The sequence below is a fragment of the Streptomyces sp. NPDC007872 genome (assembly GCF_042868165.1).
Classification (GTDB): Bacteria; Actinomycetota; Actinomycetes; order Streptomycetales; family Streptomycetaceae; genus Streptomyces.
The window spans coordinates 1-56,123 of record NZ_JBIAEA010000011.1 but is presented as its reverse complement, the minus strand read 5'-3'; the positions used below and the strand labels follow the sequence as shown (position 1 = coordinate 56,123).

Sequence of the window (56,123 nt, the reverse complement as noted above, 5' to 3'; positions counted from 1 at the left end):
GCGTTGATGAATCCGTCAGGTACGTGCACGTCGGAATGATGGGCGCTCCTGCGAAGGAGTTGCAAGAGCGCACGGGTCACATCATGGCCGCGGCTTTCCCGGCATGAGCCGTGCGATCACGGGGAAGAAGTGCCACATTGGCTTATAAGAGGACAAAAAGTCAGGAGCCACCGATGGCCACCGCACCCGTCCCCGCCGTCGACGACCGTGCCAAGGGTCGGATCATCAGCGACGCCCCCCTCTCCCGACCCGTCCCGGTGGCCCTGCGCTACGACCCCGGCTACTCCCCCGCGACCGTCCGCTTCGTCTTCCCCGGCGCCGTCGAGTGGTCCTTCCCGCGCGCCCTCCTGGAGAAGGGCCTGCGGAACCCGACCCGGCGCGGCGACATCGGCGTCTGGCCCTGCGGCCGGGTGCAGACAGTGGTCGAGTTCCACACGGAGGAGGGGGTGGAGGTCGTCCAGTTCGACACCGCCGCCCTGGTGCGCTTCCTGCGCCACACGTACTCCTCGGGTCACGCGGGAAGCCCCGCCGCCTCCGCCGCCCCGGACGCGCGGACGCCGTCGGCGCGCCGCTGAGACGGCGCGCCGACGGCGTCGGGCGTACAGGCCGAAGGCACCGGGCGTACGCCCGGAAACGTCAGGCCTTCACGAGGTCCGGCTTCCCCTCCGCGGAGGTCTCCTCGACGTGACGGGCGAGCCCCTCGCCCTCCACGTCCACGTTGGGCAGGGCCCGGTCCAGCCACTTCGGCAGCCACCAGGCCTTGTGGCCGAGCAGCGCGAGGACGGCCGGGACGATCGCCATGCGGACCACGAAGGCGTCGAAGAGGACCGCGACGGCCAGGCCGAAGCCGATCATCTTGATCATCTGGTCGGTCATCCCGATGAAGCCGGAGAAGACCGCGATCATGATCACTGCGGCGGCGGTGACCACCCGGGCGCTGTGCCGGAAGCCGGTCACGATCGCCTCGCCGGGGCGCTCGCCGTGCACGTACGCCTCGCGCATCCGGGTGACGAGGAACACCTCGTAGTCCATCGCGAGGCCGAAGACGACGCCCACCATGAAGATCGGCATCATCGACATGATCGGGCCGGTCTGCTCGACCCCGAAGAGGCCGTCGAGCCAGCCCCACTGGAAGACCGCGACGACCGCGCCGAGGGCCGCGACCACCGAGAGCAGGAAGCCGAGGGCCGCCTTCAGGGGGACGAGGACCGAGCGGAAGACCAGGGTCAGGAGCAGGAAGGCGAGGCCGACGACGAGGGCCAGGTACGGCACCAGGGCGTCGTTCATCTTCTGCGAGAAGTCGATGTTCATCGCGGTGGCGCCGGTGACGAGGACGTCGTCGCCGGTGGCGTTCCGGATGTCGTGGACGAGGTCCTCGGTGGCGACGGAGGACGGGCGGTCCTTCGGTACCACCGTGATCATCGCGGCGTCACCGGCCTTGTTCGGGGTCGCCGGGGTGACGGCGGCCCAGCCTTCGAGCTTCTTGATCGTGGAGACCGTCTTGTCGGCGGTGGCCTTGTCGCCGTCGACGACGACGAGCAGCGGGCCGTTGAAGCCGGGGCCGAAGCCGTCGGACAGCATGTCGTACGCCCGGCGCTCGGTGGTGGAGACCGGCTTGACGCCGTCGTCCGGCAGGCCCATCTCCAGGGAGGCGGCGGGGACCGCGATCGCGCCGAGGCCGAGGACGCCGACGAGGAGCACGAGCACGGGACGGCGGATGACGAACCGGGCCCAGCGGGTGCCGCCGTTGGGCTTCTTCTCCTTGGCGTCCCCGGACGCCTCGCCCTTGCGCTGCTTGCGGCCCACGACCTTGTCGCCGGCGAAGCCGAGCAGGGCCGGGATCAGGGTGAGCGCGATGAGGACGGCGATGACGACCGTGCCGGCGGCGGCGAAGCCCATCTTCGTCAGCATCGGGATGTTGACGACGGCCAGGCCGACGAGGGCGATGACGACGGTGAGTCCGGCGAAGACGACGGCGGAGCCGGCCGTGCCGGTCGCGCGGCCCGCGGCCTCCTCCTTGCTCCGGCCCTCGGCCAGCTCCGCGCGGTAGCGGGAGACGATGAAGAGGGCGTAGTCGATGCCGACCGCGAGGCCGATCATCATCGCGAGGGTGGAGGTGGTGGAGCCGAGGTCGAGGACGTTCGCGAGCGCCGTGATCGAGGAGACGCCGATGCCGACGCCGATGATCGCGGTGAGCAGCGGGAGTCCGGCGGCGACGAGCGAGCCGAAGGTGACGACGAGGACGAAGCCGGCGATGACCACGCCGACGATCTCGCCCGCGCCGGTCTCGGGCATGGTCTGGAGGGCGTCGCCGCCGACCTCGACCGTCAGGCCCTTGCCCTGCGCCTCGTGTCCGGCCTGCTTCAGGGCCTCGCGCGTCCCGTCGGTCAGCTCCATGGCGTTGACCTTGTACGCGACGGAGACGTAGGCGGTGGAGCCGTCCTGGGAGACGGCCCGCGCGGTGTACGGGTCGGCGACCGAGACGATCTGGTCCGAGCCGGACTTCAGCGCGGCGACGGTCTCCTCGACGACGGCCTTGTGCGCCGCGTCGGTCACCTTCTGGCCCTCGGGGGCCTTAAAGACGACGCGGGCGGTGGCCCCGTCGGCTCCGGCGCCCGGGAAGCGCTCTTCGAGCAGGTCGAAGGCGCGCTGGGCCTCGGTGCCGGGGATCGAGAAGGAGCTGGAGGTGGCGGTGGGCGCGGTCGCGGCGCCGACGCCGGCGAGCGCGAGGAGCGCCACCCAGAGGAGGGCGACGAGCCGTCGGCGCCGGAAGGCGGAACGACCCAGCTTGTACAGGAACGTGGCCACGGGGGCGTACTCCCGGTGTTGAGGGACAAGGGCATGGGGAGCCGGCCCGACGGCGTGAGCGGCGCGACGTCAGGTGGAGAGGGGTGGTGCGGGTCCTGCGGCGGGACCCGTGGGTCCCGTGGGGCTCAGACGCCGAGTGAGGGGAGCACGACGGCGTCGACGTAGGCGCTGAGGAACGCGTGGTCGACCGGCTGATCCTCGATCAGCGGGCGGGCGACGAACGCGCCGATCAGCATGTGCGGGACGAGCTTCAGCGCCGGGTTGTCGGCGTCGACCTCGCCCCTGCGGACCGCTCGGCGCAGCACCTCCTGGAAGCCGTTCATCTCGGGTTCGATGAGCAGCTCGCGCAGCGCCCGGTGCAGGTCGGGGTTGTCGTGGACGGCATGGGCCAGACCCCGCATCAGCGCGGAGTCCTTCTCCATCTGGCAGTCGTCGGTCCGTTCGAGCATGATCCGGAAGTCGCCGCGCAGGGAGCCGGTGTCGATCTCGGAGAGGTCGGCCGGCTTGTTGGCGCGCAGCGCCCGGGCGACCAGCTCGGGCTTGCTCCCCCACTGGCGGTAGAGGGTGGCCTTGCTGGAGTGGGTGCGGGCGGCGACGGCGTCCATGGTGAGGGCGTCGTAGCCGACCTCGCGCAGGAGGTCGAGCACGGCCGCGTACAGCTCGGACTCCCGCTCGGGAGTGAGTCTGCTGCGTGCCATGCCGTGTCTCCTGCCCGGTGCGTCGACGGAGTGCGAACGAAACGGTTTCGTACTGTACGAAGGTACCCCCGCCCCCAGCGAAACGAAACCGTTTCGTACGTGTTCTGAACCACATCCGGCCCCCGCCTTGGCCCGCATACCCGAAGACGCCCGCATACACGTACGAGTTGCCACGCCCCCGCCACCCCGAAAGCATGGGGTGGTGAGTGACGACGTCGCGTATCTCCGTTTTCCGCACCTCCACGACGACCTGCTGTGCTTCGTCGCCGAGGACGACCTCTGGGTCGCCCCGCTCCCGGCCGAGGGGCAGCGCCCCGGCCGGGCCTGGCGGCTCACCGTCGACCGGACCCGGGTCGGGCACCCGCGCTTCTCGCCGGACGGACGCCACATCGCGTACACGAACTGGCGCAGCCTGGACCCCGAGATCCACCTCGTCCCGGTCGACGGCGGGGCCGCCCGGCGGCTCACCCACTGGGGGTCCACCGACACCCGGGTCTGCGGCTGGACGCCCCCCGACAAGGACGGCCGCTCCGACATCCTCGCCGTCTCCTCGCACGGGCAGCCCTTCTCGTACTACTCCTGGGCCTACACCGTCCCCACCGACGGCACCCCGGGCCGCCGGCTGCCCTGGGGCCCGGTCTCCGACATCGCGGTCACCGAGGAGCTCGTCGCCCCCGGCAACGAGGCCGAGCGGTGCACGCTGCTCCTGACCGGGAAGCCCCCGCACGAGCCCGCCGCCTGGAAGCGGTACCTGGGCGGCGCCACCGGCCGCCTCTGGCTGCACGGCAGGCGGCTGCTGGCCGACCTCGGCGGGCACCTGGACTGCCCGATGGCCGTGGGGGGCCGGATCGCGTTCCTCTCCGACCACGAGGGCATCGGCAACCTGTACTCCTGCCGGCCCGACGGCACCGACCTGCGCCGGCACACCGACCACGACGACTTCTACGCCCGGCACGCCTCCAGCGACGGGCGGCGGGTCGTCTACCAGTGCGCGGGCGAGCTGTGGGTGGTCGACGACCTCACGCCCGACTCCCGCCCCCGCCGCCTGGAGGTGCGGCTCGGCGGCCAGCGCGTCGGCCGGCGGAGCTACCAGGTGCCCGCCGCCCACCACATCGACTCCCTCTCCGTCGACGAGACCGGCCGGGCCAGCGCCGTCTCCGTCCGGGGCAGCCTGTACTGGCTGACGCACCGCGACGGCCCGGCCCGCACGATCATCGACTCCCCCGGCGTCCGGGTCCGGCTGCCCGAGATGCTCGGCAGCGGCGGCCAGGTCGCGTACGTGACCGACGCCGACGGCGAGGACGCCGTCGAGGTCGCCCACCTGCCGCGCGCCAGCGGCGACCGGCCGCCGCGCCGGCTCGCCTCCGGGGGCCTCGGGCGGGTCGAGGAGCTGGTCTCCGACCCGGACGGCGAGCGGCTCGCCCTCGCCTCCCACGACGGCCGGCTGCTCCTGCTCGACGCGACCGAGGAGTCCAACGGCGAGGTCACCGAGCTGATCAGGTCCGTCAACGGGCCCGTCCGCGACCTCGCCTTCTCCCCCGACGGCGACTGGCTGACCTGGTCCCACCCCGGCATCGGCCGCTCCCTGCGCTCGATCAGGATGGCCCGGATCTCGGGCCCCGGCGCCCGCACGGTCGTGGACGTCACCAACGGGCGCTTCGAGGACGAGAACCCGGTCTTCACCCGGGACGGGCGCTACCTCGCCTTCCTCTCCTGGCGCGGCTTCGACCCGGTGTACGACGTGCACACCGGCGACCTGTCGTTCCCGCTGGGCTGCCGCCCCTACCTCGTACCGCTCTCCTCCGCGACCCCGTCCCCCTTCGCGCTGCTCCCGGACGGGCGTCCGGCGGCCGGCGGCCTGGACCCGGCCGACGAGGACACCGCGCCGACGGAGGGCACGGTGACGGTGGAGACCGAGGGCCTCGCCGAGCGGGTCACGCCCTTCCCGGTGGCCGCCTCCAAGTACTCCGGGCTGCATCCGGTCAGCGGCGGCGGCCTGGTCTGGCTGCGCTGGCCCATCTCGGGCGCGCTCGGCGAGACCTTCGCCAACCCGGCCGACACCTCGGGCCGCCCCACCCTGGAGCACTTCTCCATCACCAAGGCCCGCAAGAGCGAACTCGCCTCCGACCTGGACTGGTTCGCGGTCAGCGGCGACGGCACCCGGCTCGTCGTCGCGGACGAGGGCGAGCTGCGGGCGGTGCCCGCGACCGAGGCCGGGGACGGCGACTCGACCGTCTACCTGGACCTGCGGCGCATCCTGCACGAGGTCGACCCGGGCGCCGAGTGGCGGCAGGCCTTCGACGAGGCCGGGCGGATCGTCCGCGCCTACTTCTGGGAGCCCGGCATGGGCGGGGTCGACTGGACGGCGGTCCTGGACCAGTACCGGCCGCTGGTCGAACGGGTCTCCTCCCCCGACGAGTTCGCCGACCTGCTGCGCGAGGTGATGGGCGAGCTGGGCACCTCGCACGCGTACGTCACCCCGGCCCGCCGCAACGAGGGACCCCCGCACTACCAGCGGCCCATGGGCCTGCTCGGCGCCAACCTCGTGCTCCGCGAGGCCGGTTGGACGGTGAAGCGGATCCTGCCCGGTGAGTCCTCCGACTCCAAGGCCCGCTCCCCGCTGGCCGGTACGGGCATCCGCGAGGGCGCCGTCCTCACCCACGTCGACGGGCGGCCCGTGGACCCGGTCGCCGGGCCGTACCCGCTGCTCTCCGGCACCGGCGGCACCACCGTCGAGCTGACCTTCACCCCCGCCGAGGGCGAGGGGCGCGCCCGGCGCGTCGCCGTCGTCCCGCTCGTCGACGAGCGCCCGCTGCGCTACCAGGACTGGGTGGCCAAGCGCCGGACCGTGGTCCGCGAACTGAGCGGCGGGCGCTGCGGCTACCTCCACATCCCGGACATGGGCGGCTCCGGCTGGGCGCAGTTCAACCGGGACCTGCGGATGGAGGTCTCCCGGCCGGCGCTCATCGTGGACGTGCGCGGCAACGCGGGCGGCAACATCAGCGAGCTCGTCATCGAGAAGCTGACCCGGCGGATCCTCGGCTGGGACCTCACGCGCAACGCCCAGCCGGTCAGTTACGCCTCGAACGCGCCGCGCGGCCCCGTGGTCGCCCTCGCCGACGAGGCCACCTCCTCCGACGGCGACATGATCACCGCGGCCTTCAAGCTCCTCGGCCTCGGCCCGGTCGTGGGCCAGCGCACCTGGGGCGGGGTGGTCGGCATGACCGGCCGCCACCGGCTCGGGGACGGCACGCAGATCACGGTGCCGATGAACGCGGCCTGGTTCCCCGAGTACGGCTGGTCCCTGGAGAACCACGGCGTCGAACCCGACCTCGCGGTCCTGCGCACCCCGCTGGACTGGGCGGAGGGCCGCCACGCCCAGCTCGACGACGCCGTCCACGTCGCCCTCGCCCTCCTGGAGGAGACCCCGGCGGCGAGCCCCCCGGCGTACGAGTCCCTCCCGGACCGCTCCCGCCCGAAGCTGCCGCCGCGGCCGGAGGGCTGACCTCCCTCACACCGCCCCGTACCTCAGGTCCAGTTCGTACGAGGCGCCCGGCCGGCCGTTCAGTGCCACGCTGCCGACCGCGCCGAACCCGATCCGGCCGAGCACGGTCCTCGACGCCGCGTTGTCGAGGGTCGTGGCGGCGGTCAGCCGGCTCAGCCCGTACTCCTCGCGGGCCAGCCGGCACAGCTCCCGCACCCCGGCCGTCGCCGTCCCGCGCCCGGCGGCCCGTTCGGCGACCCGGTAGCCGAGTTCGGCGCCGCCGTCGGCGACGTCGACCAGGTTGAACCGCCCGAGGACCTCCCCGCCCTCCCCCACGAGCACGTGGAGGTGGACCGTCCCCGTCTCCTGCTCGTCGAGGAGCGCCCGGTGCCGCGCGTCGAAGTCGGTGAAGTACGCGTCGCCCCGGTCGGGCACGGACGCGGCGAAGTAGGCCCGGTTCTCCCGCTCGAACGCGAGCAGGGCGGGGGCGTGGTCGGGTCGGAGTCGTTCGAGTGCGGCCATGGGCGCCACCGTACGGAGAACCGGGGCGCGGGACGAGCGGTTTCGCGCCGGACCACGCGCGCGCGTGGCGGGAGCGGCCCGCACGGGAGAACGCGCGGGAGGGCGCACCCGGCGTGCCGGGTGCGCCCTCCGCGTGGAACAGCCGGGTCAGGCCTGGCGGTTGCGGGCCTGCTCGGCGCGGTCCTGCACCTGACGGCGGGTGTCGCGCGCCTCGTCGGCGGAGCGCTCGCGACCCTGGGAGGCGCGCTCGGACGCCTCGTCCTTGGCCTTGCCCATGGCCTCGTTGGCCTGGTTCTTGAGCTGCTCGGCCTTGCCCTTGAACTGGTCCTTCATACCCATCGAAGTTCACTCCTAGCGAGGTGGGGGGACGTCGTGTCCCCGGCCTCGATCAGCCTCGCACGAGCGAACATTCCACGCATTTCGATCAGTAACGGACAGTGAGGCCCGGGGCCGGCCCTTCTCCGAAGCCGCCCCCGGACCTCCGCTCAGACCCGCTCCGTCCGCTCCTGCTCGTCGGCCGCGCCCCCCGCGCCCACGAGCCCCTTGGAGACCGACCCGAGGCGCGGCTCGAAGCGCTTCATCTCGCGCTGCCCCACGGTCGCGATCACCCCGGGCAGGTAGCCGCGGATCGACTGCATCCCGCGCAGCCACCACTGGGCGTAGACGTGCGGCGCGCGCCGCTCGATGCCCGCGACGATCCGGTCGACGGCGGGGCCGAGGGGATACGTGCGGTTCGACGGCCACGGCAGCCGCTGGCGCAGCTCCCGCATGACGTCGTCCTGGTCGGCGCCCCGCACCATGTCCGTGTCGGTCCAGGAGAGGTAGCCGACGCCGACCTTCACGCCCTTGTACGCGACCTCGGCGCGCAGGCTGTGCGCGAAGGCCTCCACGCCCGACTTGGAGGCGCAGTAGGCCGTCATCATCGGGGCCGGGGTGATCGCGGCGAGCGAGGCGATCTGGAGGAAGTACCCGCGGGACTCCATGAGGACGGGCAGGAACGCCCGGCCGGTCACGGCGCCGCCGATCAGGTTGACCTCGATGACCCGGCGCCAGGCGACCGGGTCGGAGTCGGCGAACGGACCGCCCGAGGCGACGCCGGCGTTGGCGACGACGATGTCGACCTTCCCGAACCGCTCCTTCACCTCGGCCGCGACCCGGGCCATCGCCTCGTGGTCGGTGACGTCGGCGTGCCACCAGTCGGCCTCGGTGTGCAGGCGCCCGGCGACCTCCTTGAGCTGCTCCGGCTCCAGGCCGACGAGCGCGATCTTCGCACCGCGCGCGGAGAGCTTGCGGGCGAGGAGTTCGCCGACGCCGCGGGCCCCTCCGGTGACGACCGCGACCTGCCCTTCGAGACTCACCCTGCTCATGCGTCCTCCTTCACGTTCGGCACGTTCGCGGTGTCCTTCACGCCCAGGTACGTGAGGGTCAGTTCGCGGATCTGCGCGGTGACGGCCTCGGGGGCCTCCACCGGGGTCATGTGGCCCATGCCGGGCAGCTCGACGAAGCCCGTGCAGTGCGGCAGCGCCTCCGCGAGGGCGCGGGAGTGGACGGCCGGGGTGAGCCGGTCGGCGGTGCCGACGAGGACGGCGACCGGCAGCCGCAGCGCCCGCACGTCCCGTTCGAGGTCGAGTCCGGCCAGGACCTGCGACCAGCCGTGGCGCGGGACGCGCGGGCAGGCGTGCACGATCCGGGCGCAGGCGTCGACCTTCTCGGGGGCCGAACCGGGGCCCATGGTGGCGTACTTGAGGATCCGCTTCGAGACGGCGTTGACCGGCCCGAGGGGCGCCTTGGAGCCGAGGACGGCGGCGGTGAGCCGGGTGCGCAGCCTGCTCGGGCCCAGCGGTACGACGGTGGACTCGGCGGTCAGCCGCGAGGGGCCGGTGGAGCAGAGCAGGACGGCGGCGGCGTGGTCGCGCAGGCCGTGGCGCTCGGCGGCGGCCATGATCGTCATGCCGCCCATGGAGTGACCGGCGAGGACGGCCCGCTCGCCGGTGGCGAGGGTGGCGGAGAGCACCGCCTCCAGGTCGTCGGCGAGCGCGGCCGTCGAGTAGCCGCCGGGGCCGGGGGCCGGGGAGCGGCCGTGGCCGCGCTGGTCGTAGGCGATGATCCGGTGGTCGGCGGCGAGGGCCCGGATCTGCTCGGCCCAGAAGGCGATGGAGCAGGTCCAGCCGTGGGCCAGGACGACGGCGGGGGCGCCCTCGGGGCCGTACACCTCGACGTGGAGGCGGGAGCCGTCGGCGGAGGTGACGGTGAGTTCACGGGCTCCGGGGATCGGGGTCAGGTGCCGGCTCACTGGGCGGCCTCCTTCGTGCGCGGGGGACGGGACGTGGCGGTGGACGCCGTGCGGGGCGCGCGGATCACCTCGTACTCGGAGAGGTCGACCTGCCGGGTCTCGCGCCGGAACTCGCCGGTGGTGCCCGGCCAGAGGGTGGTGTTGCGGCCGTTGGCGTCGAGGTACCAGCTCTCGCAGCCGCCCGCCTTCCAGACGGTCCGCTCCATGCGGGCCTGGACCTTGCGGTTCCAGGCGTGGACGGCGGAGGGGCGGACGGCGAGGGCGGCGCGCCCGCCGAGGACGTTCAACTGGCGCAGGTAGTCGGCCAGGTAGGTGAGCTGGGACTCGATCATCAGGATCATCGAGGAGTTCCCGAGGCCGGTGTTGGGGCCGATGATCGTCATCCAGTTGGGGAAGCCGGCGGCGGTGGCGCCGCGCAGCGACTCCATGCCGTCCTTCCAGACGTCGGCGAGCGAGATCCCGTCGGCCCCGAAGACGCGCTCGGCGATCGGCATGTCGGTGACGTGGAAGCCGGTGCCGAAGACGATCGCGTCGACCTCGGTCTCGCTCCCGTCGGCGCCGACCAGGGTCGAGCCGCGGACCTCGCGCAGACCGGAGGCGACGACGTCGACGTTGGGCCGCGCGACCGCCGGGTAGTACGTGTTCGACAGCAGGATGCGCTTGCAGCCGATGCGGTACGAGGGGGTCAGCTTGGCCCGCAGCGCCGGGTCCTTGACCGCCCGGGCGATGTTGGCCTTGGCGAGCTTCTCGACGAGGCCCAGCTCGCCGGGGTGCTTGGTGAAGGCGCCGACCTGGAGCTCGCGGATGCCCCAGAGCAGGCCGCGGCGCAGGGTCGCGGTGAAGGGCAGGGCGCGGTGCAGGCGGCGCTCGGCCCCGGTGATGTTCCGGTCCATGCGGGGCATGACCCACGGGGGCGTGCGCTGGAAGAGCGTGAGCTTCCGGACCTGCGGCTGGATCGCGGGCACGATCTGGATGGCGGAGGCGCCGGTGCCGATCATGGCGACGCGCTTGCCGGTGAGGTCGTAGTCGTGGTCCCAGCGGGCCGAGTGGAAGACCTTGCCGGGGAAGCCGTCGAGCCCCGGGACGTCGGGGATCTTGGGGTCGGAGAGCGGTCCGGTGGCGGAGACGACGACCTCGGCGCTGAAGGAGCCGGAAGAGGTCTCGATCTCCCACCTCAGGGCGTCGGCGTCCCACTCCATCCGCAGCACCTCGTGGTTCAGGCGCAGGTGGGGCCGGATCCCGAAGGTGTCGGTGACGTGTTCCAGGTAGGCGCGGATGTGCCGCTGCCCGGAGAAGGTGCGGGGCCAGTCCGGGTTGGGCGCGAAGGAGAAGGAGTAGAGGTGGGAGGGGACGTCGCAGGCGCAGCCGGGGTAGCTGTTGTCGCGCCAGGTGCCGCCCACGGAGTCGGCCCGCTCCAGGACCACGAAGTCGGTGATCCCCTCGCGGCGCAGCCGGACGGCGGCCCCCAGGCCGCCGAATCCCGATCCGATCACCGCCACCCGTACGTGCTCGTGCTTCGCCATGCCGCCTCCCGTGCGCCCGGCCCTATTACGCCAGCAATCACTGGCATGGTGGGGACTGTAGAGCAGCTCCCTACCGAGCGGTAGGGGTACGACGAGGGAAAGTTACCGGCGGTACAACATAGGCTGGCGGGCGTGGCAGAAGGATCGGGTCCCGGGACGGGCGAGCGCACGACGGGCACGGGCAGGGGCGCAGGCCCGACGGGTACGGGCGCGCACGCCGCCGTGCCCCCGGCGGAGGGCGGCGTGCGCGAGTACCGCGTGGAGGAGCTGGCGGCCGCCGCCGGCATCACCGTGCGCACCCTGCGCTTCTACCGCGAGCGCGGCCTGATCCCGCCGCCCCGCCGCGAGGGCCGGATCGCCTGGTACGACGAGCAGCACCTGGCCCGGCTGCGGACCATCGCCGCCCTCCTGGAGCGCGGCCACACCCTCAACGGCATCGCCGACCTCACCACCGCCTTCGAGAGCGGCCGGAACGTCCGCGAGGTCCTCGCCATCGACGTCCCCAGCGAGGAGGAGCCGGTCCGGCTGACCCCCGGGGAGCTGGCGGACCACTTCGCGGGCGAGGTCACGCCCGAGAACCTCGCCGCCGCCCTCGACCTCGGCTACCTCGCCACCGACGGCGAGGAGATCGTCCACATCAGCCGCCGGCTGCTGGACGTCTCCGCCGCCCTCGTCCGCGAGGGCGTGCCGCTCGCGGAGGTCCTCACGGCGGGGGCCCGGGTCCGCGAGCACGCCGAGGCGCTCGCGGACCTCTTCACCGAGCTGCTCCGCGCCCACGCGGCCGAGGAGGACCTGTGGCGGCTGCGCCCGCTGGCCAAGAGCGTGGTGGAGGCGGAGCTGTCGATGGCCCTGGACCGCCGCCTGCGCGACACGCCCTGAACGGGTCCTACAGGTCGTAGATGGCGGTGACGGGCGCGTGGTCGCTCCACCGCTCGTCGTGGGTGGCGGCCCGCTCGACGTACGCCTTCACGGCCTTGGCGGCGAGCCCCGGCGTGGCGATCTGGTAGTCGATCCGCCAGCCGCTGTCGTTGTCGAAGGCGCGCCCGCGGTAGGACCACCAGGAGTAGGGCCCCTCCTGGTCGGGGTGGAGCTCCCGGACGACGTCCACGTACCCGCCGTCCTCCGCGTCGAGGACCCGGCTCAGCCACTCCCGCTCGTCGGGCAGGAAGCCGGCCTTCTTCTGGTTGGCCTTCCAGTTCTTGAGGTCGGCCTCGCGGTGGGCGATGTTCCAGTCGCCGCAGACGACGACCTCGCGCCCGTCGGCGGCGGCCCGGGCCCGGAGGTCCTTCAGGTAGGGCAGGAACTCGCCCATGAAGCGGTACTTCTCGTCCTGCCGCCCGGTGCCGACCTCGCCGGAGGGCAGGTAGAGGCTGGCGACGGTCACGCCGGGCAGGTCGGCCTCGACGTACCGGCCGCTGTCGGCGAACTCCAGGCAGCCGAAGCCGACCCGGACCGCGTCCGGCTCGCGCCGGGTGTAGAGCGAGACCCCGGCCCGCCCCTTGGCGGTGGCGGGGGCGTGCACGGCGTACCAGCCCTCGGGCGCCCGCACCTCCGGGGGGAGCTGGGCCTCCTCGGCGCGCACCTCCTGGAGGCAGAGGACGTCGGCGGAGGTCCCGGCCAGCCAGGCGGCGAAGCCCTTCTTGGCGGCGGCGCGGAGACCGTTGACATTCACACTTGTGACAGTGAGCATCCCGGGAGAATACCGACACCCGTCACCCGCACACACGTACGATGAACCGCATGAACATCCGTCCCACCCCCTACGACCACCCCGACGCGGTCAAGCTCGAAGACGCGGTCCAGGCGGAGTACGCCGTCCGTTACGGCGACGAGGGCGACGCCACCCCGCTGGACGCCGGCATGTTCGTCCCGCCCCGCGGCCTCTACCTGCTCGCCTACCACCCCGAGGGCCACCCCCTCGCCACCGGCGGCTGGCGCACCCAGGACGCCAACGACCAGGGGTACGCGGACGGCGACGCCGAGCTCAAGCGCATGTACGTGATCCCCGAGGCCCGCGGCCTGGGCCTGGCCCGCCGCATCCTCGCGGCCCTCGAAGCCGACGCCCGCGCCGCCGGCCGCACCCGCATGGTCCTGGAGACGGGCACCGCCCAGCCCGAGGCCATCGCCCTCTACACCTCCAGCGGCTACGCCCCGTGCGCCAAGTTCGGCCACTACCGGGAGTACGAGAACAGCCGCTGCTACGCGAAGTCCCTGGCCTGACGCGCCGGGCCCGTCAGCCGCCGCCCCCACTCGCGGCGCGGCGGCGGCGGTAGGCCCGGGCGGTGCCGAGGCCGATGAGGACACTGGGCAGGACGACGAGGAGCCCGTGGACGCTCAGGTCCTGATCTCCGATCAGGAACGCCGCCAGGGAGGAGAGGGCGAAGACACCGGCGCCCGTCACCACCAGGAACAGCGCGAGTTCGTTCCAGCGGTCCTTCGAACTCTGGGTCACGCTCCGCATTATCGTCCCGGGCCGAACGCGCGGCCCGGTGCCGCCCCGACGGGAACCGGAAAAGCGGAAATCCCGCCCGGCTTTTCAACCGGACGGGATTTCCGTCGTCTGTGGACCTGTGGGGATTTGAACCCCAGACCCCCTCGATGCGAACGAGGTGCGCTACCAGACTGCGCCACAGGCCCTTGCGACGTGTGAAACATTAGCACCCCGACCGACGAGAACAAAAATCGCTTCCGCCGCAGGTCAGCCGAGCCGGTCGGAGACCGTGGATCCACCCGCCGTGCGGACCGCGTGCGGGGCGGCCTCCAGGACCGTCCGGTCCTCGCCGTCGGACAGGGCGGCCGCGGCCGTGCGTCCGACGGCCCGCCCGCCCGCCGGGGTCACTCGTTGGCGGCCCGGGGGCGGTCGTCGTCCGCGTACTGGTCGAAGAGGGGGGTGCGGCCCTGGTCGCGGTCGCGGCGGGGGGCGGCCGGGCGCCGGCGGGGGGCCGGGGCGGGGGTCGGGTCGGCCGCCGTGGAGGAGCGGGCCGCGCTCCAGGTCTCCGGGTCCGTGATGTCGACGCCGCTCGACGCGCGCGGGGCGACCGGGGCGGTGACGTACGTGGGGAGCGGAACCGGGACCGGGTCCCAACTGTCACCGCGGGCCGGGCCGCGCTCGCGCTGCTGGTCCACCCACTCGGCGTGGTCGGTCTGTTCGACCAGGGCGCGCCGGTCCGCCTCCTGCGGGGAGACCGCGGGGGCCGTCGCGGGGGCCGGGTCGGCCTCCGGCTCGGGCGTCGGGGCGGGGCGGCGGCTCTCGCGCAGCTTGGCGGCCGCCGCCTCGGCGCGGCGCCGGTCCATCACGTACACGAAGCGGCGCCGCTCCTGGATCCGCAGGTGGACGATGTACGCGCTGAGGAGCAGGGCGGGGACGGCCGGCACCCACAGGAAGGGGACGCCGCCGACGGCCGCGACGACCGCGCCGAGGGTGAAGGCGAGGAAGAGGACGATCGTGGTGCGGCGGCGGCGGGCGAGGGCCTTGCCCCGGCGGGCGCGCTCGGCGGCGCCCCGTTCCGCCCCGGGCGCGGGTTCGGGCTCGGGGGCGCGGTCCGGGAGTTCCAGGCGCGCCTCCGTCCTGGCCGCGGGCGCGGAGAAGGCCCGGACGTCGACCGAGTCGAGGTGCTCGGTCGCCGCGTCCGGGTCCACGTCGGGCGTCGGGCCCTGCGCCGTACGGTCCCGCTCCTTCAGCTCCTTGGCGTAACGGCGCTCCATGCCCGCCCGTCCGGAAAGCAGCCGGATGGCGGTGCTGAAGCGTTCCGTCGGACGTGCTTCGTTCAGCTCGTCCTGCCTGCGGAGCCACATCGGTACCAAGTAGGCGGCCCAGGCCCCGACGATGACTGCGTAGATGAGGCCGCTGCTGCTCACGTCTCACACGGTAGAGGGGTTCGCAGGAGGGCATAGGCCAATTGGCCCGGTGTGTCGCACGATCTGGCTGATATCACTGAACTTTTTTGTGATTGTTCGGATCGATCGGCCGTCAACTGCCGATCGAATTCGAACACTTATTTCATTCTCGTCTGGCGCCAGCGTCTCAGCAGCCCTTCCGGCACCTCTTCCGCCGTGAGCGCGAACACCACGTGGTCCCGCCACGCCCCGTCGATGTGGAGGTAGCGGGGCCGCAGCCCCTCCTCGCGGAAGCCCAGCTTCTCCACGACCCGGCGCGAGGGCCCGTTCTCCGGGCGGATGCACACCTCCACGCGGTGCAGGCCGACCGTGCGGAAGCAGTGGTCGACGGCGAGCGCGACCGCCGTCGGCATCACCCCGCGCCCGGCCACCGCGCTGTCCACCCAGTACCCCACGTGGCCCGAGCACATCGAGCCCCAGGTGATCCCGGCCACCGTCAACTGGCCGACGAGCCGCCCCTGGTACTCGATCACGAAGGGCAGCATCCGGCCCGCGTTCGCCTCCGACCGCAGGTGGCGCACCATCTGACGGTAGGTCGGGCGCTGGGCGGGCGGGGCGCCCGGGGGCGGCGGCGGTACCGTCGCCTCCCAGGGCCGCAGCCACTCGCGGTTGCGCCGGTTCACCTCGCGCCAGACCGCGTGGTCCCGCATCCTTATCGGCCGCAGGACCACCTCGCCGTCGACGAGGACGGCGGGCCAGGACGGGATCACGACGGTCTCGGATGGTCGCCGCCGCGGATCTGGTCGACGGCGTGCCTCAGGAGCGGCTCCAGGACGGCCAGGCCGTCCCGCACCCCGCCCGACGACCCCGGCAGGTTCACGATCAGGGTGGTGCCCGCGACCCCGGCGAGGCCCCGGGAGAGCGCCGCCGTCGGCACCTTCTCCCGGCCGTACGCGCGGATGGCCTCGGGGATGCCCGGGACCTCCCGCTCCAGGACCCGGCGGGTCATCTCGGGGGTCAGGTCGGTGGGCGAGATGCCCGTGCCGCCGGTGGTGACCACCAGGTCGTACCCGGCGTCCACGGCCGCCCGGAGCGCCGCCTCGACGGGCTCCCCGTCCGGGACGACCTGCGGGCCCTCGACCGCGAACCGCAGCGCGGTCAGGGCCTCGGCGATCAGCGGGCCGCCCTTGTCCTCGTACACTCCGGCCGCCGCCCGGTTGGAGGCGGTGACGACCAGGGCGGAGTAGGCGTCCGCCGGGGTCTCCCGGGGCGCGGCGGTCCCGGCGGGCTCCGGGTGCTCGTGGGTGCCCGCCACCCGGCCGGCGCGCGTCACGACTCGCCCCGCGTCCAGCGGCCCGACTTGCCGCCCGTCTTCTCCTCCACCCGCACGTCGGAGATGACCGCGCCCTTGTCGACCGCCTTCACCATGTCGACGACCGTCAGGGCCGCCACCGAGACCGCCGTCAGGGCCTCCATCTCCACGCCCGTGCGGTCCGTGGTCCGCACGGTCGCCAGGATCTCGACCGCGTCGTCCGCGACCGACAGGTCGAGGGTGACGCCCGAGACGGCGAGCGGGTGGCAGAGCGGGATGAGGTCCGGAGTCCTCTTCGCGCCCATGATCCCGGCGATCCGGGCGGTCGCGAGCGCGTCGCCCTTGGGGACGCCCTCGCCGCGCAGCAGCTCGATCACGCGCGGCGAGACGAGGACCCGTCCGCTGGCCCGCGCCGTGCGGGCCGTGACCTCCTTCGCGGAGACGTCGACCATGCGGGCCGCCCCCGCCTCGTCGATGTGGGTGAGACCTTGCTGCGTGCTCATGGCCGTGACACTCCCGGTCGCTGTGTGGGACGACACCGTACCCCCACCCTCGCCCCCTCAGCCGAGGAGGACCACTTCCAGCTCGGCGCCCGGCTCCACGGCCTCCGTCTCCTCCGGGACCACGAGCAGGCAGTCCGCGTGCGCGAGGGCCGCGATCAGGTGGGAGCCGGCACCGCCCACGGGAGTGACGGCGCCGGTCTCCCGGTCGTACATCCCGCGCAGGAACTGGCGGCGGCCCGCCGGGGACCGCAGGGGGCCGTCCGCGTCGAGGACCGCCCGCACCCGGGGCCTGTGCAGGTCCTCCACGCCCATCAGGGCGCGGATCGCGGGCCGGACGAACAGCTCGAAGGAGACGTACGAGGAGACCGGGTTGCCCGGCAGGGCGAGCAGCGGGATCCGCTCGGCGCCGATCGCGCCGAAGCCCTGCGGCTTGCCCGGCTGCATGGCCAGCTTGCGGAAGTCGACCTCGCCGTCGGCGGTCAGCGCCTCCTTCACCACGTCGTACGCGCCGACGCTGACCCCGCCCGTGGTCACGATCAGGTCCGCCCGGATGAGCTGGTCCTCGATGGTGGAGCGCAGCGACTCCGCGTCGTCGGCGACGGCCCCCACCCGGTAGGCGAGGGCTCCGGCGTCCCGCGCGGCGGCGGCGAGCGCGAAGCTGTTGGAGTCGTGGATCTGCCCCGAGCCCAGCGGCTCGCCCGGCTGGACCAGCTCGCTGCCGGTGGAGATGACGACGACCCGGGGGCGGGGCCGCACCCGGACCGTGCCGCGCCCGATCGCGGCGAGCAGCCCGATCTGCGGCGGCCCGAGGACCGTGCCGGCCGCCAGGGCCGGCTCTCCGGCGCGGACGTCGCTGCCCTGCGCGCGCACGTGGGCGCGGGCCTCGGCCGCGCGGTGCACCCGGACCTCGCCGCCCGCGCCCTCGGGGGCGGCGCTCGCGGCGCTCATGCCGGTGGCCGCTCCCCCGCCCGTACCGCCGTCGGTCCACTCGACGGGGACGACGGCCTCGGCGCCGGGCGGCAGCGGGGCGCCGGTCATGATCCGGGCGGCCTGGCCGGGGCCGACCTCGGGCAGGCCGTCCGCGCCGGCCGCGACGTCGCCGATCACCGTGAGGACGGCGGGGAACTCCTCGGTGGCCCCGGCGACGTCGGCGACCCGGACCGCGTACCCGTCCATGGAGCTGTTGTCGAAGGGGGGCAGCGCGACCGGCACCGTCACGTCCTCGACGAGGACGCAGCCCTGCGCGTCGAGCAGTTGCAGTTCGATGGGTTCGAGCGGGCTCACGGACGCGAGGACGTCGGCCAGGTGCTCGTCGACCGTCCACAGGTCGCGGGCCGGGCCCGCGCAGGGGTCGGGCGCGCCCTTCTCCCGGTCCTCGTCGTGGTCGTCGTGGGACGGCGACGGCGCCGTGCTGCTGCTCAAGGCCTACATCTCCTCGCTGACGTATCTCCGGAGCCAGGCCCGGAAGTCCGGTCCCAGATCTTCACGTTCGCACGCGAGTCTGACAATGGCACGCAGATAGTCGCCGCGGTCGCCGGTGTCATAACGGCGCCCCTTGAACACGACGCCGTGCACCGGGCCGCCGATCTTCTCGTCCGAGGCGAGCTTCTGCAGGGCGTCGGTGAGCTGGATCTCCCCGCCGCGGCCCGGCTCGGTCTCCCGCAGGGTGCCGAAGACGGCCGGGTCCAGGACGTAGCGGCCGATGATCGCGTAGTTGCTGGGCGCCTCGCCCGGGTCGGGCTTCTCGACCAGGTCCGTCACCTTGACGACGTCCCCGTCGGCGGTGGCCTCGACCGCCGCGCAGCCGTAGAGGTGGATCTGCGAGGGCTCGACCTCCATCAGGGCGATCACGCTGCCGCCCTCCCGCTCCTGGACCTCCACCATCCGTGCGAGCAGGGGGTCGCGCGGGTCGATCAGGTCGTCGCCGAGGAGCACCGCGAAGGGCTGGTCGCCGACGTGCGGGGCGGCGCACAGGACGGCGTGGCCGAGGCCGCGCGGGGCGCCCTGGCGCACGTAGTGCATGGTGGCGAGGTCGCTGGGCTCCTGGACCTTGGAGAGGCGCTCGGCGTCGCCCTTCCGGCTCAGGGCCTCCTCCAGCTCGTGGTTCCGGTCGAAGTGGTCCTCCAGGGGACGCTTGTTCCGGCCGGTGATCATCAGGACGTCGGAGAGGCCGGCCGCGACGGCCTCCTCCACGACGTACTGGATGGCCGGCTTGTCGACGACCGGCAGCATCTCCTTCGGCGTCGCCTTGGTCGCCGGGAGGAAGCGGGTGCCGAGGCCGGCGGCCGGGATGACGGCCTTGCTGATCCGGCCGAGCCTGGGGAGGGACTGATTCATGCGGTGCACCCTAACGGTTCGTAATGAGAGGAAGATGTGGGTTCGATTAACTTCCTCCGCATAAAGGCAGTTGGAAGGGCTTCACGCATTCACCCGCTCCTTCACCCGCCCACCCGCCCACCCGCCCCCGTATTCACCCGCTCGTCCACCCGCGCATTCGCAGAGGAACGCCATGACACCGGAAATGTCCGAAAAGAGCTTGCTGCGCAGCCGACTTCTGGGCGCCCGCGCCGCGCTGACTCCCGCGTCCCTCGCGGAATCCGCCGGTTCCCTGGCCCGGCAGGGGGTGGAACTGCCCGAGCTGGCCGGGGCGTCCACCGTCGCCGCGTACGTGTCCGTGGGCCGCGAGCCGGGCACGCGCGCGCTGCTCGACGCGCTCCACGCGCGCGGGGTGCGGGTCCTGCTCCCGGTCCTGCTCCCGGACAACGACCTGGACTGGGCCGCGTACGAGGGCCCGGACCGGCTCGCGCGGGCGGGCCGGGGGCTGCTCGAACCGGTCGGGCCCCGGCTCGGCCCGGAGGCGGTGTGCGCGGCGGACGCCGTGCTGCTGCCGGGGCTCGCGGTGGACGCGCGCGGGATGCGGCTCGGGCGGGGCGGCGGCTCGTACGACCGGGTCCTCGCCCGGCTCGTACGGGCCGGCCGGGACCCGGCCCTGGTGGTCCTCCTCTACGCGGACGAGGTGGTCGGACGGGTCCCGGAGGAACCGCACGACCACCCCGTGCACGCGGTGGTGACCCCGGAGGCGGTGATCCGCTTCCGGGCGGCCCCTACGGCCTGAGGACCAGCGTGTCCTTCGTCGCCGCGTCGACCGCCGCCCTGCCGTAGGCCCAGTCGTACAGCTCGCCCCTGGCCCACGCGTCCGTCTGGTCGGTGTAGTGCGAGTGGAAGGCGTGGCCGGAGGCGCCGGTCAGGTTGATCCACCGGGACCTGTCCCAGTCGCCGACGTTGACGACCATCCGCATCGACGGGACCCAGATGACCTCGTAGCCGCCGGCCGCGTTCCAGCCGGTGGCGTCGACGGCCGCCTCGCCGCCGCCCAGGTTCCACGGGCCGCGGTTGAGGAGCTGCCGCACGACGCCGGGTCCGGCGGTGCCGAGGGTCTGGTTCTTCAGGGTGAGCTGGTGCAGCCGGCCCCAGCTCCAGGTGGAGACGTCCTTGCCGAGCTTGGCGGTCAGCTCCCAGCGCGCGTCCTTCATGGCGCGGGCGAGCAGTTGGTCACGGGTCTCGGTGGCCTGGTCGGTGCGGGTGCCGGGGGTGGTCCACCACTCGCTCCTCTCCTGCTTGAGGAGCGGGCGGACGACCTCGTACCAGCGGTCGCCGCCGTCCGGCTGCGCCGAGTCGGGGTCGCGCTGGCCGCACTCGCGGACGAGCTTGTTCTGCTCGTCGACCGGGCCGGTGGCGTCGGCCGGACGCACGTTGACGCAGTCGCCCTCGGCGCGCACCTCCTTGGGCAGCTTGTCGCCGAAGGAGAGCTTGAGGACGTTGCGCCAGACCGCGTTGAAGTAGGCGGCGGCGGCCGAGTCGGGCTCCTGGGTGTAGTCCCAGCCCTCCAGGAGCTTCTGCGCCTCGCGGACGTACGGGTCGGCGATGTCGATCTTGAGCAGGAGCGGGTTGAGCAGGGTCGCGATCTCGCTGCGGTTGTCCGTCTGCATGGTCCGCATGTCGTCCGGCGAGATCTTGCCGCCGTCCTTGGTCTTCGACTCGATCAGGTCGTTGATCCGCTGGCTGCGCGAGCCGTAGCCCCAGTCCTTCGTGAGCAGGTCGGAGTAGCCCTTCGGGTCGATCACGGCCTGGTTGGCGGTGACGATGTAGCCGCGCTCCGGGTCGTACTCGTAGGGCAGCTTCTCGAAGGGGATGTACCCCTTCCACTTGTACGAGGAGTCCCAGCCGGGCGCGGGCAGGGTGCCGTCGCCCTTGGCGCGCTGCGGGATCTTGCCCGGCGACTGGTAGCCGATGTGGCCCTCGGTGTCGGCGTAGATCAGGTTCTGCGAGGGGACCTCGAAGTTCCTGGCGGCGGCCCGGAAGGTGTCGAAGTCCTTGGCGCGGTCGATGGCGAAGATCGCGTCCATCGACCTGCCGGGCTGGAGGGCGGTCCACTGGAGGGAGACGCCGTAGCCGGTGCCGCGGTCGGGGGCGGCGTTGCCGACGGGGGCCTTCTGGCCGACCGTCTCCAGTTCGGAGGAGCGGTCGGAGACCAGCGGGCCGTGCTCGGTGGAGCGGACGGTGATCTTGCGGTCGGCGCCGCCGGCGACCTTGATGGTCTCCTCGCGGACGGTGAAGGGCTTGACCTTGCCGTCGACGAGGTAGCCGTCGGGGCCGATCTTCTCCAGGTAGAGGTCGGTGACGTCGGCGCCGAGGTTGGTGAGGCCCCAGGCGATCCTGTCGTTGTGTCCGATGATCACACCGGGCATGCCGGAGAAGGTGTAGCCGGAGACGTCGTAGCGGCAGGTGGCCGAGACCGAGCGGCAGTGCAGGCCCATCTGGTACCAGAGGGACGGGAGCTGCGGCGCGAGGTGCGGGTCGTTGGCGAGCAGCGGCTTGCCGGAGGTCGTGTACTTCCCGGCGACGACCCAGGAGTTCGAGCCGATGCCGTTGCCGTTGGGGCCGAGCAGGGCCGGGACGCCGTCGAGGACCTCGGAGAGGGCGCTCAACTGGGACGACATGCCCTGGGAGCCGGAGCCGTCGGAGCCGTTCGAGCCGGTGGGATCGGTGCCCGGCGTCTCGCCCGTGCCGAGGTCGTCGTCCTCGCCCCCGCCCTTCGGGTCGAACTTCCCGGTGGACCCGTCGACCTTCCCGCCGCCCACGATCGGCTGGTGGAGCGCGTACGGGTACTCCGGGTAGAGCTGCTTGATCTGCGCCGGGGTCAGCCGGCTGGTGAGCAGCGAGCGGTCGATCTCGTCCTGCATGTTGCCGCGCAGGTCCCAGGCCATGGCCTTCAGCCAGGCCACCGAGTCGACCGGGGTCCACGGCTCGATCGCGTAGTCGTTGGTGAGGGCCAGGGCCGCGTACTCGACGGAGACGTCGCCCGGCTTCCGGTCCTTCAGGTAGGCGTTCACGCCCTCCGCGTACGCCTGGAGGTACTTCTTGGTCTCCGCCGACAGGACCTTGTCGTACTCCTCCTGCGCGACCCGGCGCCAGCCGAGGGTGCGCAGGAAGGAGTCGGTCTCGACCTGGCCCTCGCCGAACATCTCGGAGAGCCGGCCCGCGGTCACGTGCCGGCGGACGTCCATCTCGTAGAAGCGGTCCTGCGCCTGGACGTAGCCCTGGGCGCGGAAGAGGTCCGTCTCGTTGTCGGCGTAGATCTGGGGGACCCCCTTGGCGTCCCGCTTCACCTCCACCTGGCCCGAGAGGCTGTCGAGGCGGATCTCACCGGTGGTCTGCGGGAACGAGGCCCGGACGGTGCTGACGCCCCAGTAACCGCCGGCCCCGACGCCCGCGACCAGCACGAGGACCAGGAGGACGAGGAGCAGGCGGGCACGCCGCCCTTTCTTCTTGGCGGGGGGCGCGGACGTGTTGGAGGGCATCGCTGTCCTTCGAGGGGCAGGGTGGTCCTGGAGTACGGGAGCCACCTTAGGCGCAGCGTCCGGACGGCTCGGACGCGGTGTCAGGAAGAGAACCGTACTGGTGAGCGGGTGAGCCACCGGGAAGGCGTCAAGAAAACGTTAAAGATTAGGTAAGGTAACGAAGTGTCGCCCGCTGGAGGAACGATCCAGCCGCATATGAGGGGAAGGACCGGCCACTGACTGTCCACCAGCTCAACGAACTCCTGCTCGTCAGCTCGCTCGTGCTGCTGATCGCCGTGGCGGCCGTGCGGATCTCCTCCCGGAGCGGGCTCCCCAGCCTCCTGCTGTACCTGGGGATCGGCGTCGCCATCGGGCAGGACGGCATCGGCAACATCGCCTTCGACAACGCCGGGCTGACGCAGGTCATCGGCTACGCGGCCCTCGTCGTGATCCTCGCCGAGGGCGGCCTCGGCACGAAGTGGAAGGAGGTCAAGCCGGCCCTCCCGGCCGCCGCCGTCCTCTCCACCGTCGGCGTCGCGGTCAGCGTCGGCGTCACCGCCGCCGGTGCGCACTACCTCGTCGGCCTGGAATGGCGGCAGGCCCTGATCATCGGCGCCGTCGTGTCCTCCACCGACGCCGCCGCGGTCTTCTCCGTGCTGCGCAAGGTGCCCCTGCCCTCACGGGTCACCGGCGTCCTGGAGGCCGAGTCCGGCTTCAACGACGCCCCCGTCGTCATCCTGGTCGTCGCCTTCTCCACCGCCGGACCGATCGACCACTGGTACGTGCTCCTCGGCGAGATCGCCCTGGAACTGGCCATCGGCGCGGCCATCGGCGTCGCGGTCGGCTTCCTCGGCGCCTACGGGCTGCGGCACGTCGCCCTGCCCGCCTCCGGCCTCTACCCGATCGCCGTCATGGCCATCGCCGTCGTCGCGTACGCCGCCGGCGCCCTGGCCCACGGCTCCGGGTTCCTCGCCGTCTACCTGGCCTCGATGATCCTCGGCAACGCCAAGCTGCCGCACGCGCCCGCGAACCGGGGCTTCGCCGAGGGGCTCGGCTGGATCGCGCAGATCGGCATGTTCGTCCTGCTCGGCCTGCTCGTCACCCCGCACGACCTCGTCAACGACTTCTGGCCCGCCGTCGTCATCGGCCTAGTCCTGACCATGGTGGCGCGGCCCACGGAGGTCCTGGTCAGCCTGCTGCCGTTCCGCATCCCCTGGCAGGAGCAGGCCCTCATGTCCTGGGCCGGCCTGCGCGGAGCCGTCCCCATCATCCTGGCCACCATCCCGATGGTGTCGAAGGTCGAGGGCAGCGAGCGGATCTTCAACATCGTCTTCGTCCTGGTCGTCGTCTACACCCTCATCCAGGGCCCGACGCTGCCCTGGCTGGCGAAGGCGCTCAAGCTCGGCGCCTCCTCGGACGCCTCCGACCTCGGCGTCGAGTCCGCGCCCCTGGAGCGGCTGCGCGGCCACCTGCTCTCCGTCGGCATCCCGGAGGGCTCCCGGATGCACGGCGTGGAGGTCGCCGAGCTGCGCCTCCCGGCCGGAGCGGCGGTCACCCTCGTCGTACGGGACGAGAAGAGCTTCGTACCGGGCCCCACGACCGTCCTGCGGCACGGCGACGAGCTCCTGGTCGTCGCCACCGACCCGGTGCGGGACGCCGCCGAGCGGCGCCTGCGGGCGGTCGGCCAGGGCGGCAAGCTCGCCGGCTGGCTCGGCACGGGGGGCGGCTCGACGGCGCTCGGCCCGCCGCCGGGCACGGAGACGCGCTTCCACCGGGCCGGGCACCGGCAGAAGAAACCGACCGGCTGAGACCTGGCGCACATCGATCCCCGTGATCGCAGGAATCGATTCGGAGGGGGGAGCGTTTCCCAGGCGGGAGGACGCTCCTTCCCTGTACCATGAAGGCACACCTGATCGAACCAACTCTGCCTGACGCAGAGCTGGCGCGACCGTATGGCGGCCGTGGCGCCCCTCCGCAGTGGGGCCGGCCCGGTATCTACCGCAGTTCCGCGCATGAGGACAGCTCTCGGCGACACCCGCACCACCGTGCACGGGACGCGCTACCAGGCGGCGGAAAGGCAAGGGCCGTGGCATCCACGGTCACCACCGGCACGGTCGACACCGACGAGCGCCCCGGCACGGGCACGGTCGGCACCGACGAGCGGGCCACCACGGGCAAGCGGCCCGGTTACGGACAGTTGCTGCGCACCCCCGGCGCGCTGTCCTTCCTGCTCCCCGGGTTCGCCGCCCGGCAGCCCTTCGCGATGCTGACCATCGGCATCGTCCTGCTCGTCCAGCACACCACCGGCTCCTTCGGCAGCGCCGGCGCGGTCGCCGCCGTCACCGGCGTCTCCATGGCGCTCTTCGCGCCGCAGAGCGGCAAGCTCGCCGACCGCTTCGGCCAGCGCGCCGTCCTGGTCCCCGGCGTCCTCGTCCACACCGCGTCCGTCTCCCTGCTCGTGGCCCTCGCCCTGGCCGGCGCCCCGCTCTGGGCGCTGTTCCTGGCCGCCGTGCCCGCCGGCGCCTCCGTGCCGCAGGTCGGACCGATGGTCCGGGCCCGCTGGGCGGCCAAGCTGGACGGCACTCCGCTGATGCCGACGGCCGCGGCCTTCGAGTCCGTCACGGACGAGTTCACCTTCGTCGTCGGCCCCGTCCTGGCCACCGCCCTGTGCACCGGCGTCCACCCGGCCGCCGGACTGATCGCCGAGGCCGGCCTCACCCTCGTCGGCGGCCTGTTCTTCGCCGCGCAGCGCGCCACCCAGCCCGCGCACGGCTTGGCCGCCGCCCACGCCTCCGAGCCGCACCGCTCGGCGCTCTCCGTGCCCGGCGTCCGCGTCCTGATCGTCGCCTTCCTCGGCATCGGCTCCGTCTTCGGCGGCATGCAGGTCTCCCTGACCGCCTTCAGCGAGGAGATCGGCAACCCCGGCGTCAACGGCCTGCTGTACGGGGTCTTCGCCGCCGGCAACATGCTCGCGGGCATCGCCATGGGCGCCGTCGCCTGGAAGACCGGCCCCCTGCGCCGCCTGGTCCTGGGCTACGCGGGGCTCACCGTCGCCGCGTCCCTGCTGTGGTCCGTGCACTCGGTGCTGCTCCTCGGCGCCCTGGGCCTGGTCGTGGGCCTGTGCATCGCCCCCGCCCTGATCACCGGCTACACCATCGTCGAGACCCTGATCCCGGCCTCGGCCCGCACGGAGGCCTTCACCTGGCTCACCGGCGCGGTCGCGCTCGGCCAGGCGGCGGCCGTCACGGTCGCCGGCCGCCTCGCCGACGCGCACGGCGCGAGCACCGGATTCCTGGTGCCGATGGCCGGCACGGCCCTCGCCCTGACCACGCTGGTGCTGCTGCGGTCGCGGCTGAAGCCGCGCGAGGCGAGCCGGGTCGCGGCGCGTGGCATCGGTCACCGCGTGCCGGTGGCGGTGGACTGAGGCCCCGGAATACGTCACTATGGATCGTCGTTAGCACTCGATGAGTGTGAGTGCCAGGAGGAAGTCAAGTGCCGACCTACCAGTACCAGTGCACCGAGTGCGGCGAAGGCCTCGAGGCGGTGCAGAAGTTCACCGATGACGCGCTGACCGAGTGCCCGAGCTGCAAGGGCCGCCTGAAGAAGGTGTTCTCGGCCGTCGGCATCGTCTTCAAGGGATCCGGCTTCTACCGGAACGACAGCCGCGGCTCTTCGTCCAGCAGCTCGCCGGCGTCGTCCTCGTCGAAGTCCTCGTCGGGTTCGACCTCGACGTCGGACGCGAAGCCCGCCGCTTCGGCCGCGTCGTCGTCCTCTTCCTCCTCCTCGACGTCCTCGTCGAGCACCGGAAGCTCGGCCGCCTGATCCTGTTCCTCCCCGAGGGCCCCGTCGCGTGCGACGGGGCCCTCGGGCGTGCTCGGGGGCCCCGGACGGCAGCCGGGGTTCCCTCGGGCGGCAGCCGGGGTTCCCTCGGGCGGGTGAGGGAGTTCTCCACAGGCGCCGGGTGATCCACAGGGCGGAGCGGGACGGTGGCGGGGCGAGGAGAGTGGGAGCCGCTTTCCCGTTCCTTCTCGCTCCTTCCCCCTCCGGACAGGCGGTGCCCCGTGACGACCACGACCAGCTCCCCTTCTTCTCCCGTCTCCTCCGTCTCCGTGCCGGCGCCGTGTGCGGTGCCGGCCTTCGAGCCCGTACGGGTACGGGGCGCCCGGCCGCGTCTGCGCAGGGCGCTGCGCCGGGGGCGGCGGGTGCCGGTGGTGCTCCTGGCGCTGATGGCGGCGGCACTGGCCGTGGCGGGAGCCGTCTCGGGGCGCGGGGGGCCGTCTCCCGGAAGTGCGAAGGCCGCCACCGTCTCCCCCGCGCGTCCCGCGCCGGCCGTCCCCCTGGTGTCCGCTCCGGTGCGGATCGCCGACGCCGCGACCGTGCGGCTGTTGCGGCCCGGGGACCGGGTCGACGTGATCGCCGCGCCCCAGGGTCTGCCCGGCGGTGAGGGCGAGGCCCGGGTGGTCGCGGCGGGCGCCCGGGTCGCCGAGGTCCCGCGAGCGGACGGGGACCAACAGGACGCGGGGGCGCTCGTCGTCCTCTCCGTGCCCCGGGCGACGGCCGCGGTGCTGGCGGGTGCCGGTGTCACGTCCCGCCTGGCGGTGACGCTGTGTTGATTCGCACGCACAGGCTGTCGAGTAACCGTCCCGTGTGTACGGATTGGACGCCTTCGCGCCGAGCACGGCGTAATGACACGGCACGCAGCACAAGTGACGGAGACGAAAGGCACCTCGGTGGCGAAGAAGGAAACCGTGCTGGGAGGCTTCAAGGCCTTCCTGATGCGCGGCAATGTGATCGACCTGGCGGTGGCGGTCGTCATCGGCGCCGCGTTCACGAACATCGTGAACTCGGTGGTCAAGGGCATCATCAACCCGATCGTGGGCGCCTTCGGCACGAAGGACCTGGAGAGCTACTCGTCCTGCATCAAGGGCACCTGCGAGGTGGTCGACGGCGAGGTGCAGGGCATCCAGCTCCAGTGGGGCCTGGTCCTCAGCGCGGTGCTGAGCTTCCTGATCACCGCGGCCGTCGTCTACTTCCTGATGGTCCTGCCGATGGCGAAGATCCTCGCGAAGCGCGCCGCGCACGACAAGGCGAAGGAGGGCGTCCAGGAGACGATGGAGGTCAGCGAGCTGGAGGTGCTCAAGGAGATCCGCGACCACCTCGTCGCCCAGCGCGGCCCCTCGGCGGGGACGGGCACGGGAACGGGTCCCGGAACCGGTTCGGGTTCCGGTGGTGGCACGGGGGCACACCCCACCTCCTGACCGGCGTCGTGCGCCGGGTTCAGAGGTGGTGCGGCGGCTTCTCGTCGAGGAAGCGCGCGAGGTCGGCGGCGCTGTCGCCACCGGTAGGAGGCCGCTCGCCCCACCCGCGGTCCGTGTCGTCCGCGGACTGGCGGTCCAGCGGATCGTCGAAGACGATGGCCGGCCGGGGCCTGCCCTCGGGGCGGGCGGGCGTGCCGGGTCGCTCCGTGTCTCGCGGGCCGTGGGCGGGGGCGGTGCTCATCCCTTCAGGGTACGCCCGCCGCCCCGTTCCGCGCCCGTCCGTCGCATGCCCGCCTGTTGCGCGGGCCCTCGCTCAGCGGTCCTTCGGGTCGAGCAGCCAGAGGCCGAGCACCACGAGGAACGACAGGACGAGGAAGCCCGCGCCCCACCAGGCGGTGCCGGTGTCGCCGGACATCCACTCGTCCACCACGATCGTCAGGCCCCAGAGCTGGCCGACGACGACCGAGAGCGCGAGGACGAGACGGGCGGTCAGCTTCGCGGAGCGCTCCGGCTCCTGCTCCGTGCCGGCGCCCGGCCCCGGCCCGGTGTGCCGGACCCGGGGGTCGCCGTAGCCGCTGGTGGGCCGGATCTGCGGGTAGCGCTCGTGCAGGGGGCGGTTCAGGCGCGGCTGGACGCTGCCCGGGGTGTACGCGGGGGGCCGGGGCGGCTCCGCCGGTCCCGGGGCCTCCGGGTCGCGGGGGAAGGCGCTCTCGCTCATGTCCGCTCGCTCCTCTCCGGCACCCGTGCGCCCGCGCCCGCACCTGTACCGGCGCCCGCTCCCGTGCCCGTACTCGTACTCGTACCCGCGCCGTCGGCGGAGGCTCCGGGGCAGCCCAGGCGGGTGGCGAGGTCCGGGCGGTCCTGGCCGAGTTCGCGGCAGAGGCCCTCGCGGGCGCTCTCGCCCGAGCGGGCGGTGCCGACCGCCCAGACGCTGCCGTCGGCCTCCTCCACGAGGAGCACCTTGGGAAGGCCCCGGGGTGGCGGGCCGGCCGTGACCTCTCCCGTGCGCGCGTCGAAGACGCCCTCGTGGCAGGGGCAGTACAGCTCGCCCTCGCTCCCCCGGTCCTTGCGCCACAGGACGGCGCAGGCGAGGTGGGTGCAGACGGCGGAGTAGCCGGCGAGGGTGCCGTCCTCCAGGCGGACGGCGACCGCGCGGTCGTCGGCGCCGGGGTAGCGGAAGGCGAGGGAGTCGCCGGGCAGGATCCGGTCGGCGATCCGCTTCGGCTCGGGGGCGCCGTCGCCGTCGCCGTGCCGGTGCAGGATGCCGGCGGCGACGCCGATGCCGCCGACGGCGAGGCCGCCGGAGACGGTGGCGACGATCCGCAGGTAGTCGCGGCGGGTGGTGAGGGAGTCGGCGGCGATCCGGTCGTGGAGCGCGTCCTGGGCCGCGTCGGTGCGGGGGTCCGGGGCGGGCGGCTGGGGATCGGTGACGCTCAACGGACGTCCTTTCCGTTGATCTCCACGACGGGGAGCCCGCCGGGGACCGGCCACTGGACCTTGTCGGCGGGGACGACCATCGCGACCCCGGTGGAGACGGTGGTGGTGCCGAAGGTGAAGGAGTCGGCGACCTGGACGCCGGGGCGTTCGGCCCGCAGCTCCTCGACGGTGCCGTAGAAGAGGGCGCCGGTGGGGCAGACGGTGGCGCACATGGGGGCGAGGCCGTAGGCGGTGCGGTCGTAGCAGAGGTTGCACTTCATCTGGAGCTTGGCCTGGAGGTCGATCTTGGGCACGCCGAAGGGGCAGGCGTTGACGCAGTTGGCGCAGCCGATGCAGCGGGTGGTGTCGGCCTGCTGCACGACGCCGTCGGGGGTGACGAGGATCGCGTCGGCGGGGCAGACCTCGGCGCAGGGGGCGACGGGGTCCTCGCAGTGCATGCAGACGGTGGGGAGGGAGGCGACGGAGTGGCCCTCGTCGGGGTAGTCGAGGTGGATCATCGACTTGCCGCGGTGGGAGTCGCATTCGCGGCAGGCGGAGACGCAGGCCTGGCAGCCGATGCAGCGGCCGGGGTCGATGAAGATCGTGCGGCCCATCATGTGCGGGTCAGCTCCTCTCGGCGGTGCCGCGGCCCTGGGGGGAGGTGGGGGGCAACGGGTCGGTGCGGGAGACCTGGGCCTCGGGGTAGGCCGGCCGGCCGGGGGGCGTGGGCGGGGCGGGGACCTCGTCGATGCGTTCGGCGGCCTCGACGCGGGCGGCGCACACCTTGTACTCGGGGATCTTGGAGCGCGGGTCGAGGGCGTCGATCGTGAGGGCGTTGGCCGCGGTGGGGACGGGCCAGTGGTAGGGCACGAAGACGGTGTCGGGGCGGATGGCGTCGGTGACGAGGGCGGGGAAGACCTCGCTGCCGCGGCGGGTGACGACGCGGACGGGGTCGCCGTTGCGGAAGCCGTGGGAGGGGTGGACCTCGACCCAGGGCCGGGGGGTCTGCTCCACGAGTCCGGCGAGGCGGCGGGTCTGGTTGCCGGAGAGGAAGTGGGCGACGGTGCGGCCGGTGGTGAGCGAGAGGGGGAACTCCTCGCTGTACGGGTCCATGGGCGGGTGCCACTCGACGGCCTGGAGGTGGATCTTGCCGTCGGGGTGGTAGGAGCGACCGTCCTCGAAGAGCCGGGGGGTGCCGGGGTGGTCGGTGGTGGGGCAGGGCCAGGCGATGCCGCCGGTCTCCTCCAGGCGCTCGTAGGTGATGCCGTAGTAGTCGTTCACGGTCCCGGCGGAGGCGACGCGGAGCTCCTCGAAGACGGAGCGGGAGTCGGCGAAGTCGAACTTGTCGCCGGCGCCGAGGCGGCGGGCGAGCTCGCACATGACCCAGGTGTCGGTGCGGACGCCGGCGGGGGGCTCCTGGGCCTTGTTGTGCTTGACGACGCGGGCCTCGGCGTTGGCCATGACGCCCTCGTCCTCGGCCCAGACGGTGACGGGGAAGACGACGTGGGCGTTGGCGGCGGTCTCGGAGAGGAAGAAGTCGAACTGGGCGTGGAACTGGAGGGTGTCGTAGCCGTCCTTGACGGTGGCGTAGTTCGGGAGGGAGACGAAGGGGTTGTTGCAGATGCCGATGAGGCCGCGGATCTCCTGGCGCTGCATCTGCCAGACCATCTCCATCATGGAGGTGCCGGCGGCCGGGAGTTCGGTCTCGTCGATGCCCCAGATCTCGCAGATCTGACGGCGGTGCTCGGGGTTGGTGATGGAGCGCCCGCCGGGCAGGAGGTCGGACTTCTGGCCGTGTTCGCGGCCGCCCTGGCCGTTGCCCTGGCCGGTGATGGTGCCGTATCCGGCGCCGGGCTTGCCGATGTTGCCGGTGGCGACGCAGAGGTTGACGACGGTGAGGCAGTTCTCGACGCCCTGGGAGTGGTGCTCGATGCCCCGGGCGTGCCAGGCCATGGCCCGGTCGGCGCCGGCGAACATGCGGGCGACCCGGACGATCTGCTCCTCGGGGACTCCGCAGATCCGCGCGGCGCGGGACGGCGGGTAGTCGGCGACGGTCCGCTTCACCTCGTCCCAGCCGGTGGTGTGGGCGGCGAGGTAGGCCTCGTCGGTGAGGCCCTCGGCGACGACGACGTTCAGGACGGCGTTGAAGAAGGCGGAGTCGGTGCCGGGCTTGAGGGCGACGTGGACGTCGGCGGTGCGGGCGATCGCGGTCTCGCGGGGGTCGATCACGATCAGGGTGGCGCCCCGGTCGCGGGCTCCCCACACGTACTGGGTCATGACGGGGAAGCACTCGCCGACGTTGGACCCGGCGATGAGAAGGCAGTCGGTGAGGAGGATGTCGGAGAAGGGGTTGCCGGCGCGGTCGATGCCGAAGGCGAGCTTGTTGGCCCCGGCGGCGGAGACCATGCACAGGCGCCCGTTGTAGTCGACGTGCTTGGTCTTCAGGGCGACCCGGGCGAACTTGCCGACGAGATAGGTCTTCTCGGAGAAGAGGCTGGCGCCGCCGAGGAGGCCGAAGGCGTCGTTGCCGTACTCGGTCTGGATGCGGCGGATCTCGGCGACGGTGTGGTCGAGGGCCTCCTCCCAGCTCACCTCGCGGAACTCCTCGTCGCGATTGCGGCGCATGAGGGGGGCGGTGAGCCGGTCGGGGTGGTTGACCTGCTGGTAGGCGTTGATGCCCTTGGGGCAGAGCCGCATCCGGTTGATGTCGTGGTTGCGGGGTTCGACGCCGAAGACCTTGCCGTGGTGGTCGACGCGCAGGTACATGCCGCACTGGACGCCGCAGAAGCAGCAGTGGGTGGGGACGAGGGTCTCCTCGTTCTGGTCGGCGTGCCAGCGGTCGGCGGGGATGCCCCCGGCGTCGCGGAAGGTGCGGGAGCCGGGCGGGGCGAGCGAGGGGTCGAGCGACAGGGGCCGCCCGGGGACGGTCCCGGGGGCGGCCGCGGGGTCGGTGGCGCTCACTTGAAGCCCTTCTTCACGTGGTCGAGGTAGGCGTTGCCGCGCAGCACGCGCTTGCAGCGGGGGCAGTACTCGGCCCAGCCCTCGAAGCCGAGGTCGAGGTCGCGCATGGTGCCCTGGAGGTTCTCCACGTACGGGGCGGTGTCGATGGCCTGGCCGCAGCGGCGGCAGGCGAAGACCTCGCCGCCCTCGTCCTTGCGGCGGGAGGTGTACTTGAAGAGCTGCATGCCGACGGCGGCGGGCCGCTGCACGATGTGGAAGAACTTCCCGAAGGGGATGTAGATCAGGGTGAAGACGACGGACACCATGTGGAGGACGGCGAGGAACTCGTAGCCGCCGCCGTGCAGGAAGATCGACGAAAAGGTCAGCAGCAGCCCGGTCACGGAGATGACGATCAGGGCGAGCAGGGGCACCAGGTCGTAGGCGAAGCGCTGGCCGGTGATGGCTCCCCGGTCCTTCATGCGGCGCCAGAGGAAGTAGCCGGCGCCGGGGATGACGAGGACGGCGGCGATGTCGAGGCCGTGGAACATGAGCCAGCCGACGATGTTCAGGGAGTCGAAGCCGAGGATCTTGAAGCCCCAGATCCGCATCTCGTAGCCGGGCCCCGAGCCGGTGGAGGAGGTGAAGGTGAACCAGCCCCAGGTGAGCGGGAAGGTGATCGCGGCGGCGAGCAGGCAGCCCCAGAAGATGAGCTGGTGGGCGGCCCAGCGGGCGTGGGAGCGGGCGCCGAGGAACTTCTGGAAGCCGAGGTAGGTGGCGATCATCTTCGGTAGGGCGGTGGGCGCGCTGCGGAAGTTCGCGACGGAGAAGAAGGAGCCCCAGCCCTTGCGGAAGAGGCGGCGGGCGCCGGGGGCGGAGATCCAGACGGTGTAGCGGTAGGCGACGCCGAAGGCGAGGAAGACGGTGGCGACGGCGTAGGGCAGGAGCGCCGAGTCGAAGTCGCGGAGCAGGCGGCTGCCGAGGACGATCGCGACGACGAGCAGGGCGGAGACGACCGCGCCGACCAGGGAGGCGCGGCGGCGCACGGCGCCGGGGCTCTGCGGCGGGGGGTCGGCCGCGGCCGGGTCGGTGGCGCCGGAGGCGGGGGCGGGCCCGCCCGGCGGAGGGGTCGGCTCGGCGGTCTGCGGTGGCTCGGTCACGCGGCCACCGTAAGGCCGAATAAGTCGTTTCGCCCTTTTTATGGAGTGGTGTGGTGCAGGCGTCGCTCAGACGGCGTTCAGTCCGTGCGCGCGGAAGACCTCGCGGACTCCGGCGAGCTGCTCGGGGGTCGGGGACGGCGTGTCGTGCAGGGTGAACGGCATGGCGAGTGCCCGCCACTTCGCTTCGCCCAGCTTGTGGAAGGGCAGGATGTCCACGCGGGAGACGTTGCCGAGCCCCCCGGCGAAGGCGGCGACCCCCTCGACGTCGTCCGGGTCGTCGGTGAGGCCCGGGACGAGGACGAAGCGGACGTGGACCTCCTGGCCGAGGTCGGCGAGGCGCCGGGCGAAGTCCAGGGTGGGCCCCAGCGGACGGCCGGTGACCTTTCGGTACGTGGCGGGGTCCCAGGACTTGATGTCCAGGAGCACCAGGTCGGTGTCGCGCAGCAGGGCGTCGGTGGCGCGGGCGCCGAGGAAGCCCGAGGTGTCCAGGGCCGTGTGGAGGCCGAGCTCGTGCTTGAGGCGGTGCAGGAGCTCGCCCGTGAAGACGGGCTGGAGGAGGGGCTCGCCGCCCGAGACGGTGGCGCCGCCGCCGGAGGCGGAGATGAAGCGGACGTACGCGGCGGCCTCGGCGATCACGTCGTCGGCGGAGGTGCGCCGGCCGGCCCGCATGCGCCAGGTGTCGGGGTTGTGGCAGTAGAGACAGGTGAGGGGGCAGCCGGAGAGGAAGGCGACGAAGCGGGTGCCGGGGCCGTCGACGCCGGTGGACAGGTCCCAGGAGTGCAGCGAGCCCTCGGCGGGCCGCCGGGTCGCCGCGGCGGCGGGGGTGACGGGAGGGGAGACGGCGGGGGCGGTGACGGGTCCGGCGACGGGTCCGGCGACGGGTCCGGTGGTGGGGGCGGTGACGGGTCCGGTGGCGAGGCTGGTCACGGCAGGGCCTCTCTCGGTCGCGGTCGGATGGTCGGAAGGGAGCGGGGAGGGGACGGAGAGGGAGGCCGGGTGCGCTCCGGGGCCGGGGTGGGGTCCGGCCGGCCCCGGAGCGCGGTCAGGAGGTCCCGGCGGTCACAGGGAGCCGTGGAAGGTGCGGTTCAGGACGTCGAGCTGCTGCTCGCGGGTGAGCCGGACGAAGTTCACCGCGTATCCGGAGACCCGGATGGTGAGCTGCGGGTGGTTCTCCGGGTGCTCCATGGCGTCCTCCAGGACGTCGCGGTCCAGGACGTTGACGTTCATGTGGAAGCCGTCGCTCGCCGTGTAGCCGTCCAGGAGGCCCGCGAGGTTCGCGATCCGCTCCTCGGCGGTGCGGCCCAGGCCGTCGGGGGTGACGGTGCTGGTCAGCGAGATGCCGTCCTCGGCGTCCGCGTACGGGAGCTTGGCGACCGACAGGGCCGAGGCGACGTAGCCGTGGGTGTCGCGGCCGTTCATCGGGTTGGCGCCCGGCGAGAAGGGCTCGCCCGCGCGGCGCCCATCGGGGGTGTTGCCGGTCTTCTTGCCGTAGACGACGTTGGAGGTGATGGTCAGGACGGACTGGGTGTGCTCGGCGTTCCGGTAGGTCGGGTGCCGGCGCACCTTGCGCATGAACTCCTCGACCAGGTGGACCGCGATCGCGTCCGCGCGCTCGTCGTTGTTGCCGTAGGCCGGGTGGTCGCCCTCGATCAGGTAGTCGGTGGCGAGGCCGGTCGCGTCCCGGACCGGGGTCACCTTCGCGTACTTGATCGCGGCCAGGGAGTCGGCGGCGACGGAGAGGCCGGCGATGCCGCAGGCCATGGTGCGGCGCACGTCCCGGTCGTGGAGCGCCATCTCGATCCGCTCGTACGCGTACTTGTCGTGCATGAAGTGGATGACGTCGAGGGCGTGGACGTAGACGCCGGCGAGCCACTCCATCTGCGCGTCGAAGCGGGCCATGACCTCGTCGTAGTCCAGGACGTCGGAGGTGAGGGCGCCGGTGGCGGGGCCGACCTGGGCGCCGGACCTCTCGTCGCGGCCGCCGTTGATCGCGTACAGGAGGGTCTTGGCGAGGTTCACGCGGGCGCCGAAGAACTGCATCTGCTTGCCGACGGGCATCGCGGAGACGCAGCAGGCGATGGCGGTGTCGTCGCCGAAGCGGGGCCGCATCAGCTCGTCCGACTCGTACTGCACGGAGGAGGTGTCGATGGAGACCTTCGCGCAGAACTCCTTGAAGCCCCGGGGAAGGGCCGGCGACCAGAAGACGGTCATGTTCGGCTCGGGGGCCGGGCCGAGGTTGTAGAGGGTCTGGAGGTAGCGGAAGGAGGTCTTCGTGACCAGCGGGCGTCCGTCCTCGCCCATGCCGCCGATGGACTCGGTGACCCAGGTCGGGTCGCCGGAGAACAGCTCGTCGTACTCGGGGGTGCGCAGGAAGCGGACGATGCGGAGCTTGATGACGAAGTCGTCGACCAGCTCCTGGGCCCGCTCCTCGGTGAGGACGCCGGACTCGACGTCCCGCTGGAGGTAGACGTCGAGGAAGGTGGAGGTGCGGCCGAGGGACATCGCGGCGCCGTTCTGCTCCTTCACGGCGGCCAGATAGGCGAAGTACAGCCACTGGACGGCCTCGTGGCCGTTGGCGGCGGGCCCGGAGACGTCGTGGCCGTAGGAGGCCGCCATCGCCTTCAGCTCCCCGAGGGCGCGGATCTGCTCGGCCAGCTCCTCGCGCAGCCGGAGGGTCTCTTCGAGGGAACGGTCCCCGGCGGGCAGGGAGTTCAGCTCCTCCTTCTCCGCCTTCTTCGCCGCGACGAGCCGGTCGACGCCGTAGAGGGCGACGCGGCGGTAGTCGCCGATGATCCGGCCCCGGCCGTAGGCGTCGGGCAGGCCGGTGACGATCCCGGCCTTGCGGGCGGCGCGGATCTCGGGGGTGTACGCGTCGAAGACCCCGGCGTTGTGGGTCTTGCGGTACTCGGTGAAGACCTTCTCCAGCTCTTCGGAGACCGGGTAGCCGTAGGTCTCCAGGGCGCCGGCGACCATGCGCCAGCCGCCGTACGGCATGATCGCGCGCTTGAGCGGGGCGTCGGTCTGGAGGCCGACGATCAGCTCCCGGTCGCGGTCGATCCAGCCGGGGGCGTGGGCGGTGATGGTGGAGGGGACGTCGTACGAGACGTCGTACACGCCCTTGGCGCGCTCCTCGGGGAAGCGGTCGGTGAGGGCCCGCCACACGGCGGCGGTCCGCTCGGTGGGGCCGGCGAGGAAGGAGTCGTCGCCCTCGTACGGGGTGTAGTTCCGCTGGATGAAGTCGCGGACGTCGACCGCGTCGCGCCAGGGTCCGTCCGCGAAGCCCTCCCAGGCCCGCTCCCGCACCGACCCGTCCACCGCCGTCCCGGCGGGGGTCGTGGTCGTTTCCACAGGAGTCGCGGTCGCTTCCGCAGGAGTCGCGGTCGTTTCCACAGGAGTCGCAGTCGCTTCCGCAGGAGTCGCAGTCACTGCCCGCACCGCCTTCTCGTTTCGTTCGACAGCCTCGTCGCCTGTCTCCCATTCCACTCCTCCCGAGCGGCCGTTCCGGGGCGGCGTTGGTCCCCTTCCGGCGGCCACAGGTCCCGTCCCGGACGTGCGGAAGGCCCCGGCCGGTGTCACGCGTGGCACGTGGCCGGGAAGCGCCGGTCCCTGATGTGCTGTGCTCATGACCAGACCTTTCCTGCCGCTCACCTCCCGCTCCCGCGAGGAGGCCCACCGGGCCGCCACGCCCCTGGAACTCTTCTTCGACCTGTGTTTCGTCGTCGCCGTCGCCCAGGCCGGCGCCGAACTCGTCCACGCGGTCGCCGAGGACCACGCCGGCACGGGCGTCGCGAACTACGCGATGGTCTTCTTCGCGATCTGGTGGGCCTGGATGAACTTCACCTGGTTCGCCTCCGCGTACGACAACGACGACGTCCTCTACCGGGTCGTCACCCTCGTGCAGATCGCCGGCGTCCTGATCCTCGCCGCCGGCGTCTCGCGGGCCTTCGAGGAGCACGACTTCCTCGTCGTCTACCTCGGCTACGTCGTGATGCGGCTCGCCCTCGTCTTCCAGTGGCTGCGCGCCGCCCGCCACGCGACCGACCCGGCCGAGCGGACGATGTGCCGCCGGTACGCGGGCGGGGTCCTGCTCTGCCAGGTCGGCTGGCTCGGCCTGGTCCTCGCGCCCGAGCCCGCCCGCCCGTGGGTCTTCCTCGTGATGGCGCTGGCCGAGCTGTCCGTGCCCCTGTACGCGGAGCGGGCCGGGACCAGCGCCTGGCACGCGCACCACATCGCCGAGCGGTACGGCCTGTTCACCCTCATCGTCCTCGGCGAGACCGTCGCCGCCGCGACCGTCGCGGTGAAGTCCGGCATCGTCGAGAACGACGCCCTGGACGAGCTGCTGCCGATCGCCGCCGGCGGCCTGCTGCTCGTCTTCGCCGCCTGGTGGGTCTACTTCGTCGTGCCCGCCCACGACCGGCTGACCTCCAGCCGCCAGGCCTTCCTGTGGGGGTACGGGCACTACCTGATCCTCATGTCGGCCGCCGCCATCGGGGCGGGCCTGGAGATCGCCGTCGAGCAGGCCGTGGGCGAGGCGCACGTCTCCACGCTCTCCGCCTCCGCCGCCGTGACGATCCCGTCGGCCCTCTTCCTGCTCCTCGTGTGGCTGCTGCACGCCCGCTACTTCAAGGTCGGCACCGCCCAGCAGCTCGTCCTGCCGGTCGCGGCGTTCGCGATCCTGATGTGCTCCTTCGCGGGCCGCTGGGCCGTCCTCGCGGCCGGGCTCGTCGCGGCGGCGGCCGTCGCGACCGGCGTCACCCTGACCGCCCGGAACCCGGCGACGCGGGGCGACGGGGCCTGAGCGCCGCGCCGGGGCCCGGTCACCGCGCCGGAGTCCGGGCGCCGCGCCCGGCCCCGTGGTAGGCAGGGCGCATGACGGAGCCCGGGAAGAGGACGGACGGCCAGGACGGGATCACCGACGTGGGCGGGGTGCGCGTGGGGCACGCGCGCGTGGCCGGGCCGGGGGCCCTGAGCGGCACCACGGTGGTGCTCGCGCCGGAGGGCGGCGCGGTCGCCGCCGTGGACGTACGGGGCGGGGGGCCGGGTACGCGGGAGACGGACGCCCTGGACCCGAGGAACGTGGTGGAGCGGATCGACGCGGTCGTCCTGACCGGCGGCAGCGCGTACGGCCTCGACTCCGCCTCGGGCGTGACGGCCTGGCTGGCGGAGCGGCACCGGGGCGTCCGGGTGGGCCCCGACCCGTCCCACGTGGTGCCGGTGGTGCCCGCCGCGTGCGTCTTCGACCTGGGCCGGGGCGGCGACTTCACCGCCCGGCCGGACGCGGCGACGGGGCGGGCGGCGGCGGAGGCGGCCCACGCGGGCGGCGACCACGCGCGCGTGGGGACGGGCGCGGTCGGCGCGGGCACCGGGGCCGTGGTCGGCGGCCTGCGGGGCGGCGTCGGGACGGCGAGCACGGTCCTGGAGTCCGGGATCACGGTCGGCGCGCTGGTGGTGGTGAACGCGGTGGGCTCGGCCGTGGACCCGACGACGGGCGTCCCGTACGGGAGTTACTTCGAGGACGGGCGGCCCGCCTTCCCCGACCCGGAGGTCCACGGGGCGGCGCTGCGGCGGCTCGCGGAGGCGCGGAAGGCGGCCGCCCCGCCCCCGCTGAACACCACGCTCGCCGTGGTCGCGACGGACGCGGTGCTGACCCGCGCGCAGGCGCGGAAGGTGGCGGGCACGGCGCACGACGGCATCGCGCGCGCCGTGCGGCCGGTGCACCTGATGAACGACGGGGACACGGTCTTCGCCCTGGCCACCGGGGCCCGGGAGCTGCCACGGGGGCCGCTCGCCCTGAACGAGGTCCTGGCGGCGGGCGCGGACCTGGTGACCCGGGCGGTCGTCCGCGCGCTGCTCGCGGCCCCGGGCGGGCTGCGCGGTCCGGGCGGGGACTTCCCCTCGTACCGCGAGCTGTACGGGCCGCGGGCGGACCCGTACGGCTCCCGCTAGGCCCGTTCCCCCGACAAGCAGGCCCGTACTCCCGGTAAGGGGTGGGGAGTTGGGGGAAGACGGCGGGAACTTCCGCCGCACGCCCCTCGTTTTGCCGGAACATTGGACACGATGTCAGACCCAGGGACTACGTTAAGCAAGCACCAAGTGACATGCGGCGACGGCCTGGAGATCCCCTTGAACGATCCGCAGGATCACCCCGATCCGTACGAGACGACCGAGGCGCACGTCGAGCGGCTCCTCGGCCGGGCGCTCAACTCCTTCGACCTGCCCGACTCGACCGTCGAGCGCCTCGCCACGGCGCTCGCGCACTCCAGCGCGCTGCACTCCTCGCACCACAGCGCGTCGCTGCACCGCACGACCCACCGCCACACCTATCTGCTCGCCGACGGCAGCGCCCTCAGCCTGTGGGAGCTGGTGCACAACGCCGGCCGGGACGGCACCGAGCAGCACGAGCTGTACGCGGAGGAGGCGGAGGCCCGGCTCGCCGCCTCCCGCCTGCCCTCCGGGCCGTCGACGGGCCGCCCGGCGGGGCGCGCCGACGGGCCCTTCCTCGACGAGGGCGACGACTTCGAGCCGCTGAGCGCCGTGCTCGCCCGCCCGATACCCGTCCAGCCCCGGATGTACGTGCCGGACAACTCCGCCGACCACGCGCGCCGCGTCCTGCGCCGCGCGGAGAACGCGGACCGGCCGGGCGGGGCGACGGCCCGCCGCCTCCGGCTCGCCTTCGCCCACCACATCACCCAGGCCTTCGGCCGCCACTGCCCCGTGGGCGGCGGCCGGGACGCCGGCTTCACCCTCTACGAGCACCAGTTCCTGCTGCTCGACGGCAGCGAGGTCAGCCTCTGGGAGGTCGAGCACACGGCGACCCCCGACGGGCGCCACATGTGCGAGGTCTACGAGGACGAGGCCACGGCCCGCGGGGCGATGGAGACCCGCGCCCGGGTGCGCTGACGTCGACCCCGTGGAGGTTCACGGAAGAAGGGCCCTCCCCCGGGAGGGGAGGGCCCTTCTTCCACGGGGCCGGCTCCGTGGGCGAGCGCCGGCTCAGTGCGTGAGCGCCGGTTCCTTCTCGATGCCGGGCTGCGGGGCGGGCCCGTCTCCGCCGCCCTCCAGGTGCTGCTTCGGCTTCGCGGGGAGGGCGAACATCACCAGGAAGATCACGGCGAGGACGCCCGCCACCCAGCCCAGGGAGTTCTGGAAGGCCTCCGTGAAGGCCGCGCCCGTCTCCGCCGGGGCCTGGGCGAGGCGGTCGTCGTCGATGGCGCCGAAGAAGACGACCGACACCAGGCCGAGGCCGAGCGCGTTGCCCATCTGGGTGGTCGTGTTGATCAGGCCCGAGGCCGAGCCGGCGTGCTCGCGCGGGACCTCGGAGAGGACCGCGTCCGTCAGCGGGGCCACGATCAGGCCCATGCCGAGGCCCATGACGACCAGCGGCGGGATCATCTGCCAGGACGCGATCCCCGTCCCGTACCGGTCGGCCTCGAAGAGGTAGAGCAGGACGCCCGCCGTCATCGTCAGGGCGCCCGCCTGGAGCACCTTGCGGCCGAAGCGCGGCACCAACTGCTGCACGGACAGGCCGGCGGCCACCGAGACCGCGATCGAGAACGGCACCCCGGTGAGGCCCGCCCGCAGCGCGCTCCAGCCGAGCCCGATCTGCATGTAGAGCGTCCAGACCAGGAAGAAGATGCCCATCACGACGCCGAAGGTCAACTGGACCGCGACACCGGCCGCGAAGCTCTTCACCTTGAACAGCGACAGCTCGACGAGCGGCGAACCGTCCTTGCGCGCCTTGTACTTCTCGTACGCGACGAGGGCGCCGAAGACGGGCAGGCTGCCGGCCATCATCAGGTGGCCCCACAGCGGCCAGTCCAGCTCGCGGCCGCGCGTCAGCGGGTAGATCAGCATGAGCAGCGCGGCCGTCACCAGGAGCACGCCGACCAGGTCGAGGCGGAGCGCCTTCGGCGCCTTGGACTCGGTGATGAACTTCCGGCCCAGGAGCAGGCCCGCGATGCCGACCGGCAGGTTGATGAGGAAGATCGGGCGCCACTCCAGGCCCGCGATGTTCCACTGGGTGAGCAGCGCGCCGAGCAGCGGTCCGGAGACCGCGCCCAGGCCGACGATCGCGCCGAACAGGCCGAAGACCTTGCCCCGTTCGTGCGCGGGGAAGGTGGCGTGGACGATCGACAGGACCTGCGGCACCATCATCGCGGCCGCCGCGCCCTGGAGGAGGCGGGAGCCGATCAGCATCTCCTGGTTGGCCGCGAGGCCGCAGAGCGCCGAGGCGAGCGTGAAGCCGGCGGTGCCGAGGAGGAAGAGCCGCTTGCGGCCGTAGATGTCGCCGAGCCGCCCGCCGGTGATCAGACCGGCGGCGAACGCGAGCGCGTACCCGGCGGTGATCCACTGGATGGCCCCGATGGTGGCGCCGAGGTCCCGCTCGATGCTGGGGATCGCGATGTTGACGATCGTGGCGTCGACCAGGTCCATGAAGGCGGCGGTCATGACGATGGCGAGGGCGATCCAGCGCCGCTTGTCACCGGGGTCGGTGCCGGGGGCGGCACCGGAGGCGGGGACGGTGGCGGGGTCGGTGCCGGGCCCGGCCTGGTTCGCCGCGTCCGTGACGGCGTCGTGTGAACTCATACGAAGAAAGATAGGAGTCATATAGGTCAGGTCGTGTCCTAGATGCGCCGCATCCTGGACGGCATGACGGACACCCCGGCACGACTCCTGAACCTGCTCTCGCTCCTCCAGACCCCGCGCGAGTGGCCCGGAAGCGAACTCGCCGAACGCCTCTCGGTCTCCCCGCGCACCATCCGCCGCGACATCGACCGGCTCCGCGACCTCGGCTATCCGGTCGAGGCGACCCTGGGCGCGGTGGGCGGCTACCGCCTCGTCGCCGGTACGGCCCTGCCGCCGTTGCTCCTCGACGACGAGGAGGCCGTCGCCATCGCGGTCGGCCTGCGCGCCGGGGCCGGGCACGCCATCGAGGGCGTCGAGGAGGCGTCCGTACGGGCCCTGGCGAAGCTGGAACAGGTCCTTCCCACCCGGCTGCGGCACCGGGTCTCCACCCTCCAGAACGCGACGATCCCGCTGACCAGGGGCGACGGCGCCACGGTCGCGCCCGTCACCCTGACCGCGCTCGCGGGCGCGGTCACCGGGCGGGAGAAGCTGCGCTTCGGCTACCGGGCGGGCGACGGCGCCGAGACGAAGCGCCTGGTCGAGCCCTACCGGCTGGTCTCCACCGGGCACCGCTGGTACCTCGTCGCGTACGACCTGGGGCGCGAGGACTGGCGCACCTTCCGGGTCGACCGGGTCAGCGACCCGCTGGCCACCGGGGCCCGCTTCGCCCCGCGCGAGCTGCCGGCGGGCGACGCGGCGCAGATGCTCACCCGCTCGATGGCCCGGTCGCAGCCGGAGCTGGACCTGGACGTCTCCTTCGAGGCCCCGGCCGACTTCGTGACGGCCCGGCTCCCGGCCCATCTGGTCCCGGCCCCGACGGGCCCGGTCACCTGCCGGCTGCGCGCCCGCGCCGCCGACTCGGTCGAGTGGCTGGCGCTCCGCCTGGCCCTGGTCGACGCCCCCTTCACCGTCCACGGCCCGGAGCCCCTGCGGGCGTACGTGGAGGACCTGGCGGGGCGCCTGGCGGCGTCGGTGCGGGAGTAGACACGGCGGCCGGGGCCCGGGGACACGGCCGTCCCCGGGCCCCGGCCGACCGCGGAAAGGATCCGGGCCACCGCGGAAAAGCGCTAGGCCACCGCGTCGAAGCCCGTGTCGCGGGCCATCTTCTTCAGTTCCAGGAGCGCGTGCTTCTCGATCTGGCGGATCCGCTCGCGGGTCAGGCCGTGCTCCTTGCCGACCTCGGTCAGCGTCCGCTCGCGCCCGTCCTCGATGCCGTACCGCATGCGGATGATCGAGGCCGTGCGGTGGTCCAGTTTGGCGATGAGGTCGTCGAGCTCCTCGCTGCGCAGCAGCGTGAGCACCGACTGCTCCGGCGAGATCGCCGAGGTGTCCTCGAGCAGGTCGCCGAACTGGGTCTCGCCCTCGTCGTCCACCGACATGTTCAGCGAGACGGGGTCGCGCGCCCAGTCCATGACGTCGACGACCCGCTCCGGCGTCGAGCCGAGCTCGGCGGCGATCTCCGCGGGCTCGGGCTCGCGCCCGTGCTCCCGGTTGAACTCGCGCTGCACGCGCCGGATCCGGCCAAGCTCCTCCACCAGGTGGACGGGGAGCCGGATGGTGCGGGACTGGTCGGCGATGGAGCGGGTGATGGCCTGCCGGATCCACCACGTGGCGTACGTGGAGAACTTGAAGCCCTTCGCGTAGTCGAACTTCTCGACCGCGCGCACCAGGCCCGCGTTCCCCTCCTGGATCAGGTCGAGCAGGGGAAGCCCGCTGCGCGGGTAGCGCCGGGCGACGGCCACCACGAGGCGCAGGTTGGACTTGATGAAGAGGTCCTTGGCATGCTCGCCCTCGGCGGCCAGCGCCTCGAGCTCCTCGCGGGACGCGCCGCCCGCCTCACTGTCCACCTCGCCGTCGAGTATCTGCTGGGCGTAGACCCCGGCCTCGATCGTCTGGGAGAGCTCGACCTCCTTGGCGGCGTCGAGCAGGGGCGTGCGCGCGATCTCGTCGAGGTACATGCCGACCAGGTCGCGGTCGGCGATCTCCCCGCCCACGGCGCGAACGCTGCTCGCCCGCTCTGCCCCGCTCTGGGCGGAGGTCCGACGGCGGGCGACGGCACGGGTTGCCATGCGTGCTCCCTTGCTGAGTAGGTCACGACACCCTTTCGGGTGCCCTGCATCCGACGGAAACAACGACTGGAATCAGGACAGAATTCCCACCCGGCACAGGGATTTTCGCGATCATGCAGTATCCTGCGCGGCTCCCGCCCCTGCGGGCATGCCGTCGGGGCCCGCGGAGTCGCAGGTCAGACCGGACGCGGAGGGTGGTGCGGCGCCCCTCGCGGGAGTCCTCGACCGCACTGTCGGTGAGACCGCGATCACATGCGGCGCCACCCCTTCAGACGCGGGGCGGGGGCGGGTGGTTGCCCGGGGGAGGACGGTGACGGGGCGGCGGGCCCCGGTCGTGACGCACCGGCCCTGGCGCACCGGACGCGACCTAGGTCTCCGGAGCCCCCGGGACTAGGTCCCGCGCCCGTTCCGCCGCCCTCCTCCCCCGTCCTACCGTCGGCCCATGACCGACACCACCGGCACCTTGGACGAGGCCCTCGAACGGCTCCACGCCTCCGGGCCCGAGCGCGACGGCTGGCTGACCAACCACGCCCCGATGGCCGTGGAGGCGCTGGTCCGCCACGGGCAGGCCGCCTCCGTGCACCGCTGGCTGGACCACTACGCGGACAAGCTGGAGGAGCCGCCGCCCCCGTACGCCCCCGTCACGGCGGACGGCTGGCGCGAGGCGCTCGGCGACCCGGCCCGGATCACCGACTGGACCCGGTTCTTCGCCCGGGAGCTGGCCGAGCGCCCCTGGCGGGGGGTGCTGGCCGAGTGGTGGCCCCGGCTGCTCCCGGGGATCGCGGCCGGGGCGACGCACCCGGTGATCCGCACGGGTCACGCCGTACGGACCCTGCTCGCGTCCCCCGGGGGCGACGCGGACAGCGGTCCCCGCCTCGCCGAGCTGGCGCACGCCCTCGGCTACTGGGCGGCCCGTCACCAGCCGCTCCCGCCGCTCGCCCCGCTGGCCGCCGCGCCGTCGGCGGCGGCCGCGCTCGACGCCGTACCGCCGGTTCCGGAGCAGGACGGCGGGATCCGGCACCGGCTCGCGCAGCTCACGGCCTTTCCCGCGTGGGGCGACGCGCCGGACCCGGACACGGCGAGGGCGCGCCTGACGGAGCTGGTGGCGGCGGCGACGCACCGGTACGCCACCCACGGCCACGGCGAGCCGACCATGCTGGTGCACGCGGCGACCGCGCCGAACGCGGTCCTGCGCGCCCTGCCCGCGCTCCCCCGCGTGCTGTGGGCGCCGAGCCTGTCGGCGGCCTGGGCGGCGTCGGCCGCGGTGACCGCCGCCTACGCCCCGGTGGAGGCCGCCCCGTACGAGGCGACCTCCCTGACCCCCGAGGAGGTCTTCGCGCGGGCGGCGGCGCACGGCGACGACCACACGATCAAGTTCACGGACACGGCGCTCGACGTGGGCGGTCCGCTCGCGCTCGCGGCCGCCGTCCGCTCGGTCGAGCTGAACGCGCCGGTGTTCCGCTGACCACCCGGACGACTACCCGAACTGCACGGACCGCTTGGCCAGGCCCATCCAGAAGCCGTCGATCACCGACCGCTCCGTGTCCAGGTCCCCGGCCGCGTCCGCCGCGCCCAGGGTGACGAAGAGGGGGGCGAAGTGTTCGGTGCGGGGGTGGGCGAGGCGTCCGGCGGGCGACGCGTGCGCGAAGTCGAGGAGGGCGTCCACGTCCCGCGCGGCGAGGGCCTCGTGGCCCCAGGCGTCGAACTCGGCGGACCAGCCGGGCACGCCGCCCCCGGGGTGCCGGAGCGCGGCCAGGTTGTGGGTGAAGAAGCCGCTGCCCACGATCAGGACGCCCTCGTCGCGCAGCGGGGCGAGCCGGCGCCCGACGTCCATGAGGCGGCGCGGGTCGAGGGTGGGCAGGGAGATCTGGAGCACGGGGACGTCGGCGTCCGGGAACATCTCGACGAGCGGCACGTACGCGCCGTGGTCGAGCCCCCGGTCGGGGACGTCCTGCACGGGCGTGCCGGGCGCGCGGAGCAGCTTGCGGACGCTCTCGGCGAGCGCGGGCGCGCCGGGGGCCGCGTACCCGACCCGGTAGTAGTGCTCGGGGAAGCCCCAGAAGTCGTACACGAGGGGGACGGTCTCGGTGGCGCCGAGGGCGAGCGGGGCCTCCTCCCAGTGGGCGGAGACCACGAGGACCGCCTTCGGGCGCGGGAGGCCGGCGGACCAGGCGGCCAGTTGGCCGGGCCAGACGGGATCGTCGGCGAGCGGCGGGGCCCCGTGGGACAGGTAGAGGGCGGGCATCCGCTCCCGCACGGCGTCCGTGGCATCCATGGCGACCACCTCTGGCTCCTTCGCGTTCCCGATTCATTGAAACTTCAAGCTCATCGTTCGCAGCATAAGCCGACTTAGTTCAACTTTCAAGAATGAGTCGTACGATGGGAACCATGGGAGACATGACCGAACCGCGCTGGCTCACCGACGAGGAACACCACGTCTGGCGCGCCTACCTCCACGCCACCACGCTCCTGGAGGACCACCTCGACCGCCAGTTGCAGCGCGACGCCGGGATGCCGCACGTCTACTACGGCCTGCTCGTCCACCTCTCCCAGGCGCCCCGGCGCCGCATGCGGATGACCGAACTCGCCAAGGACGCCAAGATCACCCGCTCCCGGCTCTCCCACGCCGTGGCGCGCCTGGAGAAGAACGGCTGGGTGCGGCGCGAGAACTGCCGCTCCGACAAGCGCGGCCAGTTCGCCCGGCTCACGGACGAGGGCATGGAGGTCCTCCGGCGGAACGCGCCGGGCCACGTGGCGGCCGTGCGCCAGGCCCTGTTCGACCGGCTCTCCGCGGAGCAGGTGAGGCAGCTCGGCGAGATCATGCGGGTGATGGCCGAGGGCCTCGAACCGACGGACCCGGACGCGGACCTGCCCTGGCTCCGCTGAGTGCGCGGGGCCAGGGCAGGGACACGGGGGTCTCTGGCGGTCAGTGGGCGACGACCGGGATCCTCACCTCGTCGTCCGCACCCGTGCCGGACCCGGCGACCACGCCGCTCCCCGGCTTCCCGGTGGTGATGAACGCGAAGGCGATCGCGGCCGAGACGGCCAGGATGCCGACCGCCCACCAGATGGCCGCCGCGTACCCCTCGACCATGCCCTGGAGCTGGAGCAGCCTCTGGGCGGCCGGGGTGGTGGCGCCGGCCGCGTGGCCGGTCAGGTAGGCGGTGGTGGCCGAGGCCGCGATCGTGTTCAGGAGGGCGGTGCCGATGGCGCCGCCGACCTGCTGCGAGGTGTTGACCATCGCGGAGGCCACGCCGGCGTCGCGCGGGTCCACGCCGTGCGTCGCGAGCGACATCGCCGGCATGAACGCGGTGCCCATGCCCAGGCCGAGCAGGAGCTGCGCGGGCAGGATCAGACCGGCGTACGAGGTGCCGATCTCCAACCGGGTCAGGAGCAGCATGCCGACGGCGGCGGCCAGGAAGCCCGGGGCCATCAGCAGGCGCGGCGGGACGCGGGTCATCAGGCGCGCGCCGATCTGGGTCGAGCCCGTGATCATGCCCACGATCATCGGCAGGAACGCGAAGCCCGTCCTGACCGGCGAGTACCCCTTCACGACCTGGAGGTAGTACGTCAGGAAGAGGAACAGGCCGAACATCGCGATGACGGCGAGGCCGAGCGACAGGTAGACGCCGCCGCGGTTGCGGTCGGCCAGGACGCGCAGCGGGAGCAGCGGGGACTTCACGCGCGACTCGGTGACCACGAAGGCCAGGAGCAGCACGGCGGAGCCGACGAAGAGGCCGATCGTGCCGGCGTCGCTCCAGCCCTCGGACTCGGCGCGGGTGAAGCCGTACACGAGGGCGACCAGGCCCAGGGTGGACAGGATGACGCCGGGGACGTCGAGCGGGGAGCGGTTGCGGCCGTCCGCCGGCTCGCGGACGACGAGGTACGCGCCGACGGCGGCGACCACGGCGAACGGGATGTTGACGAAGAAGGTCCAGCGCCAGTTCAGGTACTCGGTGAGGAAGCCGCCGAGGATCAGGCCCACGGCGCCGCCGCCGCCGGCGATCGCGCCGTAGATGCCGAAGGCCTTGGCGCGCTCCTTGGCGTCGGTGAAGGTCACGGCGAGCAGCGAGAGCGCGGCGGGCGCGAGGAGCGCGCCGAAGGCGCCCTGGAGCGCGCGGGCGCCGAGCATCATGGCCTCGCCGGTCGCGGCCCCGCCGAGGGCGGAGGCGGCGGCGAAGCCGGCCAGGCCGACGATGAAGGTGCGCTTGCGGCCCCACAGGTCGGCGATGCGGCCGCCGAAGAGGAGGAGTCCGCCGAAGGCGAGGGCGTAGGCGGTGATGACCCACTGCCGGTTGCCGTCCGAGATCCCGAGGTCCTGCTGGGCGGAGGGCAGGGCGATGTTCACGATCGTCGCGTCGAGGACGACCATGAGCTGGGCGAGGGCGATGAAGACCAGGGCCTTCCAGCGCCCGGGGTCGGGCGTGAGCGCGGTGCGCGCGGGGCTGTCGGCGATTTTCGGCATGGGTGGAGCCACCTCTTGGTGCGTACTGACTGAAAAGGGACGTAAGTCTGTGCGGGCGCCCGGGGAGGGGGGCGTCCCGCAGGAGGGCCTACGGAGGGGTCACGACGGGCAGGAGTCGCGTCTCAGGTCCTCCAGGGTCACGGCCGTCCCGGGCAGCTCGGAGCGCGCGGGCGCCTCCAGGCCGTCGAGGAACAACTGCAGGTGGCGGCGGACGAACGGGGCGAAGGCGGCGCAGGCGGTGCCCGGCAGCGGGCGGGTGAGCTGGGAGACCGCCACCATCAGGTCCCCGACGCCGACGTCGGTGCGGAGCCGGCCGGCCCGCTGCGCCCGGTCGACGAGGCCCTGGACGGCCTCTTCGAGCCGCTCGCGCTCGGCCACCAGGTCGGGATGGTCCTTGTCGAAGCCTCCGTCGAGCATGGGGCAGAGGGCGCCGACGCGCTCGTCGGCGGCGCCGTGGACGAAGCGCCGGAGGGCGGCGAAGGTGTCGTCCTCCTCCGCGGCGGCCCGCTCGGCGAGCTCGGTGACGCGGGCCAGGAGCGAGAGGACGACCTCGCGGACGAGGTCGTCGCGCTCGGGGAAGTTCCGGTAGAGCGTGGCGTTGCCGACGCCGGCGCGGCGGGCGATCTCGTCGTACGGCACCTGGGCGCCGAACTCGACGAACATCTCGCGGGCCGCCGTCACGATCCGCTCGCGGTTGCGCAGGGCGTCGGCCCGGGGCCGGGGTGCGCGGCGGGCGGGCGCGGTGCCGGTGTCACTGGTCACGTCACGTCCTCCTCGGAATCACGGGGTCATCGGGTCTGTCGGGTCTGCCGGGCCGGGCCCGGTTCTGCGGGGCCCGGTCCTGCGGGTCGAGCACATCCGGGGAAAGGTTCCCCACTTCTCTCGACACAGGCGTAAACGGGGACGCGCTCCCCGGTTATTTCCGGCCAGATCTGTGACCCCAGTCACATACGCCTCGTTTCACGGAATACCCACGATCGGGCCACCCGGCGCGCGCGCCCGGACCGCCCGTCACAGGCTGATCGCACAGCACGGGTCCCGCCCGCACGCGGAAAGGGACCCGTCCGCCGACCTGCCCCCACCGGAGAGGCGACGCATGCAGCACCCCCGCCGACGGATACGCAGACCCGTCGCCCTGGCGGCGACCACGACGCTCTCGCTGACCCTGCTCGCCTCCGCGAGCACCACCCTCCCCGAGCCCGTCCGGGCCTCGGCGGGGCCCGTGGCCACCGCGTCGAGCAGCGCCCGGTTGGCGCCGTGCCGCATCGCCACGACGCTGGGCGTGCAGATGTCGGAGGGGCTGCCCACCGCGCCGGGGTACGTGCGCTCCACGGGCCTCGTCAGGGCCCTCAACCTGATGGTCGACTTCCCGGACGCCGTCGGCGACGGCACGGCGATGAGCCGCTTCCGCGAGTTCTTCCCGCAGACCGCCGACTGGTTCCGCGTCAGCTCGTACGGCCGCCTGCACTACCGCGCCGAAGCCCCGATACCCGACTGGCTGCGGATGCCCCGGGCGTTCTCCGCGTACGGGATCGAGCGCGGCTCCCCCTACGAGCCGGGCTACCGCTCCCTGGTCGAGGACATCGTGAAGGCGGCCGACGAGCGCGTGGACTTCAGCGCGTACGACCTGGTCAACGTCCTGGTGACGCCGAACGCCGGGCCCTCGGCCCTCGACACCGTCCTGTCCGTGACCTTCTCCGGCAACGACGACGCCCCGTACGCCGACGGCGTGCCGCTGGCCAACACGTCCTTCGTCTACAGCCGCCAGGACGACGGCTCCGGCAGCTTCGCGGAGACCGGCTACCGGGTCCTGCCGCACGAGAACGGCCACGTCTTCGGCCTGCCCGACCTCTACACCGCCGACGGCGGCGGCTCCGTCGGGCACTGGGACATCATGTCCGAGGACTGGGGGGCCAACAACGACCTGCTCGGCTGGCACAAGTGGAAGCTGGGCTGGCTCGACAACGAGCAGGTGAGCTGCGCCTCCGCCACCGGCACCACCGAGTACGCCCTCACCCCGCTCGCCGACCCCGGCGGCCACAAACTCGCCTTCGTCCCCCTCTCCGGCACCTCCGGGTACGCCATCGAGGTGCGCGGCCCGGGCGGCAACGACGCGGCCGTGTGCGACACGGGCGTCCTCGTCTACCGGGTCGAGTCCGACGTCGACACCGGCCACGGCCCGGTGACCGTCGCCGACAGCGCGCGGGCGAGCGGCGGCTGCACGCGCCGCGCCAACGTCCACGCGGAGCTGTCGGACGCGCCGTACGGGCCGGGCGAGAGCTTCACGGACCGCGCGAACGGCATCCGGATCACGGTCCTGGACGAGGACGCGGACGGCACGTACCGGGTCCGCGTCACCCGGAACTGAGCGCCTCCCGGTCTTCGAACCACCCCCTCAGCTCCCGCTTGAGGATCTTCCCCGTCGGGTTCCGGGGCAGCTCCTCCTCCCGTACGAGGACGCGGGACGGCACCTTGAAGGCGGCGAGGCGCCCGCCGACGTGCGCCCGCAGCGCCTCCGCGTCCGGCGCCGCGCCGGGCCGCAGCCGCACGACGGCCACGACCTCCTCGCCGAGGAGCGGGTGGGGGACGCCGAGCACGGCGGCGTCGAGGACGTCCGGGTGCGCGTGCAGGGCGTCCTCGACCTCGACGCAGTACACGTTCTCGCCGCCCCGGATCACCATGTCGGTGAGCCGGTCGACGACGGAGACCCGCCCGTCCGCGTCCACGCGCGCGAGGTCCCCGGTCCGGAACCAGCCGTCCTCGGTGAAGGCGGCGCGGGTGGCCTCCTCGTCCCCCCAGTACCCGCGGACCAGGGACTGCCCGCGCAGCCACAGCTCCCCCACGCCCTCCGCGTCGGGCCGGTCGATCCGCACCCCGGTGACGGGCGAGGGCCGGCCGGCGCTGCCGGGGTGGGCGCGGTACTCGGCGCCGAAGTTCGCCAGGACCCCGCCGCAGGTCTCGGTGAGCCCGTAGCCGTTGCGGGGCTCGACCCGCTCCCCGTACGCCTCCGCGAGCCCGGCGACGATCCCGGGCGGGGCGGGGGCGCCGCCGGTGCTGAGCAGGGTCAGGCTCTCCAGCGGGTCGGCCTCGCTCCGGGCGCGTGCGAGGAGTTGGAGGGCGGTGGTGGGCACTCCGGCGTAGTGGGTGACGCGGTGCTCCCGGATCAGCCGGAGGGCCTCCCCGGCGTCCCACTTCCGCATCGTCACCAGGGTCCCGCCGGCCGCCATGACGCCGTAGAACGAGGTGAAGGCGGCGACGTGGAAGAAGGGGAACGTGGTCAGGGACACGGGCGCGGGCCCGGTGCCGGGCACGTCCCCGCGCGCGAGGGCCGCCGCGGCGGCGAAGTACCGGGGGTTCATCGCGGCCCCGGCCTGCGCGAGGTGGGTGGCGACGGCGCCCTTGGGGCGGCCGGTGGTGCCGGAGGTGTAGACGATCGTGGAGTCGTGCTCGGGGAGCACGTCGACGGGCGGCGGCCCGAGGTACGGGTCGCGGTCGGGGACGTACGCGGCGAAGCCCTCCTCGGCCGGGCCGTGGAAGACGATCCCGGGCACCTTCCGCTCCCGGGCCCACGCCCGTACCCGCCCGACCCGCTCCCCGTCGACCAGCAGCGCGCGGGGCGCGCAGTCGTCGAGGGCGTACGCGCACTCGTCCTCGGTCCACCAGGCGTTGAGCGGTACGGCGACGAGTCCGGCGAGCTGGGCGGCCCAGAAGGCGACCTGCCAGGCGGGCAGGTTCCGCAGGGCGACGACGACCCGGTCCCCGGGCACGAGCCCGTACTCGCCGAGGAGCCGCCGGGCGAGCCCGCAGGCCTCGTCGAAGAACTCCCGGTAGGTCGTCCGCGTCCCCTCGTGCACGAGGAACGTCCGGTCGCCGTAGCCCCAGGTCGCCTCCACGAACTCCCGCAGGGTGCGCGGCCCGTGGGCGTACGTCCCGTCCGCGACGGCGAAGGGCGCCCCGTCGGCCGTCAGCCTCTCGATCCCGTCGGCCACCGGGCCACCTCCCACGCGCTCGCCCCCGTCGGACCGCCGACGCTAGGCGGCTCCGGTTCGGGAGGTCAACCGGGGGGTCGACCGGCAGGTCGACCGGGGGCGGGGGTCCTCCGGGCCGGTCCGGGCGCTACGCCGTCAGCGGGCGGCGGTCCGCGCGGGGGGTGCCGACCGCCGTGAAGGCCCTGCGGTGGTGGAGCAGCGGGGAGGAGTCCGTGAGGTGCACCGCGGTGATCCGGGCGACGACGATGTCGTGGTCGCCCTCGTCGTGCGCCTTCTCCTTGTGGCAGAGCAGGGTGACCGCCGCGTCCGGGACGACGGGGACCCCGCCGACGAGCTGGAGGTCCTCACCCGTGTACGCGGGCCCGCCGGAGGTGGCGAACCTGAGCGCCGGCCCCTCCTGGCACTCGGCCAGCACGTTCAGGGCGAACGCGGAGCGCGCGGCGAGCGCCGCGTGGGTGCGGGCGGTCTTCGCCACGCAGACGAGGAGCCGGGGCGGGTCCATCGAGAGGGACGCGAACGAGGTCACGGTCATCGCGTGGAGGGCGCCCCCGTGCGCGACGCCGACCACGGCCACGGTCGAGGCGATCCGGGAGAAGGCGTCGCGCACCAGGGAGTCGGTCGCTTCACGAAGCACGGTCGAGGGCTCCTTCGGGTCGGACGGTCTCCGGCAGCGGGACGGGCCGGAGGGCGGCGCGCTTCTGCCGCGCCTCCAGACGGCCGGAGAGGAGGGCGGTGAGCAGCGCCGCCGCGGCCATGACCGCTCCGACCGTGTGGGCGGAGGCGTAGCCGAGGCCGGCGGTGATGGTGAGGCCGCCCAGCCAGGCGGCGACGGCGTTGCCGAGGTTGAAGGCGCCGATGTTGAGGGAGGACGCCAGGGTCGGCGCCCCCGCCGCGTTGTCGAGCACCCGCTTCTGCAGGGGCGGCACGGTCGCGAACCCGAACACCCCGACCAGGAAGGTCAGGACCACGGCGGCGACCTGGTGGGAGGCCACGTAGGAGAAGAGGAGGAGGGTCGCGGAGAGCAGCGTCAGGGCGGTGCAGAGCATCGGCATGAGCCACCTGTCGGCGAGCCTGCCGCCGACGACGTTGCCGAGCACCAGGCCGCAGCCGAAGACGGCGAGGACCCAGGGGACCGAGGACGCGGAGAAGGACGCCACCTCGGTCAGGATCGGCGCGATGTAGGTGACGGCGGCGAAGACCCCGCCGAACCCCAGGACGGTCATGAGCATCGCGAGGACGACCTGCGGATTGCGCAGGGCGGTCAACTCGCTGGAGACGGAGACCGCTTCGGGGCGCCGGTCGGCCGGGACGAAGCGGAGGATCCCGAGGATCCCCAGGACGCCGAGGCCCGCGATGAGGACGAAGGTGACCCGCCATCCGGCCGCCTGCCCGACCAGGGTGCCCAGCGGGACGCCCGCGACGTTCGCGACGGTCAGTCCGGCGAACATCATGGAGATGGCGGAGGCGCGGCGGTGCGGGGCCACGAGGTCCGCCGCCACGACCGAGCCGATGCCGAAGAAGGCGCCGTGGGTGAAGGAGGCGAGCACCCGGCCGAGGAGGAGGACCGGGAAGTCCGGCGCCACCGCGCAGAGCGCGTTCCCGGCGACGAAGACGCCCATGAGCAGGGCGAGCATCGTCTTCCTGGAGGTCCTGGTGCCCAGGAGGGTCATGACGGGGGCACCGACGACCACGCCGATGGCGTAGGACGTGACCAGGTACCCGGCCGACGGGATCGAAACGTCATAGGTCTCCGCCACCTGCGGCAGGATGCCGGTGGCCACGAACTCTGTCGTTCCGATGCCGAAGGCACCTATGGCAAGGGCCAGAAGCGCCAGGGGCATGCGTTCTCCTCGGCATGGGCGCACCGGAGCGGTGCGCGGTCGCTGGGACGGACGGGGGCCGGCGCCTCCGCGCGGAGCGGACGGCCGGACGGGCTGCGGCGCCCGGCCCGCCGGGGGGAGAGACCGGCGGGCGGGCGGCACCGCGGAGCGACGTTAGTCCGGCCGGGCCCGGCCGTCCGCGCGGGCGGCGGGGACGGCGGGCGGCTTTGGCAAGTCCCTCAGGTCGCGTGCGGCACCTGGAGCGTGGCGGCGAGGAGCCGGAGGGCCGCCTCCGACCCCGTCCCGACCTGGGCGGTGTAGGCGATCATGCGCTGCCCGGACGCGCCGGGGACCAGGAGGCTCTGGAAGGAGAGCTCCATCGGGCCGGCGAGCGGGTGGTCGATCTCCTTGACTCCCGCGACACAGGTGCGCACCGGGTGGCGCGCCCAGCGGGCGGCGAAGTCCTCGCTGTTCAGGATGAGTTCGCCGACCAGCTCGGCGAGCCGCTTGTCGTGGGGGTGGCGGCCCGCGACCAGGCGCAGGGACGCCACCGCGAGCTGGGCCTCGTCGTGCCAGCGCGGGTACAGGTCGCGGACGCGCTCGTCCAGGAAGAGCATCCGGGTCAGGTTGGGCCGGGTGGCGGGGTGGTCGGGCGCGTCGGCGTCCAGGTGCATGGCCAGGAGGAGGTGGCCCATGGCGTTCCAGGCGAGGACGTCGTTGCGCCGGTCGAGGACGAGCGCCGGGGTGTCGGCGAAGGTGTCGATGAGCTGGCGGACCCCGTGGTCGGCGCACTCGGGCCGCGCGGCCGGGGCCCGCCGGGACGCGGACTTCTCCGGCCGGGCCAGGTCCATGAGGTGGGAGTGCTCGTCGGGGGTCAGGCGCAGGGTGCGGGCGATCGCCTCCAGGACGGAGTCGGACACCTGCTGGGTGCGGCCCTGTTCGAGCCGGGTGTAGTGCGTGACGCTCAGGCCCGCCGCCAGGGCGACCTCCTCGCGGCGCAGCCCGGGGACCCGGCGGCGCTCCGCCAGTTGCGGGAGCCCGATCTCCTCGGGGGTCAGGGCGGCCCGGCGGCTGCGGAGGAAGTCGCTCAGCTCGGAGAAGTCGCGCATGACGTGCCCTTCCGGTCGATCGGTGCGGTGGCGGTGCGGTGCGGTGCGGTGGCGGTGCCTTCCTGTGCAACGAAGCCGCCGCGCGGTCGCTTCCCCGGTTGGGTGGTCACGTCATGACCACCCAGGGCGCGACCCGTCAGCGGGCGGGGGGTCCCGATTGGGGTCTGGGTACGCGGCGGCTCCCGTCACACGATTCCTTCGTCGCGGTTTCCGCTCGTCCCCGGAGGGAGTTGTCATGTCTGTTGTCGATGGTGTGGTGGGGGAGGCGTCGTCTTCGGGGCCGGTGGGTCCGAAGGTGGATGCTTCCGATGGTGCCGGTTCTGCCGGTCCTGCCGGTCCTGCCGGTGGGGAGTCCGGTAGGGGTTCGGGCGGGGTGTTGACGCCGCGGATGCGGTTGACGCTGGGTGTGCTGCTGGTGGCGCAGTTCATGCTGGCGGTGGACTTCTCGATCCTGA

General features: G+C 73.1%; 52 protein-coding genes, 1 tRNA gene and 1 pseudogene (1 of these 54 running past the window's edge). 18 read left to right on the top strand and 36 right to left on the bottom strand.

Translation table 11 applies throughout. The annotated features are described in order from the left end of the window. Window positions 1-29, bottom strand: partial view of an energy-coupling factor ABC transporter permease gene (locus tag ACFYNX_RS30370; protein ID WP_388665972.1) — the start only. The gene continues 1,012 nt to the left of window position 1, outside the view; 29 of the gene's 1,041 nt are visible here — the first part of the coding sequence; it begins with the start codon at window positions 27-29; the stop codon falls past the left edge of the window. Window positions 30-173: 144 nt separating this feature from the next. On the opposite strand from ACFYNX_RS30370, the gene ACFYNX_RS30365 reads away from it, so the two are divergent. After that, complete coding sequence (locus ACFYNX_RS30365) at window positions 174-575, top strand: SsgA family sporulation/cell division regulator (protein ID WP_365545111.1); 402 nt, start codon at window positions 174-176, stop codon at window positions 573-575. Between the two features lie 61 nt (window positions 576-636). On the opposite strand, the gene ACFYNX_RS30360 is transcribed toward ACFYNX_RS30365, so the two are convergent. After that, window positions 637-2,808 (bottom strand): MMPL family transporter, encoded by a 2,172-nt coding sequence (locus ACFYNX_RS30360; protein WP_388665969.1) that lies wholly within the window; start codon window positions 2,806-2,808, stop codon window positions 637-639. Window positions 2,809-2,933: 125 nt separating this feature from the next. Further along, window positions 2,934-3,506 (bottom strand): TetR/AcrR family transcriptional regulator, encoded by a 573-nt coding sequence (locus tag ACFYNX_RS30355; RefSeq protein WP_365545116.1) that lies wholly within the window; start codon window positions 3,504-3,506, stop codon window positions 2,934-2,936. Between the two features lie 202 nt (window positions 3,507-3,708). Between ACFYNX_RS30355 and ACFYNX_RS30350 the strand changes: the two genes are divergently transcribed. Next, on the top strand, window positions 3,709-7,011 hold the full coding sequence (locus ACFYNX_RS30350; RefSeq protein WP_388665965.1) for a S41 family peptidase: 3,303 nt from the start codon (window positions 3,709-3,711) through the stop codon (window positions 7,009-7,011). 6 nt (window positions 7,012-7,017) lie between these two features. Here the strand turns inward: ACFYNX_RS30350 and ACFYNX_RS30345 are convergent, their stop codons facing one another. From ACFYNX_RS30345 to ACFYNX_RS30325, 5 genes are all read right to left on the bottom strand, one after another. After that, on the bottom strand, window positions 7,018-7,512 hold the full coding sequence (locus ACFYNX_RS30345; protein ID WP_365545122.1) for a GNAT family N-acetyltransferase: 495 nt from the start codon (window positions 7,510-7,512) through the stop codon (window positions 7,018-7,020). Window positions 7,513-7,659: 147 nt separating this feature from the next. Continuing rightward, the gene (locus tag ACFYNX_RS30340) at window positions 7,660-7,851 is read right to left on the bottom strand and encodes a hypothetical protein (protein ID WP_365545125.1); all 192 of its coding nucleotides are present in this window, start codon (window positions 7,849-7,851) and stop codon (window positions 7,660-7,662) included. A 146-nt stretch (window positions 7,852-7,997) separates the two neighbouring features. After that, window positions 7,998-8,879 (bottom strand): SDR family oxidoreductase, encoded by an 882-nt coding sequence (locus ACFYNX_RS30335; protein WP_388665961.1) that lies wholly within the window; start codon window positions 8,877-8,879, stop codon window positions 7,998-8,000. Continuing rightward, window positions 8,876-9,805: an alpha/beta fold hydrolase gene (locus ACFYNX_RS30330; protein ID WP_388665958.1), complete on the bottom strand. Its 930-nt coding sequence runs from the start codon at window positions 9,803-9,805 to the stop codon at window positions 8,876-8,878. Before ACFYNX_RS30330 ends, ACFYNX_RS30335 begins: the two co-directional genes overlap by 4 nt. Next, complete coding sequence (locus tag ACFYNX_RS30325) at window positions 9,802-11,328, bottom strand: flavin-containing monooxygenase (protein WP_388665955.1); 1,527 nt, start codon at window positions 11,326-11,328, stop codon at window positions 9,802-9,804. Before ACFYNX_RS30325 ends, ACFYNX_RS30330 begins: the two co-directional genes overlap by 4 nt. Window positions 11,329-11,550: 222 nt before the next feature. On the opposite strand from ACFYNX_RS30325, the gene ACFYNX_RS30320 reads away from it, so the two are divergent. Further along, window positions 11,551-12,207: a MerR family transcriptional regulator gene (locus tag ACFYNX_RS30320; protein WP_365545279.1), complete on the top strand. Its 657-nt coding sequence runs from the start codon at window positions 11,551-11,553 to the stop codon at window positions 12,205-12,207. A 7-nt stretch (window positions 12,208-12,214) separates the two neighbouring features. On the opposite strand, the gene ACFYNX_RS30315 is transcribed toward ACFYNX_RS30320, so the two are convergent. After that, the gene (locus tag ACFYNX_RS30315; protein ID WP_388665952.1) at window positions 12,215-13,018 is read right to left on the bottom strand and encodes an exodeoxyribonuclease III; all 804 of its coding nucleotides are present in this window, start codon (window positions 13,016-13,018) and stop codon (window positions 12,215-12,217) included. 50 nt (window positions 13,019-13,068) lie between these two features. Here ACFYNX_RS30315 and ACFYNX_RS30310 point away from each other — a divergent pair, with 50 nt between their 5' ends. After that, entirely contained in the window at window positions 13,069-13,548 is a 480-nt protein-coding gene (locus ACFYNX_RS30310) for a GNAT family N-acetyltransferase (RefSeq protein WP_365545140.1), read from the top strand. Window positions 13,549-13,561: 13 nt separating this feature from the next. Here the strand turns inward: ACFYNX_RS30310 and ACFYNX_RS30305 are convergent, their stop codons facing one another. The 9 genes from ACFYNX_RS30305 to galU form a co-directional block, all read right to left on the bottom strand. After that, on the bottom strand, window positions 13,562-13,780 hold the full coding sequence (locus ACFYNX_RS30305; RefSeq protein WP_388665949.1) for a hypothetical protein: 219 nt from the start codon (window positions 13,778-13,780) through the stop codon (window positions 13,562-13,564). 111 nt (window positions 13,781-13,891) lie between these two features. Further along, window positions 13,892-13,965 (bottom strand) — tRNA-Ala (locus ACFYNX_RS30300). Between the two features lie 61 nt (window positions 13,966-14,026). Continuing rightward, on the bottom strand, window positions 14,027-14,167 hold the full coding sequence (locus ACFYNX_RS30295) for a hypothetical protein (RefSeq protein ID WP_388665946.1): 141 nt from the start codon (window positions 14,165-14,167) through the stop codon (window positions 14,027-14,029). After that, window positions 14,164-15,186, bottom strand: a complete 1,023-nt coding sequence (gene glpR / locus ACFYNX_RS30290) for a gephyrin-like molybdotransferase receptor GlpR (RefSeq protein ID WP_388665943.1) — start codon at window positions 15,184-15,186, stop codon at window positions 14,164-14,166. Before glpR ends, ACFYNX_RS30295 begins: the two co-directional genes overlap by 4 nt. A gap of 137 nt (window positions 15,187-15,323) precedes the next feature. Then, window positions 15,324-15,875 carry a GNAT family N-acetyltransferase gene (locus tag ACFYNX_RS30285; RefSeq protein ID WP_388666229.1) on the bottom strand — a complete coding sequence of 184 codons (552 nt, stop codon included), beginning with the start codon at window positions 15,873-15,875 and terminating at the stop codon, window positions 15,324-15,326. Window positions 15,876-15,931: 56 nt separating this feature from the next. Next, window positions 15,932-16,498 carry a molybdenum cofactor biosynthesis protein B gene (locus tag ACFYNX_RS30280; RefSeq protein WP_388665940.1) on the bottom strand — a complete coding sequence of 189 codons (567 nt, stop codon included), beginning with the start codon at window positions 16,496-16,498 and terminating at the stop codon, window positions 15,932-15,934. Next, window positions 16,495-16,980, bottom strand: a complete 486-nt coding sequence (gene moaC, locus ACFYNX_RS30275) for a cyclic pyranopterin monophosphate synthase MoaC (RefSeq protein ID WP_365545176.1) — start codon at window positions 16,978-16,980, stop codon at window positions 16,495-16,497. Before moaC ends, ACFYNX_RS30280 begins: the two co-directional genes overlap by 4 nt. A gap of 57 nt (window positions 16,981-17,037) precedes the next feature. Continuing rightward, window positions 17,038-18,402 (bottom strand): gephyrin-like molybdotransferase Glp, encoded by a 1,365-nt coding sequence (gene glp / locus ACFYNX_RS30270; protein ID WP_388665937.1) that lies wholly within the window; start codon window positions 18,400-18,402, stop codon window positions 17,038-17,040. A 3-nt stretch (window positions 18,403-18,405) separates the two neighbouring features. Beyond that, entirely contained in the window at window positions 18,406-19,317 is a 912-nt protein-coding gene (gene galU / locus ACFYNX_RS30265) for a UTP--glucose-1-phosphate uridylyltransferase GalU (RefSeq protein WP_125666407.1), read from the bottom strand. Between the two features lie 172 nt (window positions 19,318-19,489). On the opposite strand from galU, the gene ACFYNX_RS30260 reads away from it, so the two are divergent. After that, window positions 19,490-20,095, top strand: a complete 606-nt coding sequence (locus ACFYNX_RS30260) for a 5-formyltetrahydrofolate cyclo-ligase (protein WP_365545180.1) — start codon at window positions 19,490-19,492, stop codon at window positions 20,093-20,095. On the opposite strand, the gene ACFYNX_RS30255 is transcribed toward ACFYNX_RS30260, so the two are convergent. Beyond that, a complete protein-coding gene (locus ACFYNX_RS30255; RefSeq protein WP_388665933.1) occupies window positions 20,085-22,841 on the bottom strand; it encodes a penicillin acylase family protein in 2,757 nt (918 codons plus the stop codon). The genes ACFYNX_RS30260 and ACFYNX_RS30255 overlap by 11 nt on opposite strands. A gap of 260 nt (window positions 22,842-23,101) precedes the next feature. On the opposite strand from ACFYNX_RS30255, the gene ACFYNX_RS30250 reads away from it, so the two are divergent. The 5 genes from ACFYNX_RS30250 to mscL all read left to right on the top strand — a co-directional run bounded on the left by ACFYNX_RS30250 (window position 23,102) and on the right by mscL (window position 28,078). Beyond that, on the top strand, window positions 23,102-24,628 hold the full coding sequence (locus tag ACFYNX_RS30250; RefSeq protein ID WP_388665930.1) for a potassium/proton antiporter: 1,527 nt from the start codon (window positions 23,102-23,104) through the stop codon (window positions 24,626-24,628). 389 nt (window positions 24,629-25,017) lie between these two features. Beyond that, complete coding sequence (locus tag ACFYNX_RS30245; protein WP_365545288.1) at window positions 25,018-26,244, top strand: MFS transporter; 1,227 nt, start codon at window positions 25,018-25,020, stop codon at window positions 26,242-26,244. 68 nt (window positions 26,245-26,312) lie between these two features. Next, window positions 26,313-26,642 (top strand): FmdB family zinc ribbon protein, encoded by a 330-nt coding sequence (locus ACFYNX_RS30240; RefSeq protein ID WP_388665927.1) that lies wholly within the window; start codon window positions 26,313-26,315, stop codon window positions 26,640-26,642. A gap of 239 nt (window positions 26,643-26,881) precedes the next feature. Next, window positions 26,882-27,433, top strand: a complete 552-nt coding sequence (locus tag ACFYNX_RS30235; protein WP_388665924.1) for a hypothetical protein — start codon at window positions 26,882-26,884, stop codon at window positions 27,431-27,433. 72 nt (window positions 27,434-27,505) lie between these two features. Further along, complete coding sequence (gene mscL / locus ACFYNX_RS30230) at window positions 27,506-28,078, top strand: large conductance mechanosensitive channel protein MscL (protein ID WP_365545195.1); 573 nt, start codon at window positions 27,506-27,508, stop codon at window positions 28,076-28,078. 19 nt (window positions 28,079-28,097) lie between these two features. Here the strand turns inward: mscL and ACFYNX_RS30225 are convergent, their stop codons facing one another. The 8 genes from ACFYNX_RS30225 to pflB form a co-directional block, all read right to left on the bottom strand. After that, window positions 28,098-28,319, bottom strand: coding sequence for a hypothetical protein (locus tag ACFYNX_RS30225; RefSeq protein WP_125666421.1), 222 nt, complete (start codon window positions 28,317-28,319; stop codon window positions 28,098-28,100). Between the two features lie 72 nt (window positions 28,320-28,391). Further along, window positions 28,392-28,796, bottom strand: coding sequence for a hypothetical protein (locus ACFYNX_RS30220; protein ID WP_365545198.1), 405 nt, complete (start codon window positions 28,794-28,796; stop codon window positions 28,392-28,394). Continuing rightward, the gene (locus ACFYNX_RS30215) at window positions 28,793-29,515 is read right to left on the bottom strand and encodes a Rieske (2Fe-2S) protein (RefSeq protein WP_388665920.1); all 723 of its coding nucleotides are present in this window, start codon (window positions 29,513-29,515) and stop codon (window positions 28,793-28,795) included. Before ACFYNX_RS30215 ends, ACFYNX_RS30220 begins: the two co-directional genes overlap by 4 nt. Beyond that, window positions 29,512-30,111, bottom strand: a complete 600-nt coding sequence (locus tag ACFYNX_RS30210; protein WP_121832765.1) for a 4Fe-4S dicluster domain-containing protein — start codon at window positions 30,109-30,111, stop codon at window positions 29,512-29,514. Before ACFYNX_RS30210 ends, ACFYNX_RS30215 begins: the two co-directional genes overlap by 4 nt. 7 nt (window positions 30,112-30,118) lie before the next feature. Beyond that, window positions 30,119-32,455: a molybdopterin oxidoreductase family protein gene (locus ACFYNX_RS30205; protein ID WP_365545205.1), complete on the bottom strand. Its 2,337-nt coding sequence runs from the start codon at window positions 32,453-32,455 to the stop codon at window positions 30,119-30,121. Continuing rightward, complete coding sequence (locus ACFYNX_RS30200) at window positions 32,452-33,591, bottom strand: MFS transporter (RefSeq protein WP_388665916.1); 1,140 nt, start codon at window positions 33,589-33,591, stop codon at window positions 32,452-32,454. The genes ACFYNX_RS30205 and ACFYNX_RS30200 overlap by 4 nt, the downstream gene beginning before the upstream one ends. Before the next feature lie 66 nt (window positions 33,592-33,657). Then, complete coding sequence (gene pflA / locus ACFYNX_RS30195; RefSeq protein WP_388665913.1) at window positions 33,658-34,518, bottom strand: pyruvate formate-lyase-activating protein; 861 nt, start codon at window positions 34,516-34,518, stop codon at window positions 33,658-33,660. A 132-nt stretch (window positions 34,519-34,650) separates the two neighbouring features. Next, a complete protein-coding gene (gene pflB / locus ACFYNX_RS30190) occupies window positions 34,651-36,939 on the bottom strand; it encodes a formate C-acetyltransferase (RefSeq protein ID WP_388665910.1) in 2,289 nt (762 codons plus the stop codon). A gap of 274 nt (window positions 36,940-37,213) precedes the next feature. On the opposite strand from pflB, the gene ACFYNX_RS30185 reads away from it, so the two are divergent. The 3 genes from ACFYNX_RS30185 to ACFYNX_RS30175 all read left to right on the top strand — a co-directional run bounded on the left by ACFYNX_RS30185 (window position 37,214) and on the right by ACFYNX_RS30175 (window position 40,491). Continuing rightward, window positions 37,214-38,389, top strand: a complete 1,176-nt coding sequence (locus ACFYNX_RS30185) for a low temperature requirement protein A (protein ID WP_388665907.1) — start codon at window positions 37,214-37,216, stop codon at window positions 38,387-38,389. Between the two features lie 71 nt (window positions 38,390-38,460). After that, window positions 38,461-39,537 carry a P1 family peptidase gene (locus ACFYNX_RS30180; RefSeq protein ID WP_388665904.1) on the top strand — a complete coding sequence of 359 codons (1,077 nt, stop codon included), beginning with the start codon at window positions 38,461-38,463 and terminating at the stop codon, window positions 39,535-39,537. 177 nt (window positions 39,538-39,714) lie between these two features. Further along, a complete protein-coding gene (locus ACFYNX_RS30175; RefSeq protein WP_365545217.1) occupies window positions 39,715-40,491 on the top strand; it encodes a DUF6227 family protein in 777 nt (258 codons plus the stop codon). Window positions 40,492-40,584: 93 nt separating this feature from the next. Here the strand turns inward: ACFYNX_RS30175 and ACFYNX_RS30170 are convergent, their stop codons facing one another. Continuing rightward, window positions 40,585-42,177, bottom strand: coding sequence for an MFS transporter (locus ACFYNX_RS30170; RefSeq protein WP_388665900.1), 1,593 nt, complete (start codon window positions 42,175-42,177; stop codon window positions 40,585-40,587). A 63-nt stretch (window positions 42,178-42,240) separates the two neighbouring features. On the opposite strand from ACFYNX_RS30170, the gene ACFYNX_RS30165 reads away from it, so the two are divergent. Beyond that, entirely contained in the window at window positions 42,241-43,200 is a 960-nt protein-coding gene (locus ACFYNX_RS30165; RefSeq protein WP_388665897.1) for a helix-turn-helix transcriptional regulator, read from the top strand. A gap of 83 nt (window positions 43,201-43,283) precedes the next feature. On the opposite strand, the gene ACFYNX_RS30160 is transcribed toward ACFYNX_RS30165, so the two are convergent. After that, window positions 43,284-44,285: an RNA polymerase sigma factor RpoD/SigA gene (locus tag ACFYNX_RS30160; protein ID WP_388665894.1), complete on the bottom strand. Its 1,002-nt coding sequence runs from the start codon at window positions 44,283-44,285 to the stop codon at window positions 43,284-43,286. 442 nt (window positions 44,286-44,727) lie between these two features. Between ACFYNX_RS30160 and ACFYNX_RS30155 the strand changes: the two genes are divergently transcribed. After that, window positions 44,728-45,750 carry a questin oxidase family protein gene (locus tag ACFYNX_RS30155; protein ID WP_388665891.1) on the top strand — a complete coding sequence of 341 codons (1,023 nt, stop codon included), beginning with the start codon at window positions 44,728-44,730 and terminating at the stop codon, window positions 45,748-45,750. A gap of 12 nt (window positions 45,751-45,762) precedes the next feature. On the opposite strand, the gene ACFYNX_RS30150 is transcribed toward ACFYNX_RS30155, so the two are convergent. Next, on the bottom strand, window positions 45,763-46,560 hold the full coding sequence (locus tag ACFYNX_RS30150) for a class III extradiol ring-cleavage dioxygenase (protein WP_365545232.1): 798 nt from the start codon (window positions 46,558-46,560) through the stop codon (window positions 45,763-45,765). A 104-nt stretch (window positions 46,561-46,664) separates the two neighbouring features. Here ACFYNX_RS30150 and ACFYNX_RS30145 point away from each other — a divergent pair, with 104 nt between their 5' ends. Further along, window positions 46,665-47,171 (top strand): MarR family winged helix-turn-helix transcriptional regulator, encoded by a 507-nt coding sequence (locus ACFYNX_RS30145; protein WP_388665888.1) that lies wholly within the window; start codon window positions 46,665-46,667, stop codon window positions 47,169-47,171. Between the two features lie 40 nt (window positions 47,172-47,211). Here the strand turns inward: ACFYNX_RS30145 and ACFYNX_RS30140 are convergent, their stop codons facing one another. Both ACFYNX_RS30140 and ACFYNX_RS30135 read right to left on the bottom strand, forming a co-directional pair. Next, window positions 47,212-48,750, bottom strand: a complete 1,539-nt coding sequence (locus ACFYNX_RS30140) for an MFS transporter (protein ID WP_365545238.1) — start codon at window positions 48,748-48,750, stop codon at window positions 47,212-47,214. Window positions 48,751-48,849: 99 nt separating this feature from the next. Beyond that, window positions 48,850-49,512, bottom strand: coding sequence for a TetR/AcrR family transcriptional regulator (locus ACFYNX_RS30135; protein WP_388665885.1), 663 nt, complete (start codon window positions 49,510-49,512; stop codon window positions 48,850-48,852). 334 nt (window positions 49,513-49,846) lie between these two features. On the opposite strand from ACFYNX_RS30135, the gene ACFYNX_RS30130 reads away from it, so the two are divergent. Then, the gene (locus tag ACFYNX_RS30130) at window positions 49,847-51,118 is read left to right on the top strand and encodes a M6 family metalloprotease domain-containing protein (RefSeq protein ID WP_388665882.1); all 1,272 of its coding nucleotides are present in this window, start codon (window positions 49,847-49,849) and stop codon (window positions 51,116-51,118) included. Here ACFYNX_RS30130 and ACFYNX_RS30125 read toward each other — a convergent pair. The 4 genes from ACFYNX_RS30125 to ACFYNX_RS30110 all read right to left on the bottom strand — a co-directional run bounded on the left by ACFYNX_RS30125 (window position 51,105) and on the right by ACFYNX_RS30110 (window position 55,668). Beyond that, window positions 51,105-52,739: a class I adenylate-forming enzyme family protein gene (locus ACFYNX_RS30125; RefSeq protein ID WP_388665879.1), complete on the bottom strand. Its 1,635-nt coding sequence runs from the start codon at window positions 52,737-52,739 to the stop codon at window positions 51,105-51,107. The genes ACFYNX_RS30130 and ACFYNX_RS30125 overlap by 14 nt on opposite strands. Before the next feature lie 127 nt (window positions 52,740-52,866). Beyond that, the gene (locus ACFYNX_RS30120) at window positions 52,867-53,373 is read right to left on the bottom strand and encodes a flavin reductase family protein (protein ID WP_388665876.1); all 507 of its coding nucleotides are present in this window, start codon (window positions 53,371-53,373) and stop codon (window positions 52,867-52,869) included. Next, on the bottom strand, window positions 53,363-54,580 hold the full coding sequence (locus ACFYNX_RS30115) for an MFS transporter (protein ID WP_388665873.1): 1,218 nt from the start codon (window positions 54,578-54,580) through the stop codon (window positions 53,363-53,365). The genes ACFYNX_RS30120 and ACFYNX_RS30115 overlap by 11 nt, the downstream gene beginning before the upstream one ends. A 218-nt stretch (window positions 54,581-54,798) precedes the next feature. Then, window positions 54,799-55,668, bottom strand: coding sequence for a helix-turn-helix transcriptional regulator (locus ACFYNX_RS30110; protein WP_365545255.1), 870 nt, complete (start codon window positions 55,666-55,668; stop codon window positions 54,799-54,801). A gap of 235 nt (window positions 55,669-55,903) precedes the next feature. On the opposite strand from ACFYNX_RS30110, the pseudogene ACFYNX_RS30105 reads away from it, so the two are divergent. After that, window positions 55,904-56,123, top strand: a pseudogene (locus ACFYNX_RS30105) (hypothetical protein); the annotation flags it as partial.

Coding starts and splice junctions, on each gene's coding strand:
- ACFYNX_RS30365 (WP_365545111.1), top strand. CDS start 174: ATGGCCACCGCACCCGTCCCCGCCGTCGACGACCGTGCCAAGGGTCGG.
- ACFYNX_RS30165 (WP_388665897.1), top strand. CDS start 42,241: ATGACGGACACCCCGGCACGACTCCTGAACCTGCTCTCGCTCCTCCAG.
- ACFYNX_RS30325 (WP_388665955.1), bottom strand. CDS start 11,328: ATGGCGAAGCACGAGCACGTACGGGTGGCGGTGATCGGATCGGGATTC.
- galU (WP_125666407.1), bottom strand. CDS start 19,317: ATGAATCAGTCCCTCCCCAGGCTCGGCCGGATCAGCAAGGCCGTCATC.
- ACFYNX_RS30140 (WP_365545238.1), bottom strand. CDS start 48,750: ATGCCGAAAATCGCCGACAGCCCCGCGCGCACCGCGCTCACGCCCGAC.
- ACFYNX_RS30180 (WP_388665904.1), top strand. CDS start 38,461: ATGACGGAGCCCGGGAAGAGGACGGACGGCCAGGACGGGATCACCGAC.
- ACFYNX_RS30335 (WP_388665961.1), bottom strand. CDS start 8,879: ATGAGCAGGGTGAGTCTCGAAGGGCAGGTCGCGGTCGTCACCGGAGGG.
- ACFYNX_RS30315 (WP_388665952.1), bottom strand. CDS start 13,018: ATGCTCACTGTCACAAGTGTGAATGTCAACGGTCTCCGCGCCGCCGCC.
- ACFYNX_RS30130 (WP_388665882.1), top strand. CDS start 49,847: ATGCAGCACCCCCGCCGACGGATACGCAGACCCGTCGCCCTGGCGGCG.
- ACFYNX_RS30220 (WP_365545198.1), bottom strand. CDS start 28,796: ATGAGCGAGAGCGCCTTCCCCCGCGACCCGGAGGCCCCGGGACCGGCG.
- ACFYNX_RS30145 (WP_388665888.1), top strand. CDS start 46,665: ATGGGAACCATGGGAGACATGACCGAACCGCGCTGGCTCACCGACGAG.
- ACFYNX_RS30355 (WP_365545116.1), bottom strand. CDS start 3,506: ATGGCACGCAGCAGACTCACTCCCGAGCGGGAGTCCGAGCTGTACGCG.
- ACFYNX_RS30310 (WP_365545140.1), top strand. CDS start 13,069: ATGAACATCCGTCCCACCCCCTACGACCACCCCGACGCGGTCAAGCTC.
- ACFYNX_RS30225 (WP_125666421.1), bottom strand. CDS start 28,319: ATGAGCACCGCCCCCGCCCACGGCCCGCGAGACACGGAGCGACCCGGC.
- ACFYNX_RS30155 (WP_388665891.1), top strand. CDS start 44,728: ATGACCGACACCACCGGCACCTTGGACGAGGCCCTCGAACGGCTCCAC.
- ACFYNX_RS30185 (WP_388665907.1), top strand. CDS start 37,214: ATGACCAGACCTTTCCTGCCGCTCACCTCCCGCTCCCGCGAGGAGGCC.
- ACFYNX_RS30115 (WP_388665873.1), bottom strand. CDS start 54,580: ATGCCCCTGGCGCTTCTGGCCCTTGCCATAGGTGCCTTCGGCATCGGA.
- ACFYNX_RS30160 (WP_388665894.1), bottom strand. CDS start 44,285: ATGGCAACCCGTGCCGTCGCCCGCCGTCGGACCTCCGCCCAGAGCGGG.
- ACFYNX_RS30210 (WP_121832765.1), bottom strand. CDS start 30,111: ATGATGGGCCGCACGATCTTCATCGACCCCGGCCGCTGCATCGGCTGC.
- ACFYNX_RS30150 (WP_365545232.1), bottom strand. CDS start 46,560: ATGGATGCCACGGACGCCGTGCGGGAGCGGATGCCCGCCCTCTACCTG.
- ACFYNX_RS30110 (WP_365545255.1), bottom strand. CDS start 55,668: ATGCGCGACTTCTCCGAGCTGAGCGACTTCCTCCGCAGCCGCCGGGCC.
- moaC (WP_365545176.1), bottom strand. CDS start 16,980: ATGAGCACGCAGCAAGGTCTCACCCACATCGACGAGGCGGGGGCGGCC.
- ACFYNX_RS30170 (WP_388665900.1), bottom strand. CDS start 42,177: ATGAGTTCACACGACGCCGTCACGGACGCGGCGAACCAGGCCGGGCCC.
- ACFYNX_RS30255 (WP_388665933.1), bottom strand. CDS start 22,841: ATGCCCTCCAACACGTCCGCGCCCCCCGCCAAGAAGAAAGGGCGGCGT.
- ACFYNX_RS30285 (WP_388666229.1), bottom strand. CDS start 15,875: ATGCGGGACCACGCGGTCTGGCGCGAGGTGAACCGGCGCAACCGCGAG.
- ACFYNX_RS30345 (WP_365545122.1), bottom strand. CDS start 7,512: ATGGCCGCACTCGAACGACTCCGACCCGACCACGCCCCCGCCCTGCTC.
- mscL (WP_365545195.1), top strand. CDS start 27,506: ATGACACGGCACGCAGCACAAGTGACGGAGACGAAAGGCACCTCGGTG.
- ACFYNX_RS30260 (WP_365545180.1), top strand. CDS start 19,490: ATGACACCGGAAATGTCCGAAAAGAGCTTGCTGCGCAGCCGACTTCTG.
- ACFYNX_RS30340 (WP_365545125.1), bottom strand. CDS start 7,851: ATGGGTATGAAGGACCAGTTCAAGGGCAAGGCCGAGCAGCTCAAGAAC.